Source organism: Bacillus sp. 5RYD7K (genome assembly GCF_059831465.1).
This window is the reverse complement of record NZ_CP191200.1, coordinates 1,527,059-1,584,180: the sequence shown is the minus strand read 5'-3', so window position 1 is coordinate 1,584,180 and position 57,122 is coordinate 1,527,059. Positions and strand designations below refer to the sequence as shown.

General features: G+C 48.4%; 60 protein-coding genes and 1 other RNA gene (2 of these 61 running past the window's edge). 12 read left to right on the top strand and 49 right to left on the bottom strand.

Annotated elements, in window-relative coordinates; translation table 11 throughout:
* A protein-coding gene (locus tag ACQE26_RS07825; RefSeq protein ID WP_500471188.1) for an ABC transporter permease crosses the window boundary here: on the top strand, positions 1-674 show its 3' portion. Its footprint begins 472 nt before the window's first position; the window shows 674 of its 1,146 coding nt (coding positions 473-1,146); its start codon lies beyond the left edge, outside the window; the stop codon is at positions 672-674.
* Positions 675-707: 33 nt separating this feature from the next.
* On the opposite strand, the gene pgoN is transcribed toward ACQE26_RS07825, so the two are convergent.
* Positions 708-1,538 carry a glyoxal/methylglyoxal reductase gene (gene pgoN, locus ACQE26_RS07820; RefSeq protein ID WP_007410023.1) on the bottom strand — a complete coding sequence of 277 codons (831 nt, stop codon included), beginning with the start codon at positions 1,536-1,538 and terminating at the stop codon, positions 708-710.
* Positions 1,539-1,759: 221 nt separating this feature from the next.
* Between pgoN and ACQE26_RS07815 the strand changes: the two genes are divergently transcribed.
* Entirely contained in the window at positions 1,760-2,245 is a 486-nt protein-coding gene (locus ACQE26_RS07815) for a stress protein (RefSeq protein ID WP_500471187.1), read from the top strand.
* A gap of 40 nt (positions 2,246-2,285) precedes the next feature.
* Here ACQE26_RS07815 and ACQE26_RS07810 read toward each other — a convergent pair whose 3' ends face one another.
* The 5 genes from ACQE26_RS07810 to ACQE26_RS07790 all read right to left on the bottom strand — a co-directional run bounded on the left by ACQE26_RS07810 (position 2,286) and on the right by ACQE26_RS07790 (position 11,393).
* Positions 2,286-4,301, bottom strand: a complete 2,016-nt coding sequence (locus tag ACQE26_RS07810) for a Na+/H+ antiporter (protein WP_438420632.1) — start codon at positions 4,299-4,301, stop codon at positions 2,286-2,288.
* A gap of 287 nt (positions 4,302-4,588) precedes the next feature.
* Positions 4,589-6,304 carry an assimilatory sulfite reductase (NADPH) hemoprotein subunit gene (cysI, locus tag ACQE26_RS07805; RefSeq protein WP_500471185.1) on the bottom strand — a complete coding sequence of 572 codons (1,716 nt, stop codon included), beginning with the start codon at positions 6,302-6,304 and terminating at the stop codon, positions 4,589-4,591.
* Between the two features lie 27 nt (positions 6,305-6,331).
* The gene (locus ACQE26_RS07800) at positions 6,332-8,140 is read right to left on the bottom strand and encodes an assimilatory sulfite reductase (NADPH) flavoprotein subunit (protein WP_500471184.1); all 1,809 of its coding nucleotides are present in this window, start codon (positions 8,138-8,140) and stop codon (positions 6,332-6,334) included.
* Positions 8,141-8,315: 175 nt separating this feature from the next.
* Positions 8,316-10,631, bottom strand: coding sequence for an RNA polymerase recycling motor HelD (gene helD, locus ACQE26_RS07795; RefSeq protein WP_500471183.1), 2,316 nt, complete (start codon positions 10,629-10,631; stop codon positions 8,316-8,318).
* Positions 10,632-10,784: 153 nt separating this feature from the next.
* A complete protein-coding gene (locus tag ACQE26_RS07790; protein ID WP_016937932.1) occupies positions 10,785-11,393 on the bottom strand; it encodes a trimeric intracellular cation channel family protein in 609 nt (202 codons plus the stop codon).
* A gap of 225 nt (positions 11,394-11,618) precedes the next feature.
* Between ACQE26_RS07790 and ACQE26_RS07785 the strand changes: the two genes are divergently transcribed.
* Positions 11,619-12,419, top strand: a complete 801-nt coding sequence (locus ACQE26_RS07785) for a zinc-dependent metalloprotease (RefSeq protein WP_013353604.1) — start codon at positions 11,619-11,621, stop codon at positions 12,417-12,419.
* Between the two features lie 33 nt (positions 12,420-12,452).
* On the opposite strand, the gene ACQE26_RS07780 is transcribed toward ACQE26_RS07785, so the two are convergent.
* The 6 genes from ACQE26_RS07780 to csoR all read right to left on the bottom strand — a co-directional run bounded on the left by ACQE26_RS07780 (position 12,453) and on the right by csoR (position 19,012).
* Positions 12,453-12,872, bottom strand: coding sequence for a disulfide oxidoreductase (locus ACQE26_RS07780; RefSeq protein ID WP_013353605.1), 420 nt, complete (start codon positions 12,870-12,872; stop codon positions 12,453-12,455).
* A complete protein-coding gene (bdbD, locus tag ACQE26_RS07775) occupies positions 12,862-13,533 on the bottom strand; it encodes a disulfide bond formation protein BdbD (RefSeq protein ID WP_500471182.1) in 672 nt (223 codons plus the stop codon). The genes ACQE26_RS07780 and bdbD overlap by 11 nt, the downstream gene beginning before the upstream one ends.
* 117 nt (positions 13,534-13,650) lie before the next feature.
* Positions 13,651-15,762: a heavy metal translocating P-type ATPase gene (locus ACQE26_RS07770; protein ID WP_500471181.1), complete on the bottom strand. Its 2,112-nt coding sequence runs from the start codon at positions 15,760-15,762 to the stop codon at positions 13,651-13,653.
* 149 nt (positions 15,763-15,911) lie between these two features.
* On the bottom strand, positions 15,912-18,341 hold the full coding sequence (locus tag ACQE26_RS07765; RefSeq protein ID WP_500471180.1) for a heavy metal translocating P-type ATPase: 2,430 nt from the start codon (positions 18,339-18,341) through the stop codon (positions 15,912-15,914).
* Between the two features lie 83 nt (positions 18,342-18,424).
* Positions 18,425-18,631: a copper chaperone CopZ gene (gene copZ, locus ACQE26_RS07760; RefSeq protein ID WP_438420640.1), complete on the bottom strand. Its 207-nt coding sequence runs from the start codon at positions 18,629-18,631 to the stop codon at positions 18,425-18,427.
* Positions 18,632-18,706: 75 nt separating this feature from the next.
* Positions 18,707-19,012, bottom strand: coding sequence for a copper-sensing transcriptional repressor CsoR (gene csoR, locus ACQE26_RS07755; RefSeq protein ID WP_013353610.1), 306 nt, complete (start codon positions 19,010-19,012; stop codon positions 18,707-18,709).
* A gap of 137 nt (positions 19,013-19,149) precedes the next feature.
* On the opposite strand from csoR, the gene ACQE26_RS07750 reads away from it, so the two are divergent.
* Positions 19,150-20,190, top strand: a complete 1,041-nt coding sequence (locus ACQE26_RS07750) for an oxidoreductase (protein WP_500471179.1) — start codon at positions 19,150-19,152, stop codon at positions 20,188-20,190.
* 42 nt (positions 20,191-20,232) lie between these two features.
* Here the strand turns inward: ACQE26_RS07750 and azoRB are convergent, their stop codons facing one another.
* The 10 genes from azoRB to ACQE26_RS07700 form a co-directional block, all read right to left on the bottom strand.
* Positions 20,233-20,868, bottom strand: coding sequence for an FMN-dependent NADH-azoreductase AzoRB (azoRB, locus tag ACQE26_RS07745; RefSeq protein ID WP_003151719.1), 636 nt, complete (start codon positions 20,866-20,868; stop codon positions 20,233-20,235).
* A 194-nt stretch (positions 20,869-21,062) separates the two neighbouring features.
* Positions 21,063-22,391 carry an LLM class flavin-dependent oxidoreductase gene (locus ACQE26_RS07740; RefSeq protein WP_500471178.1) on the bottom strand — a complete coding sequence of 443 codons (1,329 nt, stop codon included), beginning with the start codon at positions 22,389-22,391 and terminating at the stop codon, positions 21,063-21,065.
* Positions 22,388-22,675, bottom strand: coding sequence for a glutaredoxin family protein (locus ACQE26_RS07735; protein ID WP_326351496.1), 288 nt, complete (start codon positions 22,673-22,675; stop codon positions 22,388-22,390). The genes ACQE26_RS07740 and ACQE26_RS07735 overlap by 4 nt, the downstream gene beginning before the upstream one ends.
* A 2-nt stretch (positions 22,676-22,677) precedes the next feature.
* The gene (locus ACQE26_RS07730; RefSeq protein WP_500471177.1) at positions 22,678-23,694 is read right to left on the bottom strand and encodes an LLM class flavin-dependent oxidoreductase; all 1,017 of its coding nucleotides are present in this window, start codon (positions 23,692-23,694) and stop codon (positions 22,678-22,680) included.
* Positions 23,691-24,470 (bottom strand): amino acid ABC transporter ATP-binding protein, encoded by a 780-nt coding sequence (locus ACQE26_RS07725; protein ID WP_500471176.1) that lies wholly within the window; start codon positions 24,468-24,470, stop codon positions 23,691-23,693. Before ACQE26_RS07725 ends, ACQE26_RS07730 begins: the two co-directional genes overlap by 4 nt.
* Positions 24,467-25,174, bottom strand: a complete 708-nt coding sequence (locus ACQE26_RS07720; RefSeq protein WP_500471174.1) for an amino acid ABC transporter permease — start codon at positions 25,172-25,174, stop codon at positions 24,467-24,469. Before ACQE26_RS07720 ends, ACQE26_RS07725 begins: the two co-directional genes overlap by 4 nt.
* A gap of 15 nt (positions 25,175-25,189) precedes the next feature.
* Positions 25,190-25,912: an amino acid ABC transporter permease gene (locus tag ACQE26_RS07715; RefSeq protein WP_060964262.1), complete on the bottom strand. Its 723-nt coding sequence runs from the start codon at positions 25,910-25,912 to the stop codon at positions 25,190-25,192.
* Between the two features lie 22 nt (positions 25,913-25,934).
* Positions 25,935-26,747, bottom strand: a complete 813-nt coding sequence (locus ACQE26_RS07710; RefSeq protein WP_500471173.1) for an amino acid ABC transporter substrate-binding protein — start codon at positions 26,745-26,747, stop codon at positions 25,935-25,937.
* Between the two features lie 25 nt (positions 26,748-26,772).
* Positions 26,773-27,585: an amino acid ABC transporter substrate-binding protein gene (locus ACQE26_RS07705; RefSeq protein ID WP_500471172.1), complete on the bottom strand. Its 813-nt coding sequence runs from the start codon at positions 27,583-27,585 to the stop codon at positions 26,773-26,775.
* Positions 27,582-28,121, bottom strand: coding sequence for a GNAT family N-acetyltransferase (locus ACQE26_RS07700; protein ID WP_500471171.1), 540 nt, complete (start codon positions 28,119-28,121; stop codon positions 27,582-27,584). Before ACQE26_RS07700 ends, ACQE26_RS07705 begins: the two co-directional genes overlap by 4 nt.
* Positions 28,122-28,270: 149 nt before the next feature.
* Between ACQE26_RS07700 and ACQE26_RS07695 the strand changes: the two genes are divergently transcribed.
* On the top strand, positions 28,271-29,161 hold the full coding sequence (locus ACQE26_RS07695) for a LysR family transcriptional regulator (protein WP_500471170.1): 891 nt from the start codon (positions 28,271-28,273) through the stop codon (positions 29,159-29,161).
* Between the two features lie 40 nt (positions 29,162-29,201).
* Here ACQE26_RS07695 and ACQE26_RS07690 read toward each other — a convergent pair whose 3' ends face one another.
* The 8 genes from ACQE26_RS07690 to ACQE26_RS07655 all read right to left on the bottom strand — a co-directional run bounded on the left by ACQE26_RS07690 (position 29,202) and on the right by ACQE26_RS07655 (position 35,383).
* Entirely contained in the window at positions 29,202-29,996 is a 795-nt protein-coding gene (locus ACQE26_RS07690; RefSeq protein WP_500471169.1) for an SDR family NAD(P)-dependent oxidoreductase, read from the bottom strand.
* 114 nt (positions 29,997-30,110) lie between these two features.
* Positions 30,111-30,416, bottom strand: coding sequence for a barstar family protein (locus tag ACQE26_RS07685; RefSeq protein ID WP_500471167.1), 306 nt, complete (start codon positions 30,414-30,416; stop codon positions 30,111-30,113).
* A 75-nt stretch (positions 30,417-30,491) separates the two neighbouring features.
* Positions 30,492-30,854: a transfer-messenger RNA gene (ssrA, locus tag ACQE26_RS07680) on the bottom strand.
* Between the two features lie 167 nt (positions 30,855-31,021).
* Positions 31,022-31,492, bottom strand: a complete 471-nt coding sequence (gene smpB / locus ACQE26_RS07675; protein ID WP_438420649.1) for an SsrA-binding protein — start codon at positions 31,490-31,492, stop codon at positions 31,022-31,024.
* Positions 31,493-31,631: 139 nt separating this feature from the next.
* On the bottom strand, positions 31,632-33,965 hold the full coding sequence (rnr, locus tag ACQE26_RS07670; protein WP_500471165.1) for a ribonuclease R: 2,334 nt from the start codon (positions 33,963-33,965) through the stop codon (positions 31,632-31,634).
* A gap of 18 nt (positions 33,966-33,983) precedes the next feature.
* Positions 33,984-34,724, bottom strand: a complete 741-nt coding sequence (locus ACQE26_RS07665; protein WP_016937913.1) for an alpha/beta hydrolase — start codon at positions 34,722-34,724, stop codon at positions 33,984-33,986.
* A 118-nt stretch (positions 34,725-34,842) separates the two neighbouring features.
* The gene (gene secG, locus ACQE26_RS07660) at positions 34,843-35,073 is read right to left on the bottom strand and encodes a preprotein translocase subunit SecG (protein ID WP_013353627.1); all 231 of its coding nucleotides are present in this window, start codon (positions 35,071-35,073) and stop codon (positions 34,843-34,845) included.
* 121 nt (positions 35,074-35,194) lie between these two features.
* Positions 35,195-35,383, bottom strand: coding sequence for a helix-turn-helix domain-containing protein (locus tag ACQE26_RS07655; RefSeq protein WP_101605598.1), 189 nt, complete (start codon positions 35,381-35,383; stop codon positions 35,195-35,197).
* A 195-nt stretch (positions 35,384-35,578) separates the two neighbouring features.
* On the opposite strand from ACQE26_RS07655, the gene rghR reads away from it, so the two are divergent.
* The 3 genes from rghR (at position 35,579) to catR (ending at position 36,843) form a co-directional block, all read left to right on the top strand.
* Entirely contained in the window at positions 35,579-35,989 is a 411-nt protein-coding gene (rghR, locus tag ACQE26_RS07650; protein WP_016937911.1) for a transcriptional repressor RghR, read from the top strand.
* A gap of 24 nt (positions 35,990-36,013) precedes the next feature.
* Complete coding sequence (locus tag ACQE26_RS07645) at positions 36,014-36,445, top strand: helix-turn-helix domain-containing protein (RefSeq protein ID WP_016937910.1); 432 nt, start codon at positions 36,014-36,016, stop codon at positions 36,443-36,445.
* Between the two features lie 80 nt (positions 36,446-36,525).
* On the top strand, positions 36,526-36,843 hold the full coding sequence (catR, locus tag ACQE26_RS07640) for a catDE operon transcriptional regulator CatR (RefSeq protein WP_016937909.1): 318 nt from the start codon (positions 36,526-36,528) through the stop codon (positions 36,841-36,843).
* Positions 36,844-36,927: 84 nt separating this feature from the next.
* Here the strand turns inward: catR and ACQE26_RS07635 are convergent, their stop codons facing one another.
* The 9 genes from ACQE26_RS07635 to ACQE26_RS07595 form a co-directional block, all read right to left on the bottom strand.
* The gene (locus ACQE26_RS07635; RefSeq protein ID WP_500471164.1) at positions 36,928-38,331 is read right to left on the bottom strand and encodes a sensor histidine kinase; all 1,404 of its coding nucleotides are present in this window, start codon (positions 38,329-38,331) and stop codon (positions 36,928-36,930) included.
* Entirely contained in the window at positions 38,322-38,984 is a 663-nt protein-coding gene (locus tag ACQE26_RS07630; RefSeq protein WP_016937907.1) for a response regulator transcription factor, read from the bottom strand. The genes ACQE26_RS07635 and ACQE26_RS07630 overlap by 10 nt, the downstream gene beginning before the upstream one ends.
* A 21-nt stretch (positions 38,985-39,005) precedes the next feature.
* Entirely contained in the window at positions 39,006-39,773 is a 768-nt protein-coding gene (locus ACQE26_RS07625) for a lantibiotic immunity ABC transporter MutG family permease subunit (RefSeq protein WP_500471162.1), read from the bottom strand.
* Positions 39,770-40,504 (bottom strand): lantibiotic immunity ABC transporter MutE/EpiE family permease subunit, encoded by a 735-nt coding sequence (locus tag ACQE26_RS07620; protein ID WP_500471161.1) that lies wholly within the window; start codon positions 40,502-40,504, stop codon positions 39,770-39,772. Before ACQE26_RS07620 ends, ACQE26_RS07625 begins: the two co-directional genes overlap by 4 nt.
* Positions 40,501-41,214: a lantibiotic protection ABC transporter ATP-binding protein gene (locus tag ACQE26_RS07615; protein WP_045925946.1), complete on the bottom strand. Its 714-nt coding sequence runs from the start codon at positions 41,212-41,214 to the stop codon at positions 40,501-40,503. Before ACQE26_RS07615 ends, ACQE26_RS07620 begins: the two co-directional genes overlap by 4 nt.
* 109 nt (positions 41,215-41,323) lie before the next feature.
* The gene (locus ACQE26_RS07610; protein WP_500471160.1) at positions 41,324-42,001 is read right to left on the bottom strand and encodes an ABC transporter permease; all 678 of its coding nucleotides are present in this window, start codon (positions 41,999-42,001) and stop codon (positions 41,324-41,326) included.
* A gap of 18 nt (positions 42,002-42,019) precedes the next feature.
* On the bottom strand, positions 42,020-42,889 hold the full coding sequence (locus tag ACQE26_RS07605) for an osmoprotectant ABC transporter substrate-binding protein (protein WP_193759249.1): 870 nt from the start codon (positions 42,887-42,889) through the stop codon (positions 42,020-42,022).
* A gap of 62 nt (positions 42,890-42,951) precedes the next feature.
* Positions 42,952-43,605 carry an ABC transporter permease gene (locus ACQE26_RS07600; RefSeq protein ID WP_500471159.1) on the bottom strand — a complete coding sequence of 218 codons (654 nt, stop codon included), beginning with the start codon at positions 43,603-43,605 and terminating at the stop codon, positions 42,952-42,954.
* Between the two features lie 16 nt (positions 43,606-43,621).
* On the bottom strand, positions 43,622-44,767 hold the full coding sequence (locus ACQE26_RS07595) for a betaine/proline/choline family ABC transporter ATP-binding protein (RefSeq protein ID WP_489201883.1): 1,146 nt from the start codon (positions 44,765-44,767) through the stop codon (positions 43,622-43,624).
* A 285-nt stretch (positions 44,768-45,052) separates the two neighbouring features.
* Here ACQE26_RS07595 and ACQE26_RS07590 point away from each other — a divergent pair, with 285 nt between their 5' ends.
* Positions 45,053-45,586 carry a GbsR/MarR family transcriptional regulator gene (locus tag ACQE26_RS07590; protein WP_045925941.1) on the top strand — a complete coding sequence of 178 codons (534 nt, stop codon included), beginning with the start codon at positions 45,053-45,055 and terminating at the stop codon, positions 45,584-45,586.
* 32 nt (positions 45,587-45,618) lie between these two features.
* On the opposite strand, the gene opuCD is transcribed toward ACQE26_RS07590, so the two are convergent.
* The 4 genes from opuCD to opuCA are packed head-to-tail and all read right to left on the bottom strand — an operon-like array spanning position 45,619 to position 49,055.
* Positions 45,619-46,293, bottom strand: a complete 675-nt coding sequence (gene opuCD, locus ACQE26_RS07585) for a glycine betaine/carnitine/choline/choline sulfate ABC transporter permease OpuCD (RefSeq protein WP_060964245.1) — start codon at positions 46,291-46,293, stop codon at positions 45,619-45,621.
* Between the two features lie 17 nt (positions 46,294-46,310).
* On the bottom strand, positions 46,311-47,204 hold the full coding sequence (gene opuCC, locus ACQE26_RS07580) for an osmoprotectant ABC transporter substrate-binding lipoprotein OpuCC (protein ID WP_500471469.1): 894 nt from the start codon (positions 47,202-47,204) through the stop codon (positions 46,311-46,313).
* Between the two features lie 37 nt (positions 47,205-47,241).
* The gene (locus ACQE26_RS07575) at positions 47,242-47,895 is read right to left on the bottom strand and encodes an ABC transporter permease (RefSeq protein WP_045925938.1); all 654 of its coding nucleotides are present in this window, start codon (positions 47,893-47,895) and stop codon (positions 47,242-47,244) included.
* 20 nt (positions 47,896-47,915) lie between these two features.
* Positions 47,916-49,055 (bottom strand): osmoprotectant ABC transporter ATP-binding protein OpuCA, encoded by a 1,140-nt coding sequence (gene opuCA / locus ACQE26_RS07570; protein ID WP_500471157.1) that lies wholly within the window; start codon positions 49,053-49,055, stop codon positions 47,916-47,918.
* A gap of 259 nt (positions 49,056-49,314) precedes the next feature.
* Here opuCA and ACQE26_RS07565 point away from each other — a divergent pair, with 259 nt between their 5' ends.
* Positions 49,315-49,872 (top strand): GbsR/MarR family transcriptional regulator, encoded by a 558-nt coding sequence (locus ACQE26_RS07565; protein ID WP_188154438.1) that lies wholly within the window; start codon positions 49,315-49,317, stop codon positions 49,870-49,872.
* 21 nt (positions 49,873-49,893) lie between these two features.
* Here the strand turns inward: ACQE26_RS07565 and ACQE26_RS07560 are convergent, their stop codons facing one another.
* On the bottom strand, positions 49,894-50,526 hold the full coding sequence (locus tag ACQE26_RS07560; RefSeq protein ID WP_438420658.1) for an NAAT family transporter: 633 nt from the start codon (positions 50,524-50,526) through the stop codon (positions 49,894-49,896).
* Between the two features lie 413 nt (positions 50,527-50,939).
* Between ACQE26_RS07560 and ACQE26_RS07555 the strand changes: the two genes are divergently transcribed.
* Positions 50,940-51,635, top strand: coding sequence for a zinc ribbon domain-containing protein (locus ACQE26_RS07555; RefSeq protein WP_326351477.1), 696 nt, complete (start codon positions 50,940-50,942; stop codon positions 51,633-51,635).
* 40 nt (positions 51,636-51,675) lie between these two features.
* On the opposite strand, the gene ACQE26_RS07550 is transcribed toward ACQE26_RS07555, so the two are convergent.
* Positions 51,676-53,454 (bottom strand): zinc ribbon domain-containing protein YvbJ, encoded by a 1,779-nt coding sequence (locus ACQE26_RS07550; protein WP_500471155.1) that lies wholly within the window; start codon positions 53,452-53,454, stop codon positions 51,676-51,678.
* Positions 53,455-53,586: 132 nt separating this feature from the next.
* Between ACQE26_RS07550 and ACQE26_RS07545 the strand changes: the two genes are divergently transcribed.
* Positions 53,587-54,048 carry a GNAT family N-acetyltransferase gene (locus ACQE26_RS07545; RefSeq protein WP_438420660.1) on the top strand — a complete coding sequence of 154 codons (462 nt, stop codon included), beginning with the start codon at positions 53,587-53,589 and terminating at the stop codon, positions 54,046-54,048.
* 45 nt (positions 54,049-54,093) lie between these two features.
* Here the strand turns inward: ACQE26_RS07545 and ACQE26_RS07540 are convergent, their stop codons facing one another.
* The 4 genes in view from ACQE26_RS07540 to ACQE26_RS07525 are tightly spaced (at most 7 nt apart) and all read right to left on the bottom strand, a layout consistent with a single transcriptional unit that may run on beyond the window.
* Entirely contained in the window at positions 54,094-55,329 is a 1,236-nt protein-coding gene (locus tag ACQE26_RS07540) for an MFS transporter (protein WP_500471154.1), read from the bottom strand.
* Positions 55,304-56,224: a TIM barrel protein gene (locus tag ACQE26_RS07535; protein WP_500471153.1), complete on the bottom strand. Its 921-nt coding sequence runs from the start codon at positions 56,222-56,224 to the stop codon at positions 55,304-55,306. The genes ACQE26_RS07540 and ACQE26_RS07535 overlap by 26 nt, the downstream gene beginning before the upstream one ends.
* Positions 56,225-56,231: 7 nt before the next feature.
* Positions 56,232-56,909, bottom strand: coding sequence for a PIG-L deacetylase family protein (locus tag ACQE26_RS07530; RefSeq protein ID WP_438420663.1), 678 nt, complete (start codon positions 56,907-56,909; stop codon positions 56,232-56,234).
* Positions 56,872-57,122, bottom strand: the end of a protein-coding gene (locus ACQE26_RS07525; RefSeq protein ID WP_500471152.1) for a WbqC family protein. The gene runs 508 nt beyond the window's last position; 251 of the gene's 759 nt are visible here — the last part of the coding sequence; its start codon lies off the right edge, out of view — the gene reads right to left on this strand; it ends in the stop codon at positions 56,872-56,874. The genes ACQE26_RS07530 and ACQE26_RS07525 overlap by 38 nt, the downstream gene beginning before the upstream one ends.

Sequence of the window (57,122 nt, the reverse complement as noted above, 5' to 3'; positions counted from 1 at the left end):
ACGCCGATTTCAAGCATTCTCCGATTCAAACGGAGTCCGCTGTTTTACAAGATACTTCAAACCATAAAGAAATGACCTACTCAGTCATCGGGTATCTCATTATCATTATGCTCTATTCCGCCGGCAACCTGACGGAACTGATGATTAAAGAGAGAGAAAACAGAACGTATTACAGACTTCTGTCAACGCCGATCACGTCAAAGCAGTATGTATTGGCAAACGCGGCAATGAATATCATTATCATGGCCGTCCAAATTCTATTCGCCGTTCTCTTTATGGGCGCCGCTTTTCATATTCATCCGTCATTCCCGCTGTGGCAGCTGTTCGTCCTGATGATGCTGTTTGCATTAAGCGCAATCGGGATCGCCTTTATTGCCGTCGGTTTTTCCAACAGCAGCGCTTCGGCATCGGCGCTTTTGAATTTGATCGTTGTACCGACAAGCTTGCTCGCCGGCTGCTTTTTTCCGGGCAATATTATGCCGAAAACAGTGCAGACAATCGCCGAATTTCTGCCTCAGCGCTGGGTGCTTGATACGGTGGATCAATTGCAGCACGGCCGCACGCTCCAAAGCCTGACGCTGAACATCATCATTTTGGGAGCCTTCGCCGCCGCCCTTTTATTAATAGCCGCATACAGATTCAGCGTAAAACGGCAGACACAGACATTTATGTAAAGAAAAACAGCCCCGTAAAGGGCTGTTTTTTTCTTAGAACAGAAGCTCGTCCGGGTTCGGGCCGACACGCTCATCTTTGTTCAATGCGCTGATCTTTTCCATTTCTTCCTGTGACAGTTCGAAATCAAAAATATCGGCATTTTCTATGATGCGGTGCTCTTTAATGGATTTCGGAATGGTAACGACTTCGTTTTGAAGATCCCAGCGCAAAATCACTTGAGCGACCGATTTGTTATGTTTTTCCGCAATTTGTGACAGCACTTCGTTATCCAAGAGCTGTCCCTGCATCAATGGAGACCATGCTTCCACTTGAATACCCTGCGCTTTGCAGAAATCTCTTACTTCTTTTTGAGTCAGGCGCGGGTGGAATTCTATCTGGTTGACCATCGGCTTGATCTCAGCATCTTTCAGCAGTTCTTCTAAGTGATGCACTTGGAAGTTGCTGACGCCGATCGCGCGGATTTTGCCGTCTTTGTACAGCTTTTCAAGAGCGCGCCATGTGTCTTTATATTTATCCTTGCCCGGCCAATGAATCAGGTATAGGTCGAGGTAATCGAGGCCGAGGCGCTCAAGGCTTTTCTCAAACGCGTCAAGTGTCGTTTCGTATCCTTGATCTTCATTCCACACTTTTGACGTGATGAACAGCTCTTCTCTGGCAACGCCCGCCGCTCTGATGCCTTCGCCGACGCCCTCTTCATTTTTATAAATTGCCGCCGTATCAATGCTGCGGTAGCCATTTCTGATTGCCGCTTCGACAGAGTCCGCCGCTACGCTTCCGTTTTCCACCTTAAATACGCCAAGGCCGAACCACGGCATTTCAACGCCATTATGAAGCTTTACAGTATCTTTTAAGCTTTTTGCCACGTTGAACCATCCTTTCTAGTCATTATGTAAACGGTTATTATTATCTCACATTTCCGCCGTAAGAAACCAATTATACGCTCATCGTTATAACAGAAACCATCTTTAGTACTCCGGTACCACTAGTGTTATTATTTTCCTATTTTTCAAAAAATCCGGTTAGCCCGGTAACTGACCGGGTAAATCGCTAATGTAGCCACCAAACAATCGAAGGAGGAAATACGATGAAACGTATACGTATCCCAATGTCCGTTGCCCTTGGCGCCGCTTTGTCTCTGACTCCTCTGTCCTTTGTATCCGCAAAAGAAACCCCGGTCCCTCAAAACATGGCACAGCAATCATCAGATGTCTCCGCAAAAGATGTCGGTTTAAACATTGATGTTGACCTGCTCGGCATCGGCAATTCGATTGCTGACGCGATTAAGTCGGCGCAAAACCGAGACGGCTTCGTCAAAAACTTAATGGAATCTTCATTCTACGCTTCAGGACAAAAATATAATGTCATGGTGTTTAATTTAAGCCAGGAATATGAAGATCATTTTAACGGTGTTCAGTTTTACGGTTCCGCCGTTTATGACGGCATCACGTACGGCATTTGGGTGTTTGAAGACGGAAGCTTCACCAATAAAGGTGATGGCGGCTGGATCAACTGGGCCTTCAGAGGCTGGTTTGACCGCGACGGCGATCACGTCGAATTCCATCGTCCGTAATGTAAAAAAGTCCGGCACACAGATGCCGGACTTTTTTCATTTATTCATCTCCGTCAAGCATCGCCGCTTCCACATCATTGATGTATTGGCGAAGCTCATGTGACATGTCGCGGGAGATTTCCCGCTCTTCGAATAATGTTTGGATTTCGTTGCGGATGGCCTGCACGGCCCGCAGTTTGATCTCAAGTTTTTGATTTTCAAAACGGCGGCTCGGATTCTGTTCGTGATACGAGTGCCCCAGCCTGAAAATCAGGTGATTGTAAAAGGAAATGACGGCAAGCGTCACATCTTTATTTTCTTCGGTCATGTGTTTTTTCAGGCTTTCAATCGCCGCTTTTGCCGTTTTAACCCTTGTGGCGCGAATGAGGCCTTCTTCATTTAAAATCGACATTTCCGGCTTTTTTTGTTCACCGAAAAAGATCCAGTACATCAGGCGTTTCAGCTTTTTCTTAGATAAGCCGACTTTAAACGGATTCGTATACAGCACTTCCAGTTCATCAAACCGTTCCTGAAGGCTGTCAGCCGTTTCTTCCGGGATGTCGCCCCGCTCAATCAGCCGGAGCAGTTCTTCCTGTTCAGCCTGTATCCCTTGGGCGCGGACTTTCCGCTCATCTTTTTTCGTGCGGTTTTTTACGGTGAACTGCTGAAACCTGAGATTTTTCATTTTCTCATTGTATTCGGCAATGACCGCAAAAGAAGCCGTTTTGTTGGTCTCATTCATATTTTCTTTGATGGCCGATAAAGCAGCCTTTATCAGCTTCCGTCTCGCTGTCAGCAATTTGACTTTCTTCTCTTTCGCATTGTCTTCCGGCTTATCAGTCAGAATCGGCAGTACGATTGTCGCCAGCACCAATGTGCACAAAATAACGCCTGCGGCTAAAAAGAGAATCAAATTCCGTTCAGGAAACGGCGAGCCGTCGGAGAGCACGTACGGAATGGAAAAGGAACCCGCAAGCGTGACCGCTCCCCTGACGCCTGAAACTGAAATCAGCAGTGTGGAGCGCAGGCCGGGCTTATAAATGCTCTGATCCTTGTTAAAAAACCACTTGCCGTTCCAAAAAAACAGCACCCACAAAAATCTGAGAATCATTAACGTCAGCGTAATGACGATAATGTACCCGATAACCATCATATTGTTAAACGCGGTATCATTAAAAATAACAGAAACCACATCCGGTATTTGCGTTCCTAATATGACGAAAACAAGACCGTTAAGAATGAACAAAATAATATTCCACGTACTTGAAGAGACGATTTGCAGTTTGACCATCGTTGATTCAAGACGATCCTGCTCCACCGCATGCGTGATGCCGCCGGCCACAACCGCTAAAATGCCGGAAACGCCGATTTCTTCAGCCGCCAGATAAATGACAAACGGCGTCAGAATTTGAATCAGCATATGCATCGTGACATCCTGCATGCCGAGGCGGCGCAAAAACAGCCGGAAACGGATAATCAAAAAAGAAATGACGACACCGCTGAGTAAACCGCCGGCTGAAATCAAAACAAAGCTGAACGCGGCCTGCGCCAGCGAAAATGCGCCCGTCACGGCAGCCGCAATCGCAAATTTAAAAGCGACCAGGCCGGATGCGTCATTCATCAGCCCTTCTCCTTCAAGGAGACGCAGAATGCCTTTTGGCATCTTCACACGCCCTGACAGCGCACTGACCGCAACAACGTCAGTCGGTGACAGGATCGCCGCCAGCCCGAACGCGGCGGCCAGCGGAATGCTCGGAATCATCCAATGAATGGTGTAACCGCCGACAATGACCGTGGCAAACACGAGCCCGAGTGCGAGAAGCAGAATCGGCGCTCTTAAATTCCAAAGTTCCGCACGCGGCGTCCGTTTTCCATCGTTAAAAAGCAGCGGAGCGATAAACAAAACAAAAAACAATTCGGTATTCAGTTCAAAATGAAGCCCCTGCGGAAATGACGCCGCAATGATACCGAGCGCCACCTGAATCAAAGGCACCGGGATAAAGGGGACAAACCGATTTATAATATTTGAGACCGCAATGATGGTTAAAAGTACGAGTACGACTAAAAATATGTCCAAAGCATGACCTCCTTCATCTGCTGCATTGAATCATCATTGCCTGTTCTCATGGCCCCTGTCAAAGGCCGGAGCCAATTACCGGGCTGGCCCGGTATATTTTCCGCACACAACCATTCTTCTTTTATTTTACCCGTTTTTATTTAAAATTTCTCATAACGTGCTCACGGGGAACTTTTTTTACCTTCGGCTACTTTTTTCCGAAAAAAGAAAAAGCCTGTTTTCTATGAAAACAAGCTTTTCGCACGGCTGCGTTCTTACTGTTTAGTAAATTGTTTTAGCAGCTCATCTTATTCGTGAAAATTCGTTCCGTCTGTTGTCGCTTTAATAATGCCCGCACGGATGACGAAATCTCCAAAGTGTTCGCCTTCCTCGCGCTCTTTCGCATAACGCGGCAGAATGGTGCGGAGCTCACTGAGAATCTCCTCTTCACCGATATTTTCCCGGTACATTTTGCTTAAACGGCTGCCGTCAAATGCAGCTCCTAAATACATATTATATTTTCCCGGCGCTTTTCCGATAAATCCGATTTCGCCGAGCGCATGGCGGGCGCAGCCATTCGGGCAGCCAGTCATACGGATGGTGATTTCTTCATCCCGCAGACCGTTTTCGTCAACAATGGCTTCAATTTTATCAATCAGCTTCGGCAGATACCGCTCCGCTTCGGCCATCGCAAGCCCGCATGTCGGAAGCGCGACGCAAGCCATTGAACTGCGGCGCAGGGCGGAATGCTGCCTGCCGTCTGTCAGACCGTATTGTTCGATTAATGCGCTGATTTGTTTCTTTTTCTCGCTCGTCACATTGCCGATAATCAGGTTTTGATTAGAGGTGAGACGGAAATCTCCCGTATGGACTTTGGCGATTTCACGTAATCCCGTCATCAGCTTATAATCCTCATAGTCCGTGACGCGGCCGCCTTCGATGAACATCGTAAAGTGCCATTTTCCTTTTACGCCTTTCACCCATCCGTAACGGTCGCCGTTATGGTCAAAATGATAAGGTTTCGCCTCATCCAGCTGCCAGCCGAGGCGGTTTTCCAGCTCGGCTTTTACATTTTCCAGACCGAGACGGTCAACAGTATATTTAAATCTGGCATTCTTTCTGACGGAACGATTTCCGTAATCACGCTGAATCGTAATGGTTTTTTCCGCTACATCATACAGCTGCTCCGGTTTGCAGAAGCCGATGACTTTTGAAAGCTGCGGATAAGTGGCCGTATCACCGTGCGTCATTCCCATACCGCCGCCGATTGCCACGTTGAATCCGATAAGTCTGCCTTCTTCTACAATGGCAATGAAGCCGAGATCTTGAGAAAAGACATCGATATCATTGGACGGAGGCACGGCGATTCCGATTTTGAATTTCCGCGGCAAATACAGCGGCCCGTACATCGGTTCCGTTTCCGTATCAGGAGTGCCCGCCACCCGTTCCTCATCAAGCCATATTTCATGATAGGCTCTCGTGCGCGGAAGAAGGTCGTCACTCAGTTTTTTCGACCATTCGTACACTTCCGCATGGATTTCAGACTGATACGGATTTGAAGCGCACATGACGTTTCGGTTGACATCTCCGCAGGCCGCAATGGTATCAAGCAGCGCCGCATTGATTTTTTGAATCGTTTTTTTCATGTTCCATTTTAAAATTCCGTGCATTTGGAACGTTTCGCGCGTTGTCAGCTTTAATGTATTGTTTCCGTATTTTTGCGCCAGTTCATCCATGACAAGCCATTGTTCCGGAGTTGACACGCCGCCTGGCATCCGGACGCGCAGCATGAATTGATAAGCCGGTTCAAGCTTTTGTTTCTGACGTTCATTGCGGAGATCGCGGTCATCCTGCAGGTAGCTGCCGTGATGCTTCATCAGCCGGTTGTCATCGTCCGGGATGCCGGCTGAAATCCGGTCAAGCATGACTTCTTTCAATGTGCCGCGCAAATAATCACTTTTTTCTTTAATTTCCTCAACATCACTTGGAGGGCCTTCCGGCGCTTTTAAAATGTTGTTCACCATGCTGAATAAGCTCCTTTCAAACCAAAGTCAATATACGTCACGCTGATAGCGTTTTTTCTGCTGCATGTCTGCCAGGAAGCTTTCCGCTTTTTCACGGCTCATGCCGCCTTCTTCCTGAATGATATCGAGAAGCGCCTGGTGCACGTCATGCGCCATATGCTGTTCATCACCGCAGATGTATACGGCGGCTCCCTGCTGCAGCCATTCATACAGCTCTTTGCTTTGTTCTTTCATACGGTGCTGCACATATACTTTTTCCTCCGAATCCCGGGAAAAAGCGACGTCCATTTTTGTGAGTACACCGTTTTGCAGCCATTTTTGCCATTCCGTCTGATACAGAAAATCAGTGACAAAGTGCTGATCTCCGAAAAACAGCCATGTTTTCCCCTCAGCTCCGGTTTCTTCACGCTCCTGCATAAAGGAACGGAACGGCGCGATGCCTGTCCCCGGTCCGACCATGATGATCGGTGTATCCGGGTTTTCCGGCAGCTTGAAGTTCTGGTTGTGCTGAATGTAAATCGGAAGCGTATCTCCCGGCTGGAGTCTTTCCGCACACAGAATGCTGCAGACGCCTTTTCGTTCTCTGCCGTGCGCGTCATATCTGACCGCTCCGATGGTCAGATGCACTTCTTCCGGATTCGCTTCTAAACTGCTTGCGATCGAATAGAGCCGGGCCGGCATTTTACGCAGGATGGAAAGAAAGTCTTCCGCGGACGCTTCCCACGGACCGAAATCCCGGACGAGATCAAGCAGGTCACGGCCGTTGATGTATGCTTTCACCTGATCTTCATTTCCTTCGGCCAGAAGTTCACTCAGCTTTTTGTCAGTCGTAAACTGTGCGGCCTTTTGCAAGAGCGGTTTTGTTAACACTGTAATTTCAAAATGAGAAGTAAGCGCGTCTTTCAGCGGACGGGTCTCTCCTTGCTTATTCACCGCCACTTCCTGTTTTGCGTCCCATTTCAGCTCATTGATCAGCTCATCCACAAGCGCCGGATCATTTTCCGGATAGATGCCGAGGCTGTCTCCGGGCTGATACGCGAGGCCGGATCCTTCGAGCGAAAGCTCCAGATGGCGTGTTTCTTTATTCGAACCGCGCCCGTTCAGATTGATGTTCTCAAGAACCTCCGCCCGAAACGGGTTCGTTCTGGAATAAACGGATTCACTGAGAGCCGGCGTCTCGGCAGGCGCTTCGGCTGTTTGGTTTCCCGCTCCTTCGTTCAGGCCGCCGATAACCGCATCAAGCCATTGGGAAAACGGTTCATCATAATCAAGATCGCAATCAACCCGGGGCGCAAGCTGCGTGCCGCCGAGCTCTTTAAGACGCTCGTCAAACTCTTTGCCGGTCTGGCAGAAAAATTCATACGAGCTGTCCCCGAGCGCCAAAACGGAAAAACGGAGCGCTTCAAGCTTCGGCGCGCGTCTGCCATGAAGAAATTCATGAAAAGCCAGCGCGTTATCCGGCGGATCGCCTTCTCCGTGCGTGCTCACCACGATCAGCAAATTGTTTATTTTTTTCAGATTATTCGGCTTAAAATCGTTCATCGACGCGACGGTGACTTGGAATCCCCGTTCCTCAAGCGTCTTTACCGTCTGTTTCGCAAGACCTTCCGCATTTCCCGTTTGCGATCCGTATAATACGGTCACTTCTTTCGAGACTGCCGGGCTTTCTGCCGCAGCCTGGGGAGCGGGTGCGGCTGCTTCACCGGACTCGGACCGGGCCGCAGCCAAATAACCGCTCAGCCAGATTTTCTGTGATTCTGTCAAGGTCGGCAGAAGGCGGTTAAGGAGCTCTGCCTGCTCCTGATTAAACGGACTGTTCATGACCTGAAGTTGCAACGATATCCACCTCACAAGGAATTAAACGTAACGTACGTTATTTCTATAGGAATTGTCAAAATAATATTCTAATTGAAACTTTACCGAAAGTTTGTGTGTAAGTAAAATATATAATCATGATGATAATGATTAAGATTACTAATGATTAAAAGCCCTTTGCACTTGGGCAAAGGGCTTACACGAATAAGCCGGCGGGCACTTCGTTTATAAAAGGAGAGAGTTCTCCCGGAGACAGCACGGTCAGATGATGCATCGCCCGCGTGCAGGCCGTATATAACAGCTTGCGGTCATGCCCGCTTTTATACTGGGCAGCAGAAGCGTCAGCAACAATGACGGCGTCAAACTCAATGCCTTTTGCCAAATACACGGGAATGACGCATACCCCTTTTTGAAAAGGCTGGTTTTCTTTATTGATCAAACGGACACCGCTCCCGGCGCTGACTGTCTGAAACACTTTTTCCGCTTCAGCGGCCGTTTTGCAGATGACGGCGATCGTCTCCCGGCCTTTTTTCCTGAGCTCCTGTATTGTTTGAGTCAATTGCTCGCGGCGCTCTTTTTCAGTATCCGTCCGCAGAACCCGCGGTTTTTCCCCGTTCCGGTTAAAAGGCTCAATGTCATCACCGTCAGCCAGCAGCGCTTTCGTAAATTCAACAATCTGCCGCGTCGATCTGTAAGTCCTCTTCAGGCTGACATCCTTTTCTGCGCCATTGCGGAAGCAGCCGGCGAGTGAAGAAGGACCGGTAATGGTGTGTGCATAAATCGACTGGCTGACATCACCGAGCACCGTCATTTTTGCAGCCGGGAAGATGCTTTGAATATACGTGAGCTGAAAAGAGGAATAATCCTGCGCTTCATCAATGAAGACATGCTTCATTTGTGTGTTTATTCTTTTTCCTTCTATCAGGTCCTGCAAATACAGATACGGAGCGGCATCTTCATACGGGAGCGACCGTTCTGCAAATGCGCTGCGGGTTAAAGCGCCGATGCTCTGCCAATGATCGGGCTTTTCATCAGCTCCCCAGTCTGAAAACAGCCGGAGGTACATCCGTTTTATATCGAGAAAGCCGAGCTGTCTGACGGCCTGCTTTATCGGTTTAAAAGCTTTGCGGACAATAATGGCGCCAAGCAGGGACTGTTCACGCTGGTGGTCGTCAAATACAGGTTCATCATCCGCCGCTTGCTTCTTAAGTTTTTGATAAACCTCAGCATAATCTTCTTTATCAAGCAGCTCACTCTCCTGCAGCACCCATTCCTTCTTACGCTCCTTTTTTTCGAGTGCGCTGATTTCCGTAAGAAGCCATTCCGCCGTCAGCTCCGCTCTGTTCGGAATCGGCAGCTGCTTATCAAGCGAATAAAAATAGCCTTCAATCCGCTCTTTTGAAATCAGGATGTCTCCCCGGAAGCTGATCTGTTTACATATCAGGCCGGAGACCGAAAGCGACCCGGCATAACGGTCAATCATGGCCTGAAAAGCTGGCGACGCTTTGTAAGCAATGGCTTCGAGCCTTACGGAAAGGGCGTCCTGATTCTGCTCGGTCAGGCAATATTCGAGCTGTCCGTACGGGCTTTCACATTCAAACTTTCGTCCGAGCCGGCGGGCGATATATTCCTGAAACGTGGCTTGCTCCATATTTTCTTCTCCCAGTTCCGGCAATACGGCGGAAACGTAACTGTTGAACAAAATGTTCGGAGAAAACAGCACGATCTGACGGGCGTCAAGCACACCGCGCCCGCGGTACAGCAAGTAAGCGGCCCGCTGAAGCGCTGCGGATGTTTTCCCGCTTCCGGCGGCTCCCTGAACGATGAGATATTTGCTTTTTTCATCACGAATGATTTCATTCTGTTCTTTTTGGATAGTTGACACGATGTTTTTCATATGCTGGCCGGAATGGCCGCTCAGCACCTCTTGCAGCATTTCGTCACCAATCGTCATATCCGTGTTAAACATCGCTTTAAGCGTCCCGTTTTTAATGATAAACTGCCGCTTCAGTGTGATGTCTCCTTCTATCGTTTCTTCCGGAACTTCATAGCGGGCTTTTCCCGGGGAATATTGATAGTAAAGAGATGAAATGGGCGCACGCCAATCGTAAATGAGAAAATGCTCATTGTTTTCATCCATTAAAGAAGTCAGCCCGATATAAATCTGCTCGGCAGAGGACTCCCCTTTTTCCGTAAAATCGACACGGCCGAAGTAAGGAGAGGCTTTCAGCTTTTGGATTTTTTGAAGCTGCCGGTATTGAAGCCGATGCGTCCGTTCACGTTCTGAAAGCATTTCAGCCTGCTGTTTAATGCTTGAAAATGTTTCCGCCGCTTCATGGGCATCATCCAAATTAACCGTGACATCATCCCAAAACGACTTTCTCAGGCCGACAATATCCTGCTTCAATCCGCCCGATGATGCTTCAAGACGCGTTTGTTTCTGATCCAGTTCCTTCATGACAAAATTGATTCTTTCCTGCTCTTCTTTCCATTCTTCATCACGTTTTGCCATCAGCGGCACCTCCGACATCAAGCTGACAAATCCGGCTTTCTTTACACAAACATATTATTCAGCATTATAGTCAAATACCCTTTTTCTTATCATATCGGGCGTCTTTTTTATCCGTTATGCAAAAAAACCGATTTCATAAAAGAAATCGGTTTTTTACTGATCTATATGATAGGAACGAATCGGCAGGCGCCACCTGAAAACATAACTGCAGATGCGGCATGCCACAAGCACTAGGAACAGCACATACAAACCTGCGGCATTCCCGGCCCAGCCGAGGCCCACGATTAATCCTCCGAGTGCGGCCCAGACTGCATAAATTTCCGACTTGAGCACAAGGGGCTTCCTGCCCGCGAGCAGATCCCGTATGATACCGCCCCCGCTTCCTGTCAGCACCGCGGCCGCAACCACCGCGCTGAGCGGATGGCCCATTTTCACGGCATATAAAGCGCCTTGGATGGCAAACGCCGAAAGCCCGATGGCATCGGATAAGTTGCCCCATTTACTCCAATGTCTTAACAGCAGCTTCGGAAACAAAAAGACAATCGTAACTGATGCGAGAGCGATTTGAAAAAACGCGCCTTGCTCCCACAAGGCGGAGACCGGAACACCGATCAGCAGGTTTCGGATGGCTCCGCCGCCGAACGCCGTTACAATCCCCAAGATATACACGCCTAAAATATCATACTCCTCTTCCATCGCAACAATCGCTCCGCTGACCGCAAACGCAATGATGCCGATTACACTAAGCAGCTCCCAGGCCATTCCATATGCTCCTTTTTATTTGTTAAATTTTCTGACGACCATTAGATTTTATAATCGCTTTCTCTTAAAATCAACCTTATTTTTGAAAGATTCTGATTCCAAAATCGGGACAACTGCATTCAGCATGGCTGGAGGCGAGAATATTTTCCTATTTTATACTATATTAGGAGGTTTATTGGAAGTTTCATTGAATACCTTCTCTTAACAAAAAAGGGGGGTTATAAAATGAAAATCAGTTCACTTGTTTTTCCAGTTTTATTGGCCGCCGGATTAATTCCCGGCCTGCCGTCAGCCGAAAACCATACGCATTCGCACACTCATGCGGAGCCGGCCAAAACGGTGTATACGGACCCGCTTCCTAAAGCCGATCATTTTAAAGATCTGAAAGGTCCGGTTCAGATTGAACAGACGGTTGATACAAAAATTCTGGATGAAAACGGTAAGCAGGTCGGCACGAAACGATTCGACGCCAATGTCAATCAGGATAAAGCCTCAACTAAAGCCAGCACAGGCTCTCAGAAGGTCAGAGTGCTGGCGGTGGCGGACGCTGAATACCGCGCCAAATACAGCGACTGGCAAACGCGAATCGTTCAGATCGTGGAGCAGGCTGATGTCGCCTTCAACCGTGATCATAACATTGATTTTGTCGTACAGGCCGTGCAAGCCTGGAATTCCTCCGGCTCAAACAGTTCTCAGATTTTATCAAATCTCCAAAGCAGCTTCAGAAATCAAAATTATCATTTTGTCGTCGGTTTTACCGCAAAATCGAGTTTTGACGCCGGCGGTATCGCGTATGTATATAACGGCAAACCGAGCGGCCCGGCTTTTAGCGTGAACCTTGATCAAGGAACGGCCAACACGGCGAAAGCGGCCCAGCACGAGTTTTCCCATAATTTCGGACTTCAGCATGACGCCCAAGGCAGCGGCATCCGCTGCGTCATGAATTATGATTATGCCTATTCCGTGGATATTTGGGACAGTTCCCATAACAGACAGATTGAGACTAACAAAGCTTGGTACAGATAATAGAAAAAGAGCCGCTCCCATGGAGCAGGCTCTTTATTTTGCCGTGCGTTCCGCTTTGACAAAACACATGCAGACAATAATGAGAATAAATGCCGTCAATGCTAAGAATGGAATGGTAATAAAACCGAACCAGTTAATATATTCAGATGAGCAAGGCACGCCGTAGACGCATGGCTTGATGCCGCTGAAACCGGGCACCTTCTGCTCAAGGTAATGCATGATCGATATAAACGCGCCGATGACGGCCATCGGCAGCACATATTTTTTCACGCGCGTGTCACCCTGAAAGGTGGCGATTCCTAAAATCAGGACAAGCGGGTACATGAGAATTCTTTGATACCAGCACAGCTCGCACGGTATGAATTTTCTGATCTCGCTGAAATATAGGCTGCCGAGCATGGCAACAAGAGCTATCACCCAAGAAGCATATAAAAATACGATTCTATTTTTCATTTTTCAGCTCTTTCTTAATCGTTTTTGAAATCTCCTCATAATTAGCGAAGTCTTTAATCACTTTGTCATTTACGTAAATCGTCGGTGTCGCCGTGATATTTAATTTATCATTCAGGTCAGTGTCAGCTTTCAGCTCTTTTCCGAAGGTTTCTTTATCAAGGTTTTCCTTCAGCTTGGCAGGATCAACCTTTTTCGCGGTGCTTTTGACCGTCTTTTCAAGCAATGCAGGCGTGACCCATTCCTGTTCGCTTGACGGCTGCTCTTCAAACAGCTTTTCATGGAAAGCCCAGAATGATGCCGGGTCTTCCTTCCACACCTCTTCTGAGGCAAGTGCCGCCAGACGCGAGCCGGTTCCGTGGAACATGACGTTCACAAATGAAAATTTCACGTCGCCTTTATCGATAAAATCTTTTTTGATTTTCGGAAAGATATCGCTGTTAAATACTTTGCATGACGGACATTTGTAATCTCCGAATTCAACTACCGTAACAGGCGCGCTGTCTTTGCCGAGCACGGGCTGTCCTTTAATGGAAGGCTGTTCGGCGGCTGTTTCGCCCGCTTTTTCCGTTTGGTTGTTAATAATTACGATGACCGCAAATAAAACGACAACGATTAACGTCAGAATCACCGCAAATTTCGCAGACGATTGTTTCTTTTTCACTCAGACACCTCATTGTTTTTAAAATAAAAAAGAAGCGGATGCCGGATGGCCCGCTTCTCTATTTTACCAAGACAACCTTGTTTAAGAAAACCCTGAAAAACGAATTATCTTTGACAATTATTCCGCTTTCACTCTCATGACGCGCATCGCGTTGGCAACGGCGATCAGCGTAACACCTACATCTGAAAAAACCGCTTCCCACATGGTGGCGAATCCGAATGCGCCAAGCAGGAGAAAAATAATTTTCACACCTAAAGCAAATCCAATGTTCTGCCAGACGATCCGGCGTGTGCGGCGTGCAATCCGGATGGCTTCGGCTGCTTTTGACGGCTGGTCTGTCATCAGGACGACATCGGCCGCTTCGACGGCAGCATCAGAACCGAGAGCCCCCATGGCAGCTCCGATGTCAGCTCTGGCAAGCACAGGCGTATCGTTAATCCCGTCACCGACAAACATCAGTTTTTCATTCGGTGCAAGCGCCGCTTCGAGTTCTTCGACTCGGTCTACTTTGTCACCCGGCAGCAGTTCTGTATACACGTCATCAATACCGAGCTCGCGGCCGACCGCTTCACCGGTCTGCTTTGAATCACCCGTCAGCATCACTGTCCGTTTGACGCCGAGCGCTTTTAAACGGGCAATGGCCTGTTTGGCGTCCTCTTTGATTTCGTCGGCGATCACGATCGCCCCCGCATACTGCTGATCAACGGCAACGTAAACGACGGTTCCGTTGTTTTCAGCTGTGCCGAAAGCGATTTGTTCTTTTGCCATCAGTTTTTGATTTCCGGCCAAAATCGTTGATCCGCCGGTTTTCACCCGAATGCCGTGTCCGGGTATTTCTTCATATTCTTCAATCTCCTCAGCCGCGAGCGGTTGATTGTAAGCCTCACGGATGGATGAAGCAATCGGATGATTGGAATGGACTTCGGCAAGCGCAGCCGCATGAAGCAGGCTGTCTTGTGTAAATCCTGGCGCCGGTTTGATATCAGTAACGGCGAAATTGCCTTTCGTTAAGGTTCCCGTTTTATCAAACACGGCGTATGCCACCTGATTGAGCGCTTCTAAATAGTTGCTGCCTTTCACGAGCACCCCTGCTTTAGACGCGGCTCCGATACCGCCGAAAAACCCGAGCGGAATGGAGACGACGAGTGCGCACGGACAAGAAATCACAAGGAAAATCAGCGCCCGGTACACCCAGTCGGATAGCGCGGCTGAAGGCACGAGAAGCGGCGGTAAAAAGGCGAGAAGCACCGCAACAATGACAACGGCCGGTGTATAGTACTTGGCAAACTTCGTAATAAAGTTTTCCGTTTTCGCTTTGCGTCCGGCCGCATTTTCGACCAGATCCAATATTTTTGATACAGCAGAGTCTTCATATCCTTTAGAGGTTTCAATATGAAGCACGCCGTTCTGGTTCATAAATCCGGCCATCACATCTTGCCCCGGCTCCGCTTTTCTCGGCACGGATTCGCCCGTTAAAGCGGATGTATCAACCATCGATGAGCCGCTCAGCACCTTTCCGTCCAGCGGAATCCGTTCTCCTGGATTCACAACGATGACCTGTCCGACTTTGACGTCCTGCGGCGGAACGGCAGTCATGCCGTTTTCCGTTTTCACATTGGCGTACTCAGGACGGATGTCCAATAACGCGCTGATCGATTTTCTGGATCGGCTGACGGCAGCTCCCTGAAACAATTCACCGATTTGATAGAACAGCATGACCGCGACGCCTTCCGGATACTGATGAATTATAAATGCGCCGATTGTCGCAAGCGCCATCAGAAAATGCTCATCAAATACCTGGCCGCGGACAATATTTTTTCCCGCTCTGGCTACGATATCGCCGCCGATGATCAAATATGAAGCAAAAAAGAGCAGAAACTCAAGGACGGCGCCTGTGTGCGCGAAGTAAGCGATGACGGCCAAAACGGCGCCCGCCGCCAATCTCACTAACATCAGCTGCAGCTTTTTGCGGTATTCATCCTCGCCGGGTTTGTCTTCATGCTTCGAACGGACGGTCACATGAGGATCAATGGACTTTACTTTTTTTGCAACTTCATCTTTCATCCATTGCTCATCTTTGCCCCCGGCCGAAACTGTAATGGTGCTTGCCGCAAAATTGACAGCACAGCCGTCGATGCCGTCAATGGCTTTTACACCGTTTTCTATTTTTTTTGCACAGTTGCTGCAATCAAGTCCGTCTAACACAAATTCACCTTTTGCCGCTTTCATTTTCGACTCACCCTACTTTCCGTAATAGGATTCCCATAATATCAATGCAGCTAAACGAAATTATATATATGAGCATATGTTCATATAGTTGTTTTCTATATTATATGCAAGTTTTGAATAAAGTGTCAATAAAAAAGACAAAACCGGCATCAGCCGATTTTGTCTTTTTTCACCTTCTGTAAACGCAAAGCATTAAGGACGACCGATACCGAGCTGAACGCCATGGCGGCGCCTGCCACCCACGGAGCCAGAAAGCCGGCTGCCGCAATCGGAATGCCTATGGTGTTGTAGCCCAATGCCCATCCTAAATTCTGCTTGATGTTTCTCATAGTCAGCCTGCTCATGCCGATGGCGTCGGCAATGCCGTTCAGGTCTCCGCGAATCAGCGTAATGTCGGCTGCTTCCATTGCGATATCGGTGCCGGTGCCGATAGCCATCCCGATATCGGCCACAGCCAGCGCCGGAGCGTCATTGATGCCGTCGCCGACCATCGCCACGCGCCGGCCTTCTTTTTGCAGCCGGGAAATCTCCGCTGCCTTTTGTTCGGGAAGCACTTCGGCAATCACGCTGTTGATGCCTGCGGCTTTAGCAATGGCTTCCGCCGTCTTTTGGTTGTCACCGGTCATCATGATGACGTCAAGGCCCATATCCTTCAGGCGTTTCACCGCAGCCGGAGATGTTTCTTTGATCGTATCGGCGACTGCGATAAGCCCCGCCGCTTTGCCGTCTGCCGCAATAAGCATCACCGTTTTTCCTTCCGCCTCCAAGCGGGTCATGTGCGGAAGCAATGCTTCATGTTCAATGTGTTCCGATTCCATCAGCCGTCTTGATCCGGCAAGAATCGTTTTCCCGTCAGCCTCTGCATAGATTCCGGAACCGATCCGGGCTTGGAAACGGGTTAGTTTCGGAATGGAAATCCCTCGTTTTTCGGCTCCTGAAACGATGGCTTCTCCAAGCGGGTGCTCCGATCCCGCTTCAGCGGCAGCCGCAAGCCGCAGGAGCTCCTCTTCGTTCATTCCCGCTGCCGGTACGGCGTCTGTCAGCACCGGTCTGCCGTTTGTCACCGTTCCGGTTTTATCCAGTACGATTGTCGTCAGACGCTGGGTCTTTTCTAAGTGCTCTCCGCCTTTAAAGAGAATGCCGAATTCAGCTGCGCGGCCGGAGCCCGCCATAATGCTCGTCGGAGTGGCGAGCCCGAGGGCGCACGGACAGGCAATGACGAGCACGGCGATGAATTTGCCGATCGCTTCAGAAAACTGTCCCGGAGACGCCCATACATACCAAATGAGAAAAGTCACCACGGCCAGCCCCAGCACAATCGGAACGAAAATGCCTGAAATGTGATCCGCGAGCCGCTGAATGGGCGCTTTTGATCCTTGGGCTTCTTCCACGATTTTAATAATGTGTGCAAGCGCGGTATCTTTCCCGACATTCACCGCTTTGATTTTGAGAAAGCCGTTTGCATTGATCGTAGCCCCGGTGACGGTGCTTCCCGGAGACTTATCTGCTGGCATGCTTTCTCCCGTAATCATCGATTCATCAATCGCGGAATGGCCTTCAATCACTTCGCCATCGACAGGAACGCGTTCTCCCGGTTTCACATATACGATGTCCCCCGTCCGGACCTCGTCAATCGGAATCACCTGTACCTTCCCTTCCCGCTCGACCGCCGCCGTCTTCGCCTGAAGCTTCATTAACTTTTTAATCGCTTCTGATGAGCGGCCTTTTGCTTTCATCTCTAAAAGCTTTCCAAGCAAAATCAAAGTCAGCAAAATGGCGCTCGTTTCATAATAAAGCCCCTCGGCATGGCCGTTTCGTCCGAGAGACGCAATCGTCATGTACAGGCTGTACGCGTAAGCGGCCGTCGTTCCGAGCGCAACGAGAACATCCATATTGGCGCTTTTATTTCTCAGCGCCTTGTACGCTCCCGTATAAAAAGGCCAGCCGATGACGAGCTGCACCGGGGTGGCAAGCGCAAATTGCAGCCACGGATTCATCAGGATATCCGGCATCCAGATAAAAGAAGTAAAAGAAAAATGGCTGACCATCGACCATAGAAGCGGAAAGGAGAGAACGGCAGAAAATATCAGCCTGATCAGCTGTTTACGCTGTTCTTTTTCCTTTTGAGATAATCCGCCGTCTTGGCCGTCCGCTTCCTTATCTTCTAATCGGTAGCCGAGTTTTGCCACGGTCTCTTTCAGTTCTTTCGGTGTCACCTCTTTGGGGTTGTATTCAACGGAGACCGTTTCAAGGGCGAAATTCACCGGCGCGCCCACAACGCCCTCTATTTTGTTCAGGCGCTTTTCAATCCGATTGGCGCAGGCGGCGCACGTCATGCCTTCAATCCGAAAATCGGTTTTTTCCGTCACGACGTGATAGCCGAGTTTTTCAATTTTATCCTTTATGGCGCCAGCTTCGATTTTGTCAGGCTGATAGGAAATATTTGAGGTCTCAAGCGCAAGATTGACGGAAGCGTCATTGACGCCGTCCATCCGTTTCAGTCCTTTTTCAATTCTTGAAGCGCAGGCGGCACATGTCATGCCTGCCACTTGAATGGTCATCTCTTTCGGTTCACTCAATGCCCTCACCTCTTCTCACAAACCCCCAGGGGGTATCATTTTCATAAAAGAAAACCGCGCCCGTTCCCGAAGCGCGATAAATCTTATACGACGTCATACCCTTGATCTTCAATCGCGTCTTTTATATCTGATACGGAGACTTTGTTCTCATCAAACGTCACATCCACCTGTCCGGCTTCCAAATTCACCTGAACCGCCGTCACTCCGTTCAGTTCTCCTACTCCGGTCTCTACTGCTTTGACGCAGTGCTGACAGGACATGCCTTCGACTTGCAGTGTTTTTTGTTCCATGATGATTCCCTCCACGTCTTGTTTTTTCTTCTTCATGTTACCATACCCCTGTAGGGTATTTCAAAACATTTTATTTCATGATTTCGCGATTTTTTTCACGACATCCAGCAGCTCGGCAATCGCCTGCTCCCCGTTTCCGCTTTCAATGGCGCCGGCTACGCAGTGATGGGCGTGATCTTCCAGCAGATGAAACGCGACTTTCTGCATGGCTGCCTGCACGGCTGAAATCTGCACGAGAATATCCACGCAATATCGTTCGTTTTCCACCATGTTCTGAATGCCCCTGACTTGGCCTTCAATCCGTTTCAGCCGGTTCAGAATCTGGTCTTTTTCCTTGGCGCTTTTATGATTTAACGATTGATGTTCGGTATGTTTGTCCATTTTCCACCTCGTTTTTTTCTTCGTTATCTTCATTATACAGACTTGAAAAACCGGTGTAAAAAATTTTCAACACACAAGTTTTACCAGTACACCCGCGGGGTATATATTGTTATCACATATCAAGAGGGGGAAGTTCATTGAAAACGATACAGGTTGGCCTATTGGGATATGGTCTGTCCGGGAAAGTCTTTCATGCGCCGCTTTTGGACGTCCTTGATGAGTATCAGATCAAAAAAGTCATGACCTCCAGAACAGATGAGGTCAAACGTGATCTGCCGGGGGCTGAAGCCGTGCGCACGATTGAAGACATCACCGGTGACCCTGACATTGATCTCGTCATCGTTACGACACCGAGCGGAATGCATTATGAATCAGCGATGAAATGTCTTCTTGCGGGGAAACACACCGTCGTGGAAAAACCGATGACGGCGACTTCAGCAGAAGCGGAGGAGCTGAGAAGAACGGCTGAACATAAAGGCGTCTTGCTGAGCGTGTATCACAACCGGCGCTGGGACAATGATTTTTTAACGATTCAAAAGCTGATTCGGGACGGGGCGCTTCAAGACATTCATACATATCAAGTCAACTACGATCTATACAACCCGGTTGTACAAGAAAGATGGCGCGAAAAAAACGGACCCGCCACGGGAACGCTGTATGATCTCGGTTCACATATTATTGACCAGACACTCCTGCTTTTCGGAATGCCGGAATCCGTCACCGCACATGTGATGAAACAGCGGGACAACAGTGAAACGGCCGATTGGTTTCTGGCCGCCCTCCATTACGGCAAGCTTCAGGTTATTCTTCAATCCGGCTCCATGAATGCGGCAAGCGGCCCGCGCTATCAGATTCACGGACGGAATGCAAGCTTTATCAAATACGGAAAGGACGGACAGGAAGCTGCGCTTTCAGCCGGCCAAAAACCGATTGACGAGAACTGGGGCGCCGATGACCCTGACAGCTTCGGTGAGCTGACAACCGCAGCGGATGAGAAAAGACATACAGAAACAATCCCCTCTGAGAACGGCTCTTACCTTACGTACTACAAACTGCTGGCAGACAGCATCTTAAACGGAAAACCGCTTCCCGTTACGGCGGAAGAAGGCGTCGATGTCATCCGTGTCATTGAAGCGGTGATGAAAAGCAGCGAACAAAAACGGACGATTGCATTTTAATGAAAAACCTCCCAGCCGTATCAGCTGGGAGGTTTTTTTAGATTAGAATGATTTTCCGGCTTCTTTCGCGCGGGCAATCGCATCTTCTTTAATTTGCTGTGCTTTATTCGGTTCAGCATTATGGCCTTCAACGATTAATCCGTCGAAAGAAGGAACGCCGAAGAAGTTCATCATGATGCCGATGTAACGGTGGCCCATTTCCATGTCAGCCGCCGGGCCTTCAGAGTAATAGCCTCCGCGCGCCTGAATGTGGAGCGCTTTTTTGTCTGTCAACAGACCGATCGGGCCTTGTTCTGTATATTTGAATGATTTTCCGGCTACAGCTACAGAATCAAGGTACGCTTTCATAACAGGCGGGAATGAGAAGTTCCAAAGCGGTGTAACGAATACGTATTTGTCAGCTGATGCGAATTGATCGCTCAGCTCGTTCAGACGGCCGACTTTCGCTTTTTCATTTTCAGAAAGCTCTTCAAAACCTGTGCCGGATTGAAGTTTTCCCCAGCCGCTGAATACATCCGCGTCGATATGAGGAATGTTTTCTTTGTAAAGGTCGATATGTACAACCTCATCATTCGGGTTTGATTCTTTATAAGAATCGATAAACGCTTTTCCTGTCGCCATGCTGTAAGATGTCTTTTCATCATGAGGATGAGCAGTGATATAAAGTACTTTTGCCATTGTAAACAGCCCTTTCGTTTTCAAATTACACACATATTTATTATGAAATATGAATGTTTTTTTATACTGATCAGTTCTGTAATAATTATAGTTACAAAAAAATCTTTTAGCAACAATAATATCTCGAAATCAGTATATTTTTTTTGAAATGCTTTAATGACGGGGGTTGTAAGCACCAGAAAAAGCAGAAACATTTAGTTTCTGCTCAAAATCGGATTTGGTTTGCAGACCGGAATATCCAATCCGAGATTCCCCCGCAGTGTATCCGCCGGATAGCTTTTTCGGTACAGCCCCTTTTCCTGAAGGATCGGTATGACATGATCCACAAAGGCTTCAAGCATGCCCGGGATGTCAGAGTGAATGATAAACCCGTCCGCCGCTTCCCGCTGAAACCATGTTTCAATTAATGATGCCACACGTTCTGGTGTCCCGATAAAGTTGGTTCGCGGAAACGCGGCTTCGCGCGCCACTTGACGCAGCGTAAGATTCCGGGCTTTCGCCTCTCTTTTGATACGGTCTGTCGTGCTTTGAAACGCGTTTTTCCCGACGTCGCCCAAATCAGGAAACGGCTCATCCAATGGAAACCGGCTCAGATCATAATCGTCAAAAAATCTGGCCACATATTTAACGGCGTTCTCTATCGGAATCAGCTCGGCGAATTCTTGGTATTTCGCTTCCGCTTCTTCTTGTGAGCCGGCTATAATCGGACTGATTCCCGGAAAGATCCGCAGTTTGGAAGCGTCCCGGCCGTAATCCGCCGCCCGCTTCTTCACATCATCATAAAAAGCTTTCGTTTCCTCAAGTGAATTGGAATGCGTAAAGACTGCATCGGCATTTCGCGCGGCAAACGACCGGCCGGTTTCTGAAGACCCCGCTTGGAAGACGACCGGCTCTCCCTGTTTGGACCGGCCGATATTCAGCGGGCCCTCCACTTGAAAATACTCGCCTTTGTGATACAGGCGATGCAGTTTGTCAGGATCAAAAAACTGCCCGGTTTCTTTGTTGCGGACGAAGGCATCTTCTTCCCAGGAATTCCACAGACCGCGCACCACGTCCACATGTTCTTGGGCGATGGCGTAGCGCCGGCTGTGGTCGGGAAGGCTTTCCTTGCTGTGATTGCGCGCAGCCCCCGCCTGCGGAGAAGTGACGAGATTCCAGCCCGCCCGGCCGCCGCTGATATGGTCAAGAGACATCAGCTGTCTTGCGATGGTAAACGGCTCAGTGAACGAGGTGGAAAATGTGCCGATTAAACCAAGATGGGTTGTAGAGGCGGCAAGCGCCGATAAAATAGTGATCGGCTCAAACCGATTTAAGAAATGCGGGATGGACTTTTCAGAAATGAACAAGCCGTCCGCAATAAAAGCAAAGCTGAACAGCCCTCTTTCAGCGGTCTGCGCTTTTTGCCTGTAAAACGCCGCATTCGTGCTTGCTGACGGATCGACGTCGGGATGACGCCACCCATCCGTTGTACCGCCGACACCGTGAATTATGGCTCCGAATTGAATAAGATCCGTCCGGCTCATTTTCTCTCCCCCTTTTTTCCCTCGTAATCGGCAAGCGCCCGTTCTACGTATTCAATGCCGACTTGAGTAACGGCCTGATACACCCGCCTGTCACCGCTGCCGATTTCAACAACGGGGACATGGCGGATGCCGTACTTAGTGTGAAGCACGTCACGCAATTCATCCCGCTCCGTCACATCAATTGTTTCGTAGGCAATGGCCTTTTCCCGCAAGTATCCTTTCACTTCATCGCAATACGCACAGCCCTTTTTGCTCCAAACCACTACATTTGCTTCATGACTCATGTTCATCCCTCCTGTAATTGTGCGGCCGGCTGCACCGCTTCGCTTAACAGCCGGTAAGACAATCGTTTTTCCTCAGCGTTTTTGATAGGCGACAAAATCACAAAATCGGTAATGCTGTATTGAACGGATAATCGTCGCAGCTCGGAAGCGGTCTCTTCTTTTGTCCCGGCAATCACACCCGTCTTTTGTGTGATCAGCTTATATGGCTGCGTGACTTGTTCAAGAAACGCATCCGCTTGTTTTCGGGAAGCGACATTCACCTTTTTGCCGTCTTCGAGAATGATTTTGACCGATTCATGCGATACGACGTGTTTTTCCGCTTCCGCTTTTGTATGCGCGGTAAATACCATCGGCGCAAGGTGGAATTCGGCTTTTGCCCCTTTCGGCAGATGTTCGTCAAAGGCTTGGCGCGCTTTTTCTAACGCAGCGTCTTCACCGTTTATGAAATAGGCGAAAACGAAGGAAATGCCGAGTTTGGCCGCGGATATCGCGCTTTCTGTACTGCCGCCGAGCAAAAAGAGGTCAGGCGCATACTCAGTATGCGGCGCCGGCCGCAATGACGCGTAGCGGTGCGAGTCCGGAAAATCATTGCGGATGAAATGAGTCAGCTCTTCAAGCTTTTCTTCAAATAAACGGGCGGGCTGAATAAGCTCGCGCTGCAGCGCATCGGTTGACAGCTGAAATCCGCCGGGCGCTTTGCCGACACCGAGCGCTACACGGCCGGGGGCAAGGGCGGACAAAACCCGGAACTGCTCCGCCACTTTATAAGGGCTGTAATGCTGCAGCATCACCCCGCCGGATGCGAGGCGGATTTTTTTCGTACTGGCGGCCAGATACCCCAGGACAATTTCCGGTGCTGATCCCGCTATCTCTTCATTGTTATGATGCTCCGCCGCCCAGAAACGGTCATATCCGTATTGTTCGGCCTCTTGAGCCAATCTCACCGTTTGCCGCAAAGCTTCTTCTGCGGTTTGGTTTTCCGCGGTGACACTTTGGTCTAAAATGCTTAAACGAATCATACGACAGGCTCCTTTAGGTGTTCTTTTATGTCATAACCGTAATCAGGAAGAACGCGGCGGAGGAACTTCTTCGTTCTTTCTTTTTTCGTCTTGTAAAAGACCTCTTCAGGCGTTCCTTGTTCCACGATTGCTCCTTCATCCATAAACACAATTTGGTCGGACACTCTTCTGGCGAATTCCATTTCATGAGTAACAATGATCATGGTGGCGCCGGTCCGCACAATGTTAAGCATCACCTCAAGCACCTCGCCGACAAGCTCCGGGTCGAGGGCTGCGGTCGGTTCATCAAACAGCATCACATCAGGATGAATGGCAAGCGCCCTGGCAATTCCGACCCGCTGCTTTTGGCCTCCCGACAGCTGATTCGGATAGGCGTGCAATTTATCCTGAAGCCCCACCTTGGCCAGTTCCCGCTCCGCAATGGCGTACGCATCTGTTTTTTTCATTTTCCTTGCGACCGTCAGGCCTTCCATGACATTTTGAATCGCCGTTTTATGCGAAAACAAATGATATTGCTGAAAAACCATCGCCGTCTGTTTCCTCAGTCTGAGAATGTCTTTTTTGGCCGGCTTTTTGCAGTTAATGACTTCACCATGTACGGAAATGGCGCCCTCATCCGGCCGCTCAAGTAAATTAAGGCAGCGCAGAAATGTTGTTTTCCCCGAACCGCTCGGACCGATGATGGTCACGACTTCCCCTTTCCGGACACTTAAATTGATCCCTTTTAGCACGTGATGACTGCCAAAATGTTTCTGAATGTTTCGGATTTCGATCATACTGCGCCTCCTTGATATCTGGCCGCTCTTTTTTCCGCCAAAGTGTTTACGGCCTCGAGAATCAGCGTTAATCCCCAATAAATGACGGCCGCCCCGATAAATGCTTCCAAAAATGCATAGTTATCGGATGCCGCAATCGTCGCTGTTCCTGTAATTTCAGGCACTGCAACGATTGCCGCGATGGAAGTGGTATGCAAAAAACCGATGCCTATGTTGGTGAAGTTCGGCAGTGATATCATGAACGCCTGCGGCAGAATCACGCGCCGAATCATCTGGCCCCGCGTCAGGCCGATTGAATAAGCCGCCTCCGCCTGCCCCGTATCGACGGCTATGATCCCTGATCGGAGAATTTCCGTCATATAGGCGCCTGCCGTTAATGACAGTGCCATGATGACAAACACGGCGACCGGAATCTGATTGGCCGACCAGCCGAGATGAAAGGCGCGGCTGAAATGATCGGCAATCAGCGGAACGCCTAAATAAATCAGCATAATATGGAGAATCGCCGGGGTGCTTCGGAAAAAAGACACGTAAAACGCTGAGCAGGCAAGCAGCCATTTGATGCGGAATATACGCACCGTGATATTGCCGAGAGCTATGAAAAATCCGACAATAATCGGAATGATCGTCATTGCTAGTGTAAGCGGAACGGTTTTCATCATTTGTTTTATCGCAGTGCCGATAAACGGAATGTCCAGCTCCAATGTTCCCCCTCCTTTTCAGCTGTGTGCGCTCATGTCAAAAACCGTCACAAGGCGCGTCTCATCTTTCTTGATTCGTTTTTCACACCATCTGAAGACACATTCAAATAAAAGGGCGGCCGCGTAATACAGAACAGAAAGCGAGATATACACTTCAAGAGAATGATTGCTCGATGTAATCAATGTCTGCCCTCTGCCCGACATATCCATCACCCCGATTGAAAAAGCGAGTGACGTATCTTTTAAAAAACCGATCACCATATTCCCGATGTTGGGAAAAGCCTGCACGAGCGCCTGCGGCAGAATGATGCGCCGGAATGTCTGCCCCCCGTTCAGCCCGATGCTGAACGCCGCCTCCGCCTGTCCGCGGTCGACACTGTTCACACCTCCCCTGATGATTTCCGCCGCTCTTGCCGCGCTGCTCAGCGCGTACGTGGCGATGGCCGCATACAAAGGGTCCATTTTGGAAGTGTCAATTCCGGCGAGCGCCGTGAGCGCCGGAATGCCGTAAAATACGATAAACAGCTGCACCATAATGGGCGTTCCTCTAAAAAAAGAGATATACAGCTTCGCGATCTGATTCAGCACGGGAATGCGATAGATCCGGGGCAGCGCCAAAAGCAGCCCCAATAGAAAGCCGAACAGCAAAGACACCGCCAATATATACAGCGTGACGGGCAAATACCCGAGCAATGTCGGCACAAAGGATGCGATCATACTGATATCAAACGCTTTTTCCATTGCCGATCCCTCTCTTTTTCACTTAATATTGCTCCTTTGAATAATCCGCGCCGAGCCACTTTTCACTCAGCTTTTTGAGCGTGCCGTCATCAATGATTTCCTTGAGCGCTTTATCAATGTCATCACTCAGCGTTTGCTCATTTTTGTTAAACATAAAGAACACTTTGGCATTTGACAGCACCCCGCCGACCGTTTTTTCTTTGACCGCGCTCGTTTTGTTTTGGAAATCGACGGCAAACGGCGTGGAAATCGTCGCATCGGCGCGGCCGGATTTCAGCTGATTGGCCGCATCGTTGGAGCCTTGGCCAGCATAGGCGATTTCAAACGGACTGCCGTGTTTTTCATTCCATTTCTTCAGCACAAGCGCGCCGTTTGACGTCGGACTCGTAATGACACGCTTCCCTTTCAAATCCTCAATGCCGTGAATGTTCCCGTTCTCTTGGAGCACCGTGATTTTCAGCGGGAAGTTGTTATACGCGACTTGACTGAACAGAAATTTTTTCTCCCGTTCGGCGCTTTTCTCCATTTGATGAGCCACGATATCGACTTTATGCTGGCCGAGACTGACAAGCAAATTGGAGAAATCCATCGTTTTAAAAGTGAAACGATAGTCCGGCAGGCGCCTGTCAAGCTCTTTCACCAGCTCAACATCATAGCCCGTCAATTTTCCTTTATCATCAATAAAACAAATATTCGGAAATTGAGTTCCCGTGCCGACCGTGATGTTCTTCACGTTTTTCTGATTGCCTGATGCCGCCTCCCCGCCCGCGCCGCAGGCTGATAACGCCGCCATTGCGGCAATTGTTAATGACATGACCGCCAGTCTTATTTTCATGTGATCGCCTCGTTTTCTGCTTCAATTATTTCGTGAAACTTGATTTTGAATAATCCGCGCCGAGCCATTTTTCACTCAGCCTTTTCAATGTGCCGTCCTTCTCCAGCTTTTGAATCGCCCGATCCGTATCGTCCGCCAAGGTTTGGCTGTTTTTATTGAACATAAAATACACTTCTGTATCCAGCAGCACATCACCGACCGTCTTTTGTTTGAACGCGTGCGTCTTATTTTGAAAATCGACGGCAAACGGCGTAGATACGGTGGCGTCAGCGCGTCCTGTCTCAATTTGGTTCGCTGTATCATTGCTGCCCTGCCCGGCGTATTTCAAATGTATCGGGCTGCCGTGGGTTTTGTTGTATGCCGTCATATAATCCGCCGCGTTTGATGTCGCGCCGACGATGACGGTTTTCCCTTTTAAATCCCGGAGCGTGTGTATCGCGTCATTATCCGCCTTCACCGTGATGTACATCGGCGAGTAGTTATACGGGATTTTGTGATACAAAAAGCGTTTCTCCCGTTCCTTGTTTTTCGCCATATTGTGCGCAATCACGTCAATTTTCCGGTTTCCGAGACTTGTAAGCAGATTCGAAAAATCCATCGTCTTAAAGACAAATTTGTATTGCGGCAGCTGTTTATCAATGGCTTTCATCACTTCAATGTCATAGCCGGTCAGCTCGCCTTTTTCATCCATAAAAGCAATGTTCGGAAAATCAGTTCCCGTGCCGACAATGACGGTCTGGACGCTGCTCCCCGCTTTTGTGCTTTCTCCTTGCCCGCACCCGGCCAGCACGCCGAGCAGCAGAAGCAGACAGCCGGCTCTGATCCGTTTTTTTATCATTGCGCCCAGCTCGGTGTGCCTAACAGCGACGCGTCAAACCGCTCCGGTATGAGCACCTTTCTCATCATGACCCCGATGTCTCCGTCTTTCTCCTGCTCAAAATACACTTCATAGCCCCTCCGTCTGTACATATCCAATAGCCAGGGATGCTTGCGCGCCGAGGTGCCGAGCGTGATGGCCGGGGCCTTCAGCGTATCCCGCAGCACGTGTTCCTCCACATAAGTCAAAAGTTTGCTGCCGATGCCCTGCCCCTTCAGCTCAGGAAGCGTCGCGAACCACCAGACAAACGGATATTTTGACGGAGGCGTGTCACTCTCCCACGGAAAACGGATCGTAATGGTTGAAAGAAGCTGTCCGTCCCGTTCCAGCACGACGGCTGAATGATTTTCAATATTTTCTGTTACCATGTCAATGTCGGCCCGCGCCGACGGCCAGTCAATCTCCAAATTGCGGATCGGCTGAAACGCGCTGTACAGCAGTTCTAAAAACTCGGGCGCATCCTTTTTTTCAGCCAATCGAAATATGTCTTCACTCATTCCGTTCACTCTCCCCGAATATATATAATTCCAATTTGTTTACTAAGCTTTAATTGTTTATACTATAAAGCAAACTGATTTATTTGACTAATCAAAAAAAATAAAGGAAAAGTTCAAGAAAATTAATGAACAGCCGGGAGGGGATTTCGTTGGAATTACGCACCATTAAAACGTTTCATACCATCGTACAGTCAGGCAGCTTTTATAAGGCCGCCGAAATTCTGAACTATTCACAGCCGACGATTTCAATGCGGATTAAACAGCTGGAGCAGGATGTAGGCGCGCAGCTTTTTGAACGGGGAAAGAAGCTGAAACTGACAAGAGCGGGACGGCTGTTTCATGAGCGGGCCGGGCAGCTTCTCGCACAGTATGAGGTGCTTGACCATACTCTGGCCGACATCAGACAGGGGCAGGCCGCCCTTATTCAGATCGGCATATCCGAACCGACGGCAAGCCTGATCTTTCCTGCCGTGCTGCGGGAGTTTTTAGATGATTATCCTGACATGTCGGTCAATGTCAGCGTGGATGATGCCAATACATGCAGCCGCAAGCTGCTGGAGGGCGCCATTGATTTTGCGGTATGCGGCGAGCCGGAGCTTATTCTGGAAAATTACTTCGATCCGTTTTTCCATGAATCGCTCAATGTCATCGTGTCCGACACACATCCCCTTGCAGCCAAAACAAGTATCAATCTCGAAGACTTAGAAAATGAATGCCTGATTTTCACGCCCGCCAACTGCCCGATCCGGATTCAAATTGAACAGCACTTGCATCGGGCCATCGGCAGCCGCTATCGAAAAATGGAGCTGACCAGCAGCATGGCTCACCAATACTATGTCAGGGAAAATATCGGCGTCTCGATCTTTACGGCGACGGCGCACTCAGAGCCGATCGAGGGCACGAAGGTCATTCCGATCAATAACTTAACAATTTCACCGCCGGTCGGGCTGTTGACAAACCAAAAAGAAGAGCATTTTGACTCCGCCACAAAAGATTTAATCAGCAGGATCATCAGCCGGTTTCAGCGTAATCCGCATTAAAAAACCCCCGCCACTTTGCGGGGGTTTTTGTATATTCATCTTATATAATGCTCCGCACTAAGCCGCCGTCGATCCGCAAAGCAGATCCGTTAATGGCTGACGACAGCGGGCTGCTTAAAAAGGCGACAAAGTGGGCGATCTCTTCCGGACGGATCAATCGCTGAATGATCGACGTCGGACGATTTTCCTTCATAAATCGTCTCTCCGCTTCAGCCGCTGTCAGGTTTTCACCGGGATAAAGCGACTCCAGCATCGTTTCGACGCCCTCTGTTTTCGTGGAGCCCGGCATGACCGTATTCACCGTCACATTCGTCCCTTCCGTGAGCTCGGCCAGACTGCGTGACAGCGACAGCTGCGTCGTTTTCGTGGCGCTGTAATGGGCCATTTCCTGAGAAGGCATGACGGCCGCTTCACTCGCGATAAAAATCACCCGCCCTTCCTTCCGTTCAATCATCCGCTTTGCATACCGGCGTGTCAGCCGCACGCCGCTCATGATATTCACCTCGAAAAACCGGAGCCACTCCTCGTCAGAAATATCAAAGTATTCCGCAGGTTCAAAGATTCCTAAATTGTTCACAAGAATATCCACATCAGGGTACTGCTGAAAAATCGCGCCGCATCCTTCCGCCGTGCCTAAATCAAATGCGGCCGGATAGAGACGGGCATCCGGCGTCTGTTTCTCTAATTCCCGGATCGTTTCGTTCACCTTTTCTTCACGGCGACCGTTAATGATCACCGCCGCGCCTTCTGCAATCAGCGAAGCCGCAATCGCCTTCCCGATGCCTGACGTAGATCCCGTCACAAGCGCCGTCTTCCCTTTCAACTGCAAATCCATCGTCCATTCCTCCCTATCGCAAGTCTCTTCTTATATATGGACAGAAATCGAAAGCCTGAAACCTTCCGTCCCTATTATCGGATAGAAAAATGGATGAGGGGAAGTACGCACTTTTTAGTGCCTGTCGTTTGACCCGGCTGACGGCTGCTCGATTTGAATGAAAAACCGATTCCCTAACTCTTCTTGAGCCTCTTGAAGCAGCTCCAAGACATCATCAGCATCCGAACCCAATGCCTTCTGACTGATGTCAAAATTCTTCCACACCAAAGTCAGCGGAAGTTCTATCCAACCTGTCAGACAATCCCATAAGGCATTCAGATTTTCACCATAAAAGTCCGGGAAATCTAATTGATCTTTTAAGATTCGGTGTAAAGCTTCTGTGCTTGTAATATCTTTTCCGTCTATGATGACGATTTCCATTCACATTCACTCCTTTATTTCGGCACGAAAAAACCGCAGTGCGGTCATGTGACGGCACTGCGGTTCTTATGTTATGTATGGAGACGGTGGGAGTCGAACCCACGTCCAGAAACATCGATTACTTAAGCGTCTACGAGCGTAGCCTGCATATTTCGTGTTTCACTCGTCTTCGTGCCTGCGGGCGGGCCTTCCGAGAGCTAGTCTGTCAGTCTCTTCTTACGTTCTCAGACGGGAACGTAAGCGTAGCCTACTTGGATGTGCTCTTCACGGACACATAGGCAATGTCAGGAAGAGCTCGCTGCGTTTATTAGGCAGCTAGTGCTAAGTTTTGGTTAAAACTTTTAGTTTTGCCAGTTATATTTAGGTGCGTGTTAACGAGATCGCCTCTCGGCTCGCAGCTCAAGCTCGATCCATCCCTGTCGAATCCGTAACGTCCCCTTGTTAAGGGTATACGGGAGATTTATCAAGCTCTTGCTCAACTGGCTGTACTGTTATTATATCATGATCACAGACAAATTCAATTGGAAATATCTTCAATAAACAGCCTGTGAATCTGATGTGTGAACAGTATAGCATAGGGCAGTCATCACATCAAGGCTCAGGCATCAGAAGCCTTTTTGTCTGTCTCTGAACGCTCTTTCGATTTCTCTTTTGGCGTCTTTTTGTTTTAAATCTTCGCGTTTATCGTATGTTTTCTTCCCTTTTCCGAGGCCGATTAACACTTTGGCAAAGCCGTTTTTCAAATACAGCTTCAGCGGCACGAGGGAATAGCCTTTTTCTTTCGTCAGGCCGATCAGCTTATTGATTTCTTTCCTGTGCATCAAAAGCTTTCTCGTCCGGAGCGGGTCGTGGTTATAGCGGTTTCCCTGCTCGTACGGGCTGATGTGCATATTGTGGAGGAACACTTCGCCGCGCTCGATTTTCGCAAAGGAATCCTTCATGTTTACGCGGCCGGCGCGGATGGACTTAATCTCCGTCCCCTGCAGCACGATGCCTGTTTCATAGGTTTCTTCTATAAAGTAATCATGGTTTGCTTTTTTGTTTTGTGATAATACTTTGCCTGATCCTTTTGGCATGCCTTATCCTCCTCTCTCCGCAAAAACCGTTCATGTGTGCGATACGCTTTATTTTAGCAAATGGAGCGTTCCGCGACAATGAAAATGCGGCTTGCGAAAGAAAGCAAACAGAGCATTTTGCCCCATTTGCTTTTCGCATTTACTTCTTCTTTTTGCGTTTTTGTTTCGGCGCGTTTTGGAAACCGCGTTTTTTCTTTTTCTTCTTCGGTTTTGTAAACCATTCCCCTTTTTCCTCCGATTTCGGCGGTGAAGCCGGGGTATTGCTGTTTAACACACGTTTCCGTGCGGGTCTGCCTCGTTTTCTGCGGTCGCCTGTTGTTTCTCTCGGACGGCGGGTGCCTTTCATACCGACAATTTCAAAGTCGATGTTTCTCTCGTCTTTATTAACGTCGACGACTTTGACCGTGATTTCGTCTCCGATCCGGTAAACGTTGCCCGTGCGTTCGCCGATCATGGCGAAATGCTGCTCGTCAAAACGGTAATAATCATCCGTCATAAAGCTGACGTGCACAAGCCCTTCAATCGTATTCGGCAGCTCGACGAACATTCCGAAGTTCGTGACGGAACTGATCATGCCGTCAAATTCCTCGCCGATTTTATCAAGCATATATTCCGCTTTTTTCAGATCGTCCGTTTCCCGCTCTGCATCAACGGCGCGCCGTTCCATCGTTGACGTATGGTCAGCGATTTCCGGAAGGCGTTCGGCCCACTTTTCCTGAGTCGCTTCGTCCGATTGTCCGTTGATCAAATACGTTCTGATCAGCCTGTGAACGATTAAGTCAGGATAACGGCGGATCGGCGATGTGAAGTGCGTATAAAATTCAGTCGCCAGCCCGAAATGGCCCAAGCTGTGCGGATCGTATTTCGCCTGCTTCATGGAACGGAGCATGACGGTTGAAATCACCGTTTCTTCCGGACGGTCCCGCACTTCGTCAAGAATGCTTTGCAGCGCGCGCGGATGAATGTCTCCGGCTTTCCCTTTGACGATATAACCGAATGTCGTGACGAACTCCAGGAACTTTTGCAGTTTTTCGGCGTTCGGCTCTTCGTGAATCCGGTAAATAAACGGCACGTTCATCCAATGGAAGTGCTCGGCCACCGTTTCGTTTGCCACAAGCATGAATTCTTCAATCAGCTTTTCCGCTACTGAGCGCTCTCTGATGACGACGTCTTTTACGGCGCCTTCCTCATCGACGAGCACCTTCGCCTCTTTAAAATCAAAATCCACGGCGCCGCGATCCATCCGTTTCGCCCGGAGAATTTCCGCCAGACGTTCCATGTCTTTGAACATCGGGACGAGCGGCTCATACCTTTCTTTCAGCTCGGCGTCGTCTTCTGTGAGAATCCGGTTGACATCTGAATAGGTCATTCTTTCCGTCGTTTTAATGACGCTTTGGAAGATCTCGTGCTCTGTCACCTGTCCCTGCTGGTTGATTGTCATTTCGCAGGAAAGCGTCAGGCGGTCGACCTTCGGATTTAAAGAACAGATTCCATTAGACAGTCTGTGCGGGATCATCGGAATGACCCGGTCAACCAAGTACACGCTTGTCCCTCTTTCCAGCGCTTCTTTGTCAATCGGGGAATTCTCCGTGACGTAATGGCTGACATCGGCAATATGGACGCCGAGCTTGTAGCTGCCGTTATCAAGCTTTGTTACAGTGACGGCGTCATCCAGATCCTTCGCATCCGCCCCGTCAATGGTGACGATGACCTGATCGCGGAGATCACGGCGGTCTTTGATGTCTTTTTCATCGATGGTATCCGGCGTGCTTGTTGCCTGCTCCATCGCTTCAGCCGGAAAATCTCCCGGCAGGCCGTGCTTATGGATGATTGATAAAATATCGATGCCCGGATCATTTTTATGGCCGAGTATTTCAACGATTTCTCCTTCGGCGTTCATTCTGCCTTCAGGGTAGCTTGTCAGTTTGACGACGACTTTATGGCCTTCCGCAGCGCCGTTATTGGCATGTTTCGGAATAAAAATATCACTCGTGATTTTCTTATCATCCGGGATGACAAAGCCGAAGCTTTTCGTTTCTGTGTATGTGCCCACGACGCGGTCGATGCTTCTTTCCAGGATGCGGATGACCGTGCCTTCCTGTCTCGATCCGCTTGACTGGGAATTGAGCCGCACCATGACGATATCGCCGTTCATAGCTGTATTCAGCTCATTCGGCGGAATAAACACATCACTTAAAGAGGTATCCTCCGGCAAGAGAAACGCGAATCCCTTTGCATGCGCGGAAATTTTTCCTTTTACTAAATTCATTTTTTCCGGAAGCCCGTAGCGGTTGCTTCTGGTTCGGACGATCTTTCCATTCTCCTCGAGCGCCACCAGCGCTTTTACCAGCTCTTTAAATTCTTCGGCTTCCGTGATGTTCAGCATCTCCTCGAGTTCCTGAACGGTAAGGGGCTTGTACGCCTCTTCCTTCATAAACGCGAGAAGACGGTCCATAAACGCTTCTTTTTCCATTATCCGACCTCCTGTTTGTTACCAATCGAGTTTCTCTAAAAATTCGTACACATCCTGATGAACGAGGTCCCGTTCTTTGTCCAGCGTAATGACATGTCCTGACTCTTCATACCATTTCAGCTGTTTGTCGTCCGTTTCCACCTCGTTGTAAATGATGTCTGCACTGTCTGTGTTAATCATATGGTCATGCCGTGCCTGAACCACAAATGTCGGGGAATAGATCATGTCGACGTTTTTGCGCACATCGGCAATCAGCTCCTGAAGCGATTTGAGCGTATTCATCGGCGTTTTTTCAAACTCCTTCATTTCCTTTTCAATCTGCTCCGGCTGTTTTCCTTCGAATTTTTTATAATTGCGCGCGTAGGAGAGAACCCCTTCGTACATAACCTCTTCACTTTTAATGTGCATCGGCGCACACATAGGAACAATTCCCTTTATGGGTACAGTGTAACCCAATTTCAATGAAAAAACCCCGCCAAGCGACAGTCCGCAGGCCGCAATGTTTTCATAGCCTTCAGATTGTAAATATTCATAACCGTCCATGACGTCTTTCCACCAATCTTCAGGCCCCGTATGTACCAGCTCTTCCGGCGGAACGCCGTGCCCTTTATATTGAGGCGCGTGACAAGTGTAGCCGCGCTCATTCAAGTAGCGGCCGAGCATTCTGACGTCTGCCGTATTTCCCGTAAACCCGTGCAGCAGAAGCACCGCCTTGTCTCCGCCTTTAAATGTAAATGGTTTTGGTGTCACAATTTTCATGCTCATAACCCCTTTTTTGCACATTCAATTTAGTTTTCCACAGTTTTGCGAGAAACAAACGCCGTCTCTCAACAAGAAAAAGGCCTGATATTAAATCAGACCTTATACAAACATTGCCTTATACGATATACGCCAGCGAAATCGTCAACACGAAAAACAAGACTGCCAGCACAACGGTTGTGCGGTGAAGAATCAGATCAAGGCCCCTTGCTTTCTGTTTTCCGAAAAGCTGCTCCGCCCCGCCTGAAATCGCACCCGATAAACCGGCGCTTTTGCTGGATTGAAGCAATACGACAATAATAAGTGCAATACTGACGATAACCAATAAGGTAATCAATAAAGTGTGCATCCCATACACCTCCAGACTGACTGGCCTACATTGCTTCTATTTTACATGAAAAGCAAAGGCATGTCACGCCGTATCGGTGCACATCATGTCAGAAAAACGGAAATGCAATTTGAATCTTTCATCACTGTTGACTTTTGTCAACAAAATCGTAGTAAAAAAGATCTTCAAACTTCATGTCAAAGTAATAGAGCATCTTTCCGATGACCAGCTGGCCCGGCCTCCGCTCTCCATTCAGTACACGGCTCAGTGTGGCGGGAGATATTCCGATCTCCAGGGCGAGCTGGTTTAACGAGTAGTCATTATTGACCATATACTGCAGCACATAATCTCTTCTGATCTGTATCTTTTCGACCACTTTCTTCACCTTCCGTTCTGTCAAATACTTTCTTTCTTATACATAAGATACGGCTTTTGTTAACTTTTGTCAATACTTTTCCAGCCTGACTATTCCCTTTAGTCAATAAACATACTAGAATATAAATAGACCGCGGGAGGGGGAGAGACTGTGGAAAGCTTCGGGAAACAATTACGGACATTGCGGGAAAAACGGCATCTGACAGTGAACCAGCTGGCAACGTATTCAGGCGTCAGCGCCGCGGGAATCTCGCGGATTGAAAACGGCAAACGCGGGGTGCCGAAACCTGCCACCATTAAAAAGCTCGCAGATGCGTTAAAAATCCCGTATGAGGAACTGATGCAGACGGCGGGATACATAGAGACCGTTCAGGAAACGAGAGCCCCATACGACACAGGCTGCACCTTGCTGGAAAAAGCCGAAACGTATGAGCTGGATGATTTATCACTTTTGGAGCGGGAGAACTGGCGGCACCTGTCGAAAGAAGACTTGGTTCTGCTTGATAAATACTTTGCGTTCTTGTCAGCGGAAGCCAAAAAAAGAAAAAATGAAGACTCATGACTTTGCACATGTGAGGCGATCTTATTGAACACATTCGGAAAGCAATTAAGAGAGTTGCGCCGCGCCCGGAAGCTTACCGTCAATCAGCTTGCCGTCTATTCCGGCGTCAGCTCGGCGACCATTTCCAGAATTGAAAACGGGCACCGGGGCATTCCTAAACCGGCGACCATCAAGAAATTAGCGGACACATTAAAAATTCCGTACGAAGAGTTAATGGCGCGGGCCGGACACATCAAGGCGTTTCAGGAGGAAATCCGCGAAACATCCGAAAGCTATCAATCCATCCGCGCCATCTATCAGACCGCCGTTGACAGAGGCGCGGAGCATCTGCCGCTGTTTGACAGCAAAAAGTGGCAGCACTTCACAAAGGAAGATATTGAAAGCGTCAGCAAATACTTTGATTTTATCGCGGCTGAAGCGAAAAAGCGCTCCCCGGATTCCTCATCCTCTTTTTGATCCTCCCTCAACTTAACAAGCGCCAGACGTACGTTCCCTCCGATTTTGCGGTATAATAGCAGAAGACGAGGTGAAAAAGCATGAACCAATCAGAAATGTGCCCCAGATTCGAAAAAGCGGTCGACATCCTAAGTAAACGCTGGGTGGCTCTAATCGTCTTTCAGTTATTGAACGGACAGCAGCGATTTAGCGAAATTGAAGCGGCGCTTCCGAATTTAAGCGGAAGAGTCTTGTCAGAACGTCTGAAAGAACTTGAAACAGAAGGTGTCATCAAACGGGATGTTATCCCCGAAACGCCTGTCCGTATTGAGTATTCTTTAACGAAAAAAGGCTGCGCATTAGCCCCTATTTTAGAGGAAATTTCCAAGTGGTCTTCAACATGGATTGATCCTTCCTGATAAACGCTTTTCCGCATAAGCGGCTGATCTCTCAAACGGACAGCCGTTTTTCATTTTGCCTTTCTTAAACAGGAAAACAAGCCCTCATGCGTGCAGGGCTTGTTTTTGTCTGATGCCTTCCAGCGGAATTCGGATTTCCGCACGGGCTCCTCCAGACTCTTGATTTTCAAGTATTAATTCGCCGTGGTGAAGATGTACGACATGATGGGCGAATGTAAGCCCCATGCCGTGATGCCCCGCCGAATGTCTGCTTTTATCCTCCGTGTAAAAAAGCTGTGTCGCCCTTTTCAGCGCTTCCTGCGAGAACCCGCTTCCGCTGTCGGATACGGCAATACTGAGTGCGGTATCGGTGCATAGGACGTCCACACGGATTTCTCCTCTTTCCGGCGTATAGTCGACCGCATTCGCCGCGATATTCATGACCGCCCTGCGGAGCAGTTCTTGATCAATCGGCGCTTCTTTTCGGTCAATGCCCCGCTCACTGAGGACGAGATCAATCTGTTTCGGCCCCGCAAGCGCCGCCGCGTCACGATATATGTTCTGAGCCCACTCTTTGAGATCGGTATATTCCAGATGAACGGCAACTGCCTCCTCCGCTTTAGAAAGCTGAATCAGCTGCCCGACATATTGCTCGATTTTGTTTCCGGCATCAAGGATATACTGCGTGTATTCCGTCTGTTCCTCATCAGGTTCTGTTAACTGAAGCAGCTCGGCATTTCCTTTAATGATCGTTGCCGGAATTTTAATATCATGCGCAAGCGCGCCGATCTGTTCCTTCTTTATCCGCTCAGCCTCCCATTGCGCCGCCAGAGATGCCTGAAGCGCGTCTTTCATTTTCAGCAGAGAGTCAATGACATCGTCAAATTCCTTGATGCGCGGCCTTTTGGGATTGATATTTAAATTCTGTTTTTGAATGCTTGCCGTAATGGAGCTGAGTGTGCTGAAATGCCGTCTCAGCTGATTGGCGAATCGCGTCGTCACGATAAACACGGTTAAAAGAAGCAAAGTGATCAGAACCGCAAGGCCCGTCCATTCATAATTGGGCAGATAGCGCCTTAGCAGCGGCGACTGAAATTCCGACCTGAGTGAATATTGGAGAACGCCATATTCATTTTTCCGATCAACTACCATGAATCCTTTTTGAGCATAATTAAAATACGGCTGGTGCTGGATCTTTTTTCTGGCGCTTACCGCGTCTTTTTCCGTCATCGTTCCTTTCGTCATCCGCTTTGTTTTTTTATCAAAAACGGCGTATGTCATACCGTCGGGGATCATGTCTTCTGTTATCTTTTCCGCCGATTTCAGGCGGGGCTTGATCTGTTCCGCCTCATGCTCGCTGTAATTTGCCGGCAGGATCGCTCCGGCATTCAGCGCAATGGCATTTAAGGCGACGCATAATGCCGCCACCCCCATCGTGCTCAGACACAGCGTGATGGTAAATTTGACAAGCTCTTTGCGGATGCTGGATTTTCCTTTTGCTATTCCCATTTGTATCCGACACCCCACACCGTTTTGATCGGATCAGCCCCGTGTTCTTTACATTTTTTCCGGATGGTTCTGATAAACTCCGTAATGGTTGAATAGAGCGCATCGCCGTCCAAGCCGTACACTTCCTCGTAAATCTGCTCCCGTGAGAATGTTCTGTTTTTATGCTGTGCCAGAAATTCTACGATTTTATATTCGTTTTTCGTAAGAGGCAGTTTCCGGTCATCAAACCATACTTCTTTATTATCAAAATCAAACATGAAGCCTGATATCAGACGTTTTGTCTGACGCTTTTCCCGCTGTTCCCTTCTGACATGCGCGTTTACCCTTGCCATCAATTCCTGTACGCCGAACGGCTTTGTGATGTAATCATCAGCGCCTGTCATGAGGCCTTTCACAATGGATTCTTCGTCAGATTTTGCCGTTAAAAACAGGATCGGGCTGTCCACCAGCGGCCGAATCCTCCGGCAGAGTTCAATCCCGTCGGTTCCGGGCATCATGACATCAAGAAGAATCAAATCATAGCCTTGAAAAAAATCCAATGACTGATCTTCCGCTTTTTCCAGAATCGTTACTGTATGCTGATCACGCTGTAAAATGTTTCTGATCAGAACGAGAATATCTTTTTCATCATCTACCGCTAAAATGTTTGCCACCGGCCGAATCGCTCCTTGCCTTTATTCATATGAACGCCGCCCTTCCCATCTTCTGCACCAATGGAGGCCGGCCAGACATAATATCACTATAGAAAAATATAACATTATTTCTCCGATTCTCATATCGTATCTCACATAAGGGAGAAACTCTTTTTTGACTTTATCAAAATGCAGCAGTCCTGCAAGGCCCGACAGCCGCACGCTCCATGCCCACGGGAAAAAACGCCAGATGACATCGCCCAATCCTGTATTCATCAGCGCCGCCATTAATAAACCCGCTCCCCCTAAAAGCCCGGACGGTCCCATGCCGTACTGTATGCCGACAAAAAAAGACATCATATAAAGCGGAATACTGCCGGCAATCAGCCACGCCCCTCCCTTTAAAAAGAGAAAGTACGGAAGGTCATTAATGTGAAGAATACATTTCATCCCCGCCAAATAAAGACAGATGGCAAGACCTATCGATAACACATTCAACAGCAGCAATAGAAGCAGCTTGCCCGCAAAACTGATTATTTTCGAATGCGGAACCGCCAGCATCATCTGAAAATGACCCTGTTCCTCGACGGAGGCAGACATGCCGCAGACAATACTGATGATTAAAGGGTAGAAAACGGCAATCGCGCTGAAAAAGACGTTGTACAGCACATAAGGCTCCTGAACCCTTCCATACATATACAACAGGAAAAATCCCGCGCATAAAACCGGCGCTGCCGCATGCATCCATATGAGCGGCGTGCGCTTCATTTTTAATACATCGGCCCACATATATCTCAAAAGCATGGTCATGACCGGTTTCCCCCTTTTGCAAAAGGCACGGCGGAAATCAAACTTATTGCGATAAAAGAAAGGATAGAAAGAATAATAGCCGGAAAGATCACATTTCCGTTCAATAAGCCGCTGTCTGCGGGAAGCTGAATTCCGTTCGGATGGATCCCGAGAATCGGTGACATCACCCGGACTGACCAGCTCCACGGACTCAGCCACCACAATGAACCGGACGCCGGCACAATACCCAAAACAAAAGCGGCGATCATATTCGCGAGAATGACTGCCGTAAATCCGAACTGTCTGGCAATCCATAAGCACAATGGGATTTCCCAAAGCGTCGTCAGCCATAAAAGGGAGCCCGCTTCAACGCCTTTCAGCTGCAGCGCAGCAATTCCCGGAAACACAAGGCCTAGTAAAAATATGATGATGAAAAAGACGATTTGCGACAGAAGTGAATACAGCGCGATCAAGCTTATTTTTGAGAGCCATATGCTTTTTAAGTCTGCCGGCAATGAGTACACCGCGCGGTCAATCGCAGATTTTTTCTCTTTTTTAACAGATAAACCGCACATTAGAGCAATCATGAGCGGCATGAAAATAACCGCCCACCAATTGAACGTGCCCGTCATAAAATAGGCTGTATTCAGCAGAAAAGAAAAAGCCGTGTTCAAAAGCGGAATCAGAATGATCAGCTTTCTGATAAATGTTCTTTTAGATGTAAGGTGTTCCGCCTGCATGTACTGAATCATTTTCCTGTCCCCGCTTTCTCCCGTGTTGATTTGACTACCTCCAGAAACAGCTGCTCCAGATCGTCTTCCCGGCTGATTTCTCCCTGATATCCCAAAACACCGTCACTGATGATTCCGATATGGTCTGCGATCTGCTCGACTTCTGATAACAGGTGGCTTGATAAAATCACCGTCATTCCCTGTCCGGGCAGGGAGCGGATAAATTCCCGCAAATCCTGAATCCCCATCGGGTCCAATCCGTTTGTCGGCTCGTCAAGAATTAAGAGCGACGGACGGTTGACTAATGCCAACGCAATGCCGAGACGCTGTTTCATTCCCATGGAAAATTGGCCGGCGCGCTTTTTTCCGGTTCCCGTTAATCCCGTGATTTCCAGCACCTCCGCAATTCTTGAATCAGGAAGCCCGAGCATCACGCAGCGGACTTTCAGATTTTCAGCGGCTGTCAAGTTGCTGTAAAGCGGCGGCGCTTCAATCAGGGAACTGATCTTTTTCAAATCTTCGCGCTTCCATGGATGCCCGTCGAACAGAACCTCGCCGGATGTTTGCTGCAAGATGCCGGTCAATATTTTAAGAGTCGTTGATTTTCCGGCGCCGTTCGGACCGAGCAGGCCGTAAATACTGTTGCGCTTAACCGATAGAGACACATCAGCCACTGCCTGTTGTCTGCCGAATGATTTTTGCAGCTGTCTCGTTTCTAAGATGTTGCTCATATGATTACCCCTCTGCTTTGTTATTTGATATGTAAGACTTTACAGCGCAGTTATCAAAATTTAATCAAGAAATCAAAAAAGCATCCTTCACGCGGAAGAATGCTTTTTTTCATGAGGCTGAGCGTACGATCAGCTTTCTTTTTTGTTTTTTCACAGGGCTGAGGGCTCGTTCCAGCCACGCCATCAGCAGGTCTGCGGCTACCGCCATCAGCGCGGTCGGAATGGCGCCCGAAAGAATAATGGCGGTTCCGTTTGTCGCGTTCGAGCCTCTGACGATCATATCCCCGAGGCCGCCTGCGCCGACGAAAGTGCCGATTGCCGTGATGCCGATCGCAATGACGAGCGCCGTTCGGAGACCCGCCATAATGACGGAAAGCGCAAGCGGCAGCTCCACCATGCGAAGCACTTGATATTTCGTCATGCCCATCGCTTTTCCCGACTCAAGATAAGCGTGCTCAATATTGATAATGCCCGTGTGCGTATTCCTGAGAATCGGCAGCAGTGAATACAGAAACAAAGCCGTGATGACCGTATTGGCGCCAAGTCCCATGGCAAGCATCAGGACGGCGAGCATCGCCAGCGCCGGAACGGTTTGAATCACGTTCGCCACAGCAAACACCCAGCCGGAGAGACGCCCGTGCCTCGCTGTCACAATGCCGGCCGGAATGGCGAAAACGGCGGCGAAAACGACGCCGTACGCCGACATGAGAAAATGCCGCCAGCACTCATACAGAACATAGCTGCCGTTTTGAGCGTAATACGTAAACAGCTCTTTCAGCGTGTCCATCCGCATATCTCCTTTCCGTTATTCAAAGTAATGATGCTTTTCTAAAAATTCCTTTGCCACGACGGACGGCTCTTTTAATTGGCCGTCAACTTCGTAATTCATTTTCTGCATCATCTTTGTATCAATCGCGCCGATCATTTGATTGATTACGCCTTCCAGCTCGGGATGCTCGTTTAATACACGTTTCGGAACGACGGGTGAACAATCGTACGGAGGAAAGAACCGCTTATCATCCTTCAGTGTTTTCAGTCCATAAGCAATGATTCTTCCGTCGGTGGAATAAGCGAGCGCGATATCCATCTTCCTGCTTTTCAGCGCGTCGTAAACGAGGCCGATCTGCATCGGATACGTGCCTTCAAATGACATTCCGTATGTGTTCATAAAATCCTGATATCCGTTGCCTCTCAGCTTCATCCAATAGTTATCAACGCCGAATTTCAGATGAGACGCCTCTTTTTTGACATCAGATACCGTTTCTAAATGGTATTTGCGGGCAAGCTGTCCGGAGACGGTAAAGACGTATGTATTATCAAAGCCGTAGGAATCAAACCATTTCATGTCATATCTGTTCTGAAATTCACGCTGAACGAGCCGCAAAGCTTTATCCGGGTCTTTTTCCGGCTCCATGCGAAGCGTGCCCGTCAGCGCGTCTCCCGTATAGCGCGTCGCGGCGATATCAATATCACCGTTTATCAAGGACTGCTGCTGTACGGCATTGGAGCCGAGATTTTTAATAACGGTTGTTTTCAAATCGCTGTGATGTTCAATCATCTGTCCGAGCATGCTCGCGATGATTTCTGATTCGGTCATGCTTTGCGCGCCGATTTTGATGGTATCCTCCGACGCGGCGCTCAATCCCGGAAGCGAACAGCCGCCAAGGAGCAGCATGCCGATACAGGCGAATGCGAGCAGCCGTTTTTTGCATCTATTCCCCACGAGAGACCTCCTCCTTATGAAGCGTTTTTTATGTCTTTCAGCCCGTCAGGCGTGACTTTCCGTTCTGTCATCCCGAGCATGCAGTCGACGGCCGCCGCTAACATCGTGACCGGAACGGCGCCGGCGATAATATACTCCGGCTGATAAAGGTTCAAGCCGATAAAAATGTAATCCCCCAGTCCGCCTCCGCCGATAAAGGAGGCAAGCGTCGCCCAGCCGATCAAATAAATCGCGGACGTCCGGATGCCCGCCATGATGACCGGGGCGGCAAGCGGGAGCTCTACAAGCCTGATCTGCTCCCATGCGGTCATGCCGATCCCTTTTCCCGATTCAAGAAGATGCCGGTTGACGCCGAGGATGCCCGTATACGTGTTTCTGAGAATCGGCAGCACGGAATAGAAAAACAGCGCCGCAATGGCCGGGATCTTTCCCACGCCTAAAAGCGGAATAAAAAATGCGAGAATGGCAAGGCTCGGCAAGGTTTGAATGATATTGACGATGCCGATGACTGTGCCGGCGCCTCTTTTCATCCTAGTCAGCAGGACGCCGAGCGGAACGGCGGCGAGAATGCCCGCCATGACGGCGATTAATGAGATGTACAAGTGCTCCCATGTTTTATAAAGCAGTTCCGCACCGTTTGTCTGTAAAAATTGCATGGTCTGATTCATATTAATTGAAGCCTCCTCATGACATCACCGCGAGCTCTTTCTCTTCTCCCCAAATGGAGTCATAGACGATGTCAACGAGGCTTGCCCTTGTCACGATTCCCGTTAAACGGCCGGCTTCATCAATGACGGGCACAAATTTCATGCCTCTTTTTAAAATTTTATGGACGGCGTCGCGAAGCAGGGTGCCGCTTCTGACCGTGTATAGATCGCGCTCAAGCACTTCCGCGACGGTTGCCGCCTGTCTTCGTTTGCGGTCAATCATTTCCACATCGACATAACCTTGGAGAATATTCTTCTCATCGATGACGAGCAGCGAATCCACCCGCTCGGCGCGCATCAGCTGAATGGCGGCTGACAGCGTTTTCTCAGGTGTTACCGTCACCGGGGCGGAATTCATGATCTGCTCCACCCGTTCAATATCAGGGCTGGATGATTGAATCAGCCGTTCTTTGCCGATAAACTCCTCGACAAATTCATTCGCCGGAAATCTGAGAATGTCATCAGGCGTTCCGGCTTGGACGATTTCTCCCGCTTTCAGAATGACGATTCTGTCCGCAAGTTTGATGGCTTCGTCCATATCATGGGTAACAAATACGATGGTTTTATGTAAGGTTTTTTGCAGTTTTTTAAATTCTTCCTGAAGGGAATCCCTCGTAATCGGGTCAAGCGCCCCGAACGGTTCATCCATTAAGATAAGCGGCGGCTCTGCGGCAAGTGCCCGTAATACACCTATTCGCTGCTGCTGTCCTCCGCTCAGTTCATGAGGGTAACGGTCTAAATATTCAGGCCCCATATCAACGAGCTTTAAAAGCTCCCGCGCCCGTTCCTTCCGTTCTTTTGCAGGATGTTTTAAAAGTTTCGGAACGAGGGTAATGTTCTGCTGAATGGTCATATGCGGAAACAGCCCGATCTGCTGAATGACATAGCCGATGCTTCTTCTGAGTTCCACCGGGTCTTGTTCCATAATGTTTCGGCCCTCTATCAGGATTCTGCCTTCCGTCGGTTCAATTAAGCGGTTGATCATTTTCATCGTCGTCGTTTTCCCGCAGCCGCTCGGTCCGATAAAACAAATAAATTCGCCCTTAGCGATATTCAGGTTGATGCTGTTGACGGCTTTTTTTCCGCCTTTATACGTTTTCGAGACATTTTCTAATGTCAGCAAACACTCACACCTCCATTATTAAGTTTATTCAATTCGTTAAATTTGTATTTAACTTTTCAGACAATTGAATGTTTCCCATTATAAATTAAACTTTATAAATAAAAAAGTTTACAATTTGTCCATATTATATATAAAGGTTGTGTATGCACTGATTTACCCGTATTGACCGGCAAAGTTCTTCTTATTGCTCCGAATTACTGCCAAATTCTCTCGGAAGAGCATTTCCGCCGGTTTAAAAATATGGTATATTGACATCGGAATTGCTGACTGAAAGGATTGAAACTGTTGGAGAAAGATCCGTTACACATAATCGAACAAGCCGAAGATCATTTAATAGAACGAATCGCTGAAAATATGCATACATTCGGGATGCCCGCGACGGTGGGACGCATTTTAGGCATTATTTATATGAACCGCAAGCCGATGACCTTAACTGAATTATCAGAAGCGACCGGCATGAGCAAAACGAGAATGAGCCAGGCCGTCCGTGAAATGCTTGACGTCAATCTGGCGGAAAAAGTGTTTGAAAAAGGCGTCCGCAAAGATTTATACGACGTCGAGCAGGATTATTACCAAACCTTTATTACGCTGTTTACGGCCACATGGAGCAAGGTCGTCAGCAAAAATAAGATGATGCATAAAAAGCTGAACCGCGAACTGACGGCCGTTCTTGAAAACGGCGTGCCGGAGGAAGCTGAGGAAAAAATCAATGAACTGCTGAAAGAATTAAAGGATTGGCTTGATTACTACAATTGGATCAGCCGCCTGATCGAGTTTTTCGAAAGCGAAGAAATTTTCAAGCATGTTCCGAAGCCATAAGAAAAAACGCCCTGACCCGCAAGGCGTTTTTTTCATGCCGCATTCGGCGCTTTGGATCGTTTTTTCTTTCTCCCCGGACTCAGCGCCCGCTCCAGCCACGCCATCACAAGATCTGCGATAACGGCCATCAGCGCTGTCGGGATGGCGCCGGCTAAAATAATCGCGGTTCCGTTCGTGGCGTTTGAGCCTCTGACAATAATGTCACCGAGTCCGCCAGCGCCGACAAACGTACCGATTGCCGTAATGCCGATCGCGATGACGAGCGCCGTCCGCAGCCCCGCCATGATGACGGAGAGCGCAAGCGGCAATTCCACCATGCGGAGCACTTGAAATTTGGTCATGCCCATCGCTTTTCCCGATTCAAGATAAGCGTGTTCAATGCTGGCGATTCCCGTGTACGTATTCCGGATGATCGGAAGAAGCGAATATAAAAACAGCGACAAAATCACCGTATTGGCGCCGAGCCCCATGACAAGCATCAGCACCGCGAGCATCGCAAGCGCCGGCACGGTCTGAATCACGTTTGTCACCGCGAATACCCAGCCGCTTAATGTTCTGTATCTGGCAATGAAGATGCCGAGCGGAATCCCAACGATCGCCGCAAATAAAACGCCGTATACCGACATGAGAAAATGGCGGTAAAACTCCTGAAGCACATAGGCGCCGTTTTGAGAATAATAAGTGCCGAGCTGCTGCAGCACTTCCATTTGCCCCACCTCATTTCTTATTCAAAATAATGATGTTTCTCCAAAAATTCCTTAGCGACGACGGACGGTTCTTTCAGCTTGCCGTCCACCTCGTAATTCAATTCCTGCATCGTTTGCGTATCAATTTTGCCGATCAGTTTATTCACAATGCCTTTCAGTTCCGGATGCTGTTTCAGCACGCTGTCGGGGATGACCGGCGAACAGTCATACGGCGGGAAAAACTGCTTGTCGTCTTTTAAAATTTTCAGATCGTATGCTTTAATCCGTCCGTCCGTTGAATAAGCGAGGACGGCATCCATTTTCCCGTTTTTCACGGCATCGTATACAAGTCCGATCTGCATCGGATAGGTTGTGCCGAATTCAAAGCCGTACGTATCGGTGAAGCCCTTATAGCCGTCGCCTTTTCGTTTCAGCCACGCATTATCTACACCGAGCTTAAATTGATCCGCATACTTCTTAATATCTGATACTTTGTCTAAATGGTCTTTTTCCGCAAGCTCTTTCGTGACGGTAAAAGCGTATGTGTTTTCAAACCCGTAAGAATCAAACCATTTGTAATGGAAGCGTTTCTCAAATTCTTTCTGCACGATGGATAATGCTTTTTTCGGATCTTTTTCCGCTTCCATGCCGAGGGTGCTCGTTAAGTCAGTTCCTGAGTAACGCGTCGCGGCGATATCGATTTCACCGCCGAGCATCGCCTGCTGCTGGACATAGTTTGATCCGAGGTTTTTAATTAATGCCGTATTCAAATCTGTATTGTGCTCAATCATCTGTGCGAGCATATTGGCGATAATTTCTGATTCCGTCATGCTTTGCGCCCCGATTTTAATCGTATCATCGGAAGCCCCGCTCAGCCCGGGAAGGGAACAGCCGCCTAAAAGCAGAGCAGCCGACAGCGCCAGCGCGCACATCCATCTCTTTAGGTCTCTTTTCAAAACAGCCAACTCCTTATGATACTTCCTTCAGTCCTTTCAGCCCTTTCGGCGTCACCTTCCGTTCCGTCGCCGCCAGCAGATAATCGATGATAATGGCTAAAATGGTGACAGGCACAGCGCCGCCGATAATATATTCAGGCTGATAGAGGTTCAGGCCGATAAAAATATAGTCTCCGAGCCCGCCGCCCCCGATAAAAGAAGCAAGCGTCGCCCAGCCGATCAGATAAATGGTGGATGTGCGGATGCCCGCCATGATCACAGGAACCGCAAGCGGCAGTTCCACAAGCCTGATCTGCTCCCAAACCGTCATCCCGATGCCTTTCCCCGATTCCAGCAGATTTTTGTTTACGCCTTGAATGCCGGTGTACGTGTTCCGGAGAATCGGCAGCACCGAATAGAAAAACAGCGCGACGATCGCCGGCAGCTTTCCCACCCCTAACAGCGGGATAAAGAATGCCAGTATCGCGAGGCTCGGCAAGGTCTGCACAATGTTGACGGCGCCGATGACAGCGCCTGCGCCCTTTTTCATTCTCGTCAGCGCCACTCCGAGCGGAACGGCGACGAGAATGCCTAATATGACGGCGATGATTGAAATATATAAATGCTCCCACGTTTTATATAACAGCTCTCCGCCGTTCGTCTGCAAAAACTTGATCATTTCATTCATTGTAAGCGTTCCTCCCCTTGTCAGCCTGTCACCAGCTGGTCTTCCTCGCCCCAGATTGAATCGTAAACGATGTCGACAAGGCTCGCTCTCGTGACAATCCCGACCAAATGCCTTTGTTCATCAACGACGGGTACATATTTCATTCCGCGCTTTAAAATTTTGCGTACGGTATCGCGGAGCAGCGTCCCCTGTTCGACCGTATACAGATCAGAGCGGAGCACATCGCCGACGAGGCTTGCTTTTTTCCGGTTCTGATCAATGATTTCGACATCTACATATCCTTGCAGCACATTCAGGTCATCAACCACAAGCAGGGAATCGACCCGGTGCTCCCGCATCACCTGTATCGCCTGCGAAAGCGTTTTGTCCGCCGTAACGGTGACAGGCTTTTTGTTCATCATTTGCTCGACGCGTTCAATGTCCGGTCTTGATTGCAATAACCGTTCTTTGCCGATAAATTCTTCGACAAACTCATTAGCCGGATTTCGGAGGATATCATCAGGAGTGCCGGCCTGAACGATCTCTCCCGCTTTTAAAATGACGATCCGGTCAGCCAGCTTAATGGCTTCATCCATGTCGTGGGTTACAAACACAATCGTTTTATTCAGTGTTCTTTGCAGTTTTTTGAATTCTTCCTGAAGCGAATCACGTGTAATCGGATCAAGCGCTCCGAACGGTTCATCCATGAGAATAAGGGGAGGTTCCGCTGCCAGGGCGCGCAGCACGCCGATTCTCTGCTGCTGTCCGCCGCTCAGCTCGTGGGGATAGCGGTCTAAATATTCCGGGCCCATATCGACGAGCTTCAAAAGCTCCCGCGCCCGTTCCTTCCGCTTTTGTTCCGGCCATTTCAGCAGTTTCGGCACGAGGGAAATGTTCTGCTGAATGGTCATGTGGGGGAAAAGTCCGATCTGCTGAATGACGTAGCCGATTTTCCGTCTCAGCTCCACGGGGTCCTGCTCCATGATATTTTCGCCATCGATAAAAATCTTTCCTGATGACGGCTCAATCAGTCTGTTAATCATTTTCATCGTCGTTGTTTTTCCGCAGCCGCTCGGCCCGATAAAACAAATAAACTCGCCTTTTTCGATATTTAAATCAATGCCGTTGACGGCTTTTTTTCCGCCTTTATAGATTTTTGATACATTTTCTAATCTCAGCAATCCGTGCACCTCCGAAGGATTCCGTTATTTTTCTGAAAAGTATAATCTTTATTATAAGATGAAATTTATAAAATAAAAAGTTTACAATGTGTTGAAATTACATATAATATACGTATTATTTGATGTTATTCCGCTGACAACAGGGACGTTCTTACAATCGCTCCGGATAGCTCGCATATCCTGCCGCATCATCTTTTTCAACAACTGTAAAAAATATGATATATTGTCAGCATGAAAGCCAGTGAAGGGATGATCAGCCGTGGAAAAAAACGCTCTTGATATCATCGGTCAAGCTGAAGAGCATCTCATTGAGAGAATCGCCGAGAATATGCATACATTCGGAATGCCGGCCACACTGGGGCGTGTGCTCGGTATTATTTATATGAACCGAAAGCCGATGACGTTAAATGAGCTGTCAGAGGCGACCGGCATGAGCAAAACGAGGATGAGCCAGGTGGTCCGCGAGATGACCGATGCCAATCTGGCTGAAAAAGTGTTTGAAAAAGGCGTTCGGAAAGACCTTTACGACGTGGAGCGTGATTATTACCAGACGTTCATCTCCCTGTTTACGGCAAATTGGACAAAGGCGGTCAGCAAAAATAAAATGCTGTATAAGAAGCTGAACCGTGAGCTGACTGAGCTTCTGGAATCGGAAAACCTCAGTCCCGAAATTGAAGAAAAAGCCCGTCAGCTTTTAGACGAACTGACGGACTGGCTCCATTATTATGACTGGCTGAGCCGTTTGATAGAATTTTTTGAGAGTGAAGAAGTGTTTCAGCATGTGCCGAAAATAGAAAAAAGCAGCGCCCGCAGATAACCGGGCGCTGCTTTTTTTAAGTCAGGAAACCAATATCGGGAACATGCCTTTCAGACCGGCGCCGATCATGCCGATCGCCACTACCGCCAAAATCAAACCCATCAGCCGGGTAATCACGTTCATTTCGGTTTTTCCGAGCTTGTTGCTGATGAAAGAAGAATAGTGAAAGAAGATGAAAGTCATCGCGATGACGGCCGCAATACCGATCAGCACGCTGATGTAATGGAAGATGCCGCCGTGGCCGGCCGACAGGCTCATTACCGTCGCAATCGTTCCGGGACCAGCGATAATCGGAATCGACAGAGGCGTCACGGAAATATCCGCTTTCTCCTTGCTTTCCCCTTTCTCTTCATGATGAAGGGACTGCACATGTGATTGTTTCGCGTTCAGAAGATTATAAGCGATGCCGAAAATAAAAATGCCGCCCGCGATACGCAAGGCATGAATATTAATGTCAAACAGTTTAAAGATCAGATGGCCGAAGATTAAAAATGCCGCCAAGATGATAAACGACAGCACGGACGCCTTGCGTGCGATCGCTGTCCGTTCTTTCTCCGGGCAGCCCTCTGTCAGTGAAAGAAAAATCGGCACGTTTCCGATGGGGTTGGACACTGCAAACAGGGAAATGAAGACATGAATGATAAATGAAAACATGCGTACCTCCTTATGACTTGCCGTTATGATTTATGTTTTGTTTTCCGCTGTTTCTTATGCATGATTTTTACCCCGGTGCCTGCTTCTTGTAACCTCAGCCTGCCGATCCGGAAACAGAAAAAAACCGCCCTTACAGGACGGTTTTTTCCGTTTGCTATCTCCATAAGCCTTTTCCGAATTTCAACAGCCGATAAAGCATTTTTAATTTTTTTAGCATCTGTTAATTTCCTCTATCACCCTGAATCAATACTCTCGTTAAAAATTCTACCATAATGGGTACTTTTTCTCTATTATCAAATAATAGAGAAAGTGAATTGTATATCTTTAGAAATCTCCGTTACATCCGTCCTATTTTCTTTTATAATGTAAATATTGAACAAAATCCCTATATTACATGTAAAAGGAGTTTTAGAATGTATTGTCCTCAATGCGGCCATCATACAGATGGCGGAAAGTTTTGTGAAAAGTGCGGTGCGCCCCAGCCCAACCAGACCGGTTCAGGCCAAATGCAGGCCGGCGCTGCTGCTAAACAGGCTTCAAAGCAATTTGCCTTATTCGTGCTTAATGTTTTAAAGAAACCGTATCAGACATGCAAAACGACAGGCGGTGAACAGCTTGTCAGCAGCATAATCAACATGGTGCTTTTCTGTCTGGTGACGCCGATTATGATGTATATTCTCTTATCAGACGGCTTTCGTGACGTCAGTTTTACCGCGGTTGTGATCAAACCGGCGCTTACCTTTGCCATATGTGTATTCTGCCTTTATCTCTTGATTTTTATCGCGTTGAAGGCCGGCGGCGCGCAGGTGTCATTTAAAGATTCGCTGTCCAGATTCGGGGCGTTTTTGATTCCGTTTACGGCTATTTTGCTTCTTGCACTCATTTTTATGCTGATGCACACAACCGTTTGCTTTACCATCCTGGCTGTCGGTCTTTTAGGAGCGGCGTTTGCCGTGCCTCCGCTCATGCTGGCGAGCTACCAGCACCAGCTCACGGCTAAAGCGGATATCACTTATGCTGTTATCGTCATCTATTTCATCATTTGCGTCACGTTTCAATTCACAATCAAGCATTACACAAAAGAACTCATGAATTATTTTTTCTTTTAAAAACGAAAACCCCCGCCGCCTGGTTGGCGCGGGGATTTTTTTATTGAATGGATGTTAAATAAATTCTTCCGTCTTTCACAACGCCGCCGTACGTCCAATTGTATGTTCTGAGCTTCGGACTGCCGCCGGCTTTCGTAATATAAAACTCCTCATACGTATGAATCGTCAGGTGGGAGCCGTTCTGCGAAAAGCTTTTGACATTCACTTCATTAAATACTTCTGTCGTTCCCTCGCCGTATAGTTTTTTAACCAGTTTTTGCTGATCAGCATACAAAGGGCTTCCCTCTTCCAAATTGCCCGCCATGATGGCGAAATTGTTCAGGCTGACAGCGCTTGATTGGTTTGTCAGGTAATCAGCCATAAACGATGTGACTTGTTCATTCGTGAGACTGCCTGAAGCTGCCTTTCCTTTGGATGACGCCCATGCGGATGTGTAGGTTTTCGGCTGGTCGTTTTTTATTTTTTTCACATTTGCCCCAGAAGAATCTGAGGCTGGATCAGCTTTTTCAAAAACCCATTTTTTATGCTTTGTATCATATGACAGTACATAATGAAAGCTCGGTTCAGCCTCTTCCATATATGGCTTCGTATTCCCGTCGAAATAAGCAGACTCATGAAGCTCTTTACCTGTAACAGTTACTTGCCAGCGGCCGTTCTCTTGTGAAATCGCAAATGAGTCCAGATCAAAGCTTGTCTCTTTATACTGATCCTTCAAAAAAGTGCCGGAACTCTTCATGCCGGAAACCACTTCTTTCGTCTGCTCCTTCCACGCTGAACCAGCCTCGGTCATTTGATCAGTATCACCGTCTGCCATGGCTTTCGTATACTGCTTCGTTGTTTTGACAATCGTGTCCATGATTGTTTTTTGTGTATCTTGATCGGGAATTAGCGTTAATTCCATATCAGTGCCATTGATCGGAACATCGGCAGTTTTTGTTTCCCCCCAAGGAAAATCAGCCTCCACGGCGGCTGTCATGGAGCCGTCAGTTAAGAGCGGGCCGTATGTAACGGACTTAAAAGGGTCTTTATGGACGGACTTGCCGTTTATCAGCAGATCGCCTTTCGCGTTTTTGAAGCTGTCTGCCGGAGTGAACGTCACATCCTCGGCGTCTAACGGCAGGTCAAACTCAACATTCCGGCTTCCGGCTGCCTCCGCTTCTTGCTTTTTGACAACGTCAACCGTGTCATTTTGAAGCTTGGCTTCCGCCGTATAGACACCGGGTGCATACGGACCGAATGTTTGGGCTTCATCGGCTTTTTTGACCGTACCGGTTTTCTCGCTGTTGATATAAAGATCGGCGCCTTTATAATTGCTGGTGATGCGGAAATAAACCGGATCGACTTTCAGTTCATAATGGTCGAACAAGAGAAGGGTTTTTCCCTCTTTTTTGACGTATACCGCATCTTTTTCAGATGAATGGCCGCGAAGCGATTCCAGCAGTTCACCGTGTTTCTTTGCGTATGCAAGGAGCGGTTTGACATTCGTCTCATTCAGCTTCAATTTTTTGTCTGAAGGGGTGAGAAGGGCTGCGAGCTTTTTCGTATCCCCGTCATGAACCGCCTGTTCGAATTGATCCGTGAGCCTTTTTTCAGATGTCAGCCAGGCTCCGGTTTTATATGCGGCAATCAATAAGATCAGCGCTGCGGCGATGCTTCCCCATAAGAAGAGCGTTTTTTTAGGGATCGGCTTTCTCGGCTGTGATGCGGATTCAGCCGCCTGCCGCTCCAGCCGGCTTCCTTTCCCGATCGGCTTTCCGCATTCTTTACAGAAATGCGCCTCTTCATTATTCTGTCGGCCGCAATATTTACAAAAAAACATGACTTTCCTCCTATTCAATCTGCAAAACTTGTATAACTTTTCCTATGTTTCATATTTTATAATAAAGTAGAATGATTTTGGAGTTATTTTGAAAAAATAGCTGCTGATCACAATGAAGGAGGAGAAACGGACATGCAAAAACTGAGCATCCGAAAAGCGGCAGAGCGGGATGAAGCGCTGTATGAATTATTGCTGCTGGCCGATCCGTCAAGGGAAATTGTCGATGATTATCTTGCCAGAGGCGAATGCTATACGGCTTGGACGTCAGACGAGCTTGCAGGGGTTTACGTCTTATTGCAAACAAGGCCGAAAACCATAGAAATCGTAAACATCGCGGTAAAAGAATCTTTGCAGAACAGAGGGTTTGGAAAGCAGCTGGTGCGGGATGCCATTGAAAAAGCAAAACAATCAGGAGCTGACACGATTGAAATCGGCACCGGAAACTCCAGCATTCATCAGCTGTCACTCTATCAAAAATGCGGATTCCGCATTCAGGCTGTCGACCATGATTTTTTTGTCAGACATTATGATGAAGATATTTTTGAAAACGGCATTCAATGCCGGGATATGATAAGGCTTTATTTGGATTTATGATAAAAAGGGGCGCCGGCTGATAATCGGCGCCCCTTCATATAGGGTTCAGACGGAGTGATCCGCTTGTTTCTCTGTATTTCTTTGACTCCCCTGTCTGACTGAAAAAATAGCAAAAACGATCGTAAGGGTCAGTCCGACCGCCGCAAAAACATAGTCCGCATTCATCAACAGCAAAAGCCCTGTGTAAACAGCCGCCGACAGCGGTTCACCCATTTTTACAATTGAAAAAATCAGTGCAAAGACTCTTCCGAAATATGCGGCCGGAACCGTCTTCTGAAAATACAGCACCGTTTGCACATCAATATACGAGATGATGATGCCAAGCACCAAGAAGATGATGCACTCAAACCCGTGAAGCGGAAGAAACAGCACCATAATGAGCAGTCCCGCTGCCGTTAACGTCCGCGGGTACAGCCTGTTGAGACGTTTTGTATTCCATTTAAAAAATACGGCCAGATTACCCAAAAGCATCCCCGCCTGAAACATGGAATACATAACGGCAAACCATACAGAATAGTTCTGCTGAAAACGTTCGACAGCAAGAATCGGCCCCATTACTGAAATCAAACCGGCAATGACGAGGTTCACGGCGAAAAAATACCCGACTGATGTCATCCACGCCGCATTTCCTTTCAGCATTCTCCAGCCGGCCTTCATATCTTCAGCCCCGTTGCTTTTTTCACCGGGCTGTTCTGAAATACGGATAAATGCGATCAATACCGCGGAGATAAAAAAAGCAGTTCCGTTTATGGCAAACAGTAATCCGAAGGGAATCGCCGCAATCATGATACCGCTGATCAACTTTCCGACAATGAGGCCGATCAAATCACTCGTATTGATCAGAGATGTCGCCTGATCAAGATGCTGTTTGCGGACGAGGAGCGGAATGATCGCGACTTTCGCGGGCGCAAACAGCATGGATTGCAGAGATAAACAAAAGGCGCACACTCCGGCTATCCACACGGTTAATAAATCGTTCGCGCTGAGCACAGCCAAGAGGATCATAATGACGGCCCGGCCCGTATTGCACACATACAAGATCGGCTTTTTTCGGAATCGATCAATCAGCGGTCCCGCCAGCACGCCAAATGTTAACGGAACGAGTTCGATAAAAGAAATAACGCCGACAAGAATTTTACTGCCGGTCAATTCTAACACTAACAGCGGCAGTGCAATGAGCCAGACCCCGTCAGCTGCGGAGGAAAACACCTGTGCACACCAAAGCTTTGCATAGTTCGGTGTTCGGTACGTCATTTCAGGCTCTTTTTTGATCCTGTTCATCAGAAACACCGCCGAACCATTCCAGCGTTCTCCATGATTCCCGTCTTTCAGTATAATCCTTTTCCATCACCTCAAATACAATGCCGGTATCTTGATTCCGATAAAGTTCCTGCAATGTATCGGCAGCCCGCCTGAGCAGCTCTTCTGCGATTGTCCCTTCACGCGGATGCCGGCCCTCAAAACAGCGGACTCCGCTATGAGGGAACGCAAGCTGGCGAAACGAGCTGAAGTGATAATGTTTAATGCTCTCTTTTATCGAGAGAAACTGAAAGAAATCCGGGTATCTCAGCTGGTCATTTCTGAACATAAGCGCAGAAGACAAGTGAGTCTGATAGGTAATCGCCCAATGGCACAGATCCCACGTAATGCCGACATGCTTCAGATCCAGCTGAACCAGTTCTGTAAAATCTTCAGGATAAATGAAAATCGGATCAAAATCCTCTCCCAGATTCCCGATGATCGGAAGGTTTTCCACGCCGATCCAAATGTCCGTCCCTTTCAGCTGCTCATCAAACTCCGCGAAAAATTCAATGATTTTTTTACGGTTTCCTTCCAGGTCATAGACTTGAAATTCCTCAACCGTCATAAATTGATTCGCATGAACGGTTATGCCTTTGGCGCCGTATTTCACAGCGAGCTCCGCAAAGTGATAAAGCTGTTTTTTGATGTGATCTTCATGCACATAATCGGCATGATCTGTCGGGAAATGCAGCGTCAATAATGAAGGATCAAGCTGTTTTGCATATTGCAGCGTCTGATTGAATGTTTTAAGATAATCCGCTTCACTAAAGGAGCGGCCGTCAAAAATATTCGCTTCCAGACCGTATCCCGCTTCCACCCATTTTTCATCAATCTGCTTCGGATCAAGTCCGAAAAACGGAATTTGTGCAATCATAAGACAGTCACCATGTTCCTCTCACAAGCATAAACGCTTCCGCAGCCGCAAAACCCGCTTTTGCCCCCCACACATGGGCATTATGTTCGATCGCCTGCAAAGAGCGGGGATGAGGGAAGTCCCTGAGCTCGGAACCGTAACATGCCATCGATTTCAATTTCGTTTCAAGCTCATCTTCAATATTAACGAAGAAGTTGGCATGGAACTGATCCTTCTGACAGTAATTCCATTCCGTCGAAGACAATGTTTCATAGGCAAAAACCCTTTTTACCGTATGGCCGGGAAGCGGACGGGTTGCCGTCATGACCGCTCTGAATACGACGGAGTGGTCAATGTTAATATCCCCGCCGTACTGGGTATACACAATGTCTGGCTGAAAACGGCTGATTTGTTTCTCCGCTTCCTTCACGACATCCAGCAAATCCATTGAATCCATTCTGTTATCAGGAAGGTTCAGCCTGACAAAATCATGGATGCCGAGAGTGCTGAGCGCCTGTTCTGTTTCTTGATTAGAATGCTGCATAACGGACTCTTCAGGCTTCTCATAATCGGTTTTTCTTGATGATTTGCCTTCTGCCATAATGACCGCCGATACGCTGTCACCTTGGCGGACATGTTTGGCGAGTGTGCCGCCGACGCCGATAATTTCATCGTCGGGATGCGCTGCAAATACCATTACTTTCATCATATTGACCTCCTTTGACTAACACTTCGGCTGTTTCTGCCCCGCAGTTCATCAGCATATCAAGCATGGAAAGATGAGGAATATGCTCCCCGAATAATTGAGGATAGTCAAAATGCCTGATCTGCTGATACTCAATGACAATTCCGTCTCTTTCAAAATCGCTTTCTATTAAATAGTCGGAACCTTGACTGCCTGAATAATAACGGTCCGCCC

Coding starts and splice junctions, on each gene's coding strand:
- ACQE26_RS07815 (WP_500471187.1), top strand. CDS start 1,760: ATGAAACGTATACGTATCCCAATGTCCGTTGCCCTTGGCGCCGCTTTG.
- cysI (WP_500471185.1), bottom strand. CDS start 6,304: ATGGTGAACAACATTTTAAAAGCGCCGGAAGGCCCTCCAAGTGATGTT.
- helD (WP_500471183.1), bottom strand. CDS start 10,631: ATGGCAAAACGTGATGAAGAATGGAAAGAAGAGCAGGAAAGAATCAAT.
- ACQE26_RS07790 (WP_016937932.1), bottom strand. CDS start 11,393: ATGGCCTGGGAGCTGCTTAGTGTAATCGGCATCATTGCGTTTGCGGTC.
- ACQE26_RS07785 (WP_013353604.1), top strand. CDS start 11,619: ATGAAAATCAGTTCACTTGTTTTTCCAGTTTTATTGGCCGCCGGATTA.
- ACQE26_RS07780 (WP_013353605.1), bottom strand. CDS start 12,872: ATGAAAAATAGAATCGTATTTTTATATGCTTCTTGGGTGATAGCTCTT.
- ACQE26_RS07770 (WP_500471181.1), bottom strand. CDS start 15,762: ATGAAAGCGGCAAAAGGTGAATTTGTGTTAGACGGACTTGATTGCAGC.
- copZ (WP_438420640.1), bottom strand. CDS start 18,631: ATGGAACAAAAAACACTGCAAGTCGAAGGCATGTCCTGTCAGCACTGC.
- csoR (WP_013353610.1), bottom strand. CDS start 19,012: ATGGACAAACATACCGAACATCAATCGTTAAATCATAAAAGCGCCAAG.
- azoRB (WP_003151719.1), bottom strand. CDS start 20,868: ATGGCAAAAGTACTTTATATCACTGCTCATCCTCATGATGAAAAGACA.
- ACQE26_RS07740 (WP_500471178.1), bottom strand. CDS start 22,391: ATGAGCCGGACGGATCTTATTCAATTCGGAGCCATAATTCACGGTGTC.
- ACQE26_RS07735 (WP_326351496.1), bottom strand. CDS start 22,675: ATGAGTCATGAAGCAAATGTAGTGGTTTGGAGCAAAAAGGGCTGTGCG.
- ACQE26_RS07730 (WP_500471177.1), bottom strand. CDS start 23,694: ATGATTCGTTTAAGCATTTTAGACCAAAGTGTCACCGCGGAAAACCAA.
- ACQE26_RS07725 (WP_500471176.1), bottom strand. CDS start 24,470: ATGATCGAAATCCGAAACATTCAGAAACATTTTGGCAGTCATCACGTG.
- ACQE26_RS07715 (WP_060964262.1), bottom strand. CDS start 25,912: ATGGAAAAAGCGTTTGATATCAGTATGATCGCATCCTTTGTGCCGACA.
- ACQE26_RS07710 (WP_500471173.1), bottom strand. CDS start 26,747: ATGAAAATAAGACTGGCGGTCATGTCATTAACAATTGCCGCAATGGCG.
- ACQE26_RS07705 (WP_500471172.1), bottom strand. CDS start 27,585: ATGATAAAAAAACGGATCAGAGCCGGCTGTCTGCTTCTGCTGCTCGGC.
- ACQE26_RS07700 (WP_500471171.1), bottom strand. CDS start 28,121: ATGAGTGAAGACATATTTCGATTGGCTGAAAAAAAGGATGCGCCCGAG.
- ACQE26_RS07690 (WP_500471169.1), bottom strand. CDS start 29,996: ATGGATTTGCAGTTGAAAGGGAAGACGGCGCTTGTGACGGGATCTACG.
- ACQE26_RS07685 (WP_500471167.1), bottom strand. CDS start 30,416: ATGGAAATCGTCATCATAGACGGAAAAGATATTACAAGCACAGAAGCT.
- smpB (WP_438420649.1), bottom strand. CDS start 31,492: ATGCCAAAAGGATCAGGCAAAGTATTATCACAAAACAAAAAAGCAAAC.
- rnr (WP_500471165.1), bottom strand. CDS start 33,965: ATGGAAAAAGAAGCGTTTATGGACCGTCTTCTCGCGTTTATGAAGGAA.
- ACQE26_RS07665 (WP_016937913.1), bottom strand. CDS start 34,724: ATGAAAATTGTGACACCAAAACCATTTACATTTAAAGGCGGAGACAAG.
- secG (WP_013353627.1), bottom strand. CDS start 35,073: ATGCACACTTTATTGATTACCTTATTGGTTATCGTCAGTATTGCACTT.
- ACQE26_RS07655 (WP_101605598.1), bottom strand. CDS start 35,383: ATGGTCAATAATGACTACTCGTTAAACCAGCTCGCCCTGGAGATCGGA.
- catR (WP_016937909.1), top strand. CDS start 36,526: ATGAACCAATCAGAAATGTGCCCCAGATTCGAAAAAGCGGTCGACATC.
- ACQE26_RS07635 (WP_500471164.1), bottom strand. CDS start 38,331: ATGGGAATAGCAAAAGGAAAATCCAGCATCCGCAAAGAGCTTGTCAAA.
- ACQE26_RS07625 (WP_500471162.1), bottom strand. CDS start 39,773: ATGACCATGCTTTTGAGATATATGTGGGCCGATGTATTAAAAATGAAG.
- ACQE26_RS07620 (WP_500471161.1), bottom strand. CDS start 40,504: ATGATTCAGTACATGCAGGCGGAACACCTTACATCTAAAAGAACATTT.
- ACQE26_RS07615 (WP_045925946.1), bottom strand. CDS start 41,214: ATGAGCAACATCTTAGAAACGAGACAGCTGCAAAAATCATTCGGCAGA.
- ACQE26_RS07610 (WP_500471160.1), bottom strand. CDS start 42,001: ATGGACACGCTGAAAGAGCTGTTTACGTATTACGCTCAAAACGGCAGC.
- ACQE26_RS07605 (WP_193759249.1), bottom strand. CDS start 42,889: ATGCTGCTCCTTGGCGGCTGTTCGCTTCCGGGATTGAGCGCCGCGTCG.
- ACQE26_RS07600 (WP_500471159.1), bottom strand. CDS start 43,605: ATGAATCAGACCATGCAATTTTTACAGACAAACGGTGCGGAACTGCTT.
- opuCD (WP_060964245.1), bottom strand. CDS start 46,293: ATGGAAGTGCTGCAGCAGCTCGGCACTTATTATTCTCAAAACGGCGCC.
- opuCC (WP_500471469.1), bottom strand. CDS start 47,204: ATGTGCGCGCTGGCGCTGTCGGCTGCTCTGCTTTTAGGCGGCTGTTCC.
- ACQE26_RS07575 (WP_045925938.1), bottom strand. CDS start 47,895: ATGAATGAAATGATCAAGTTTTTGCAGACGAACGGCGGAGAGCTGTTA.
- ACQE26_RS07560 (WP_438420658.1), bottom strand. CDS start 50,526: ATGTTTTCATTTATCATTCATGTCTTCATTTCCCTGTTTGCAGTGTCC.
- ACQE26_RS07555 (WP_326351477.1), top strand. CDS start 50,940: ATGTATTGTCCTCAATGCGGCCATCATACAGATGGCGGAAAGTTTTGT.
- ACQE26_RS07550 (WP_500471155.1), bottom strand. CDS start 53,454: ATGTTTTTTTGTAAATATTGCGGCCGACAGAATAATGAAGAGGCGCAT.
- ACQE26_RS07545 (WP_438420660.1), top strand. CDS start 53,587: ATGCAAAAACTGAGCATCCGAAAAGCGGCAGAGCGGGATGAAGCGCTG.
- ACQE26_RS07540 (WP_500471154.1), bottom strand. CDS start 55,329: ATGAACAGGATCAAAAAAGAGCCTGAAATGACGTACCGAACACCGAAC.
- ACQE26_RS07535 (WP_500471153.1), bottom strand. CDS start 56,224: ATGATTGCACAAATTCCGTTTTTCGGACTTGATCCGAAGCAGATTGAT.
- ACQE26_RS07530 (WP_438420663.1), bottom strand. CDS start 56,909: ATGAAAGTAATGGTATTTGCAGCGCATCCCGACGATGAAATTATCGGC.